The organism is Streptomyces sp. NPDC005963 (genome assembly GCF_040638655.1).
Taxonomy (GTDB): domain Bacteria; phylum Actinomycetota; class Actinomycetes; order Streptomycetales; family Streptomycetaceae; genus Streptomyces.
This window is the reverse complement of record NZ_JBEXVD010000008.1, coordinates 1-57,671: the sequence shown is the minus strand read 5'-3', so window position 1 is coordinate 57,671 and position 57,671 is coordinate 1. Positions and strand designations below refer to the sequence as shown.

41 protein-coding genes (1 of these 41 running past the window's edge) are annotated in these 57,671 nt (G+C 70.5%); 15 read left to right on the top strand and 26 right to left on the bottom strand.

Annotation, left to right across the window (positions count from 1 at the left end; all coding sequences use genetic code 11):
- Positions 1 to 443, top strand: the 3' portion of a protein-coding gene (locus ABZ348_RS14110) for an SRPBCC family protein (RefSeq protein WP_358932695.1). 37 nt of this gene lie to the left of the window's left edge; 443 of the gene's 480 nt are visible here — the last part of the coding sequence; the start codon falls outside the window, past its left edge; its stop codon occupies positions 441 to 443.
- 23 nt (positions 444 to 466) lie between these two features.
- The gene (locus ABZ348_RS14105) at positions 467 to 802 is read left to right on the top strand and encodes a TcmI family type II polyketide cyclase (protein WP_358932693.1); all 336 of its coding nucleotides are present in this window, start codon (positions 467 to 469) and stop codon (positions 800 to 802) included.
- Between the two features lie 85 nt (positions 803 to 887).
- Here ABZ348_RS14105 and ABZ348_RS14100 read toward each other — a convergent pair whose 3' ends face one another.
- From ABZ348_RS14100 to ABZ348_RS14060, 9 genes are all read right to left on the bottom strand, one after another.
- Positions 888 to 1,940: a methyltransferase gene (locus ABZ348_RS14100; protein WP_358932691.1), complete on the bottom strand. Its 1,053-nt coding sequence runs from the start codon at positions 1,938 to 1,940 to the stop codon at positions 888 to 890.
- Positions 1,940 to 3,016: a right-handed parallel beta-helix repeat-containing protein gene (locus tag ABZ348_RS14095; protein WP_358932689.1), complete on the bottom strand. Its 1,077-nt coding sequence runs from the start codon at positions 3,014 to 3,016 to the stop codon at positions 1,940 to 1,942. Before ABZ348_RS14095 ends, ABZ348_RS14100 begins: the two co-directional genes overlap by 1 nt.
- A gap of 151 nt (positions 3,017 to 3,167) precedes the next feature.
- Positions 3,168 to 3,890, bottom strand: a complete 723-nt coding sequence (locus tag ABZ348_RS14090; protein WP_358932687.1) for a 3-keto-5-aminohexanoate cleavage protein — start codon at positions 3,888 to 3,890, stop codon at positions 3,168 to 3,170.
- 41 nt (positions 3,891 to 3,931) lie between these two features.
- Entirely contained in the window at positions 3,932 to 4,615 is a 684-nt protein-coding gene (locus ABZ348_RS14085; RefSeq protein ID WP_358932685.1) for an RraA family protein, read from the bottom strand.
- A gap of 8 nt (positions 4,616 to 4,623) precedes the next feature.
- Positions 4,624 to 5,415, bottom strand: a complete 792-nt coding sequence (locus tag ABZ348_RS14080; protein ID WP_358932683.1) for a carbon-nitrogen hydrolase family protein — start codon at positions 5,413 to 5,415, stop codon at positions 4,624 to 4,626.
- 118 nt (positions 5,416 to 5,533) lie between these two features.
- Positions 5,534 to 6,649, bottom strand: coding sequence for an ABC transporter ATP-binding protein (locus tag ABZ348_RS14075; protein WP_358932681.1), 1,116 nt, complete (start codon positions 6,647 to 6,649; stop codon positions 5,534 to 5,536).
- 1 nt (position 6,650) lies between these two features.
- Positions 6,651 to 7,727, bottom strand: coding sequence for a spermidine/putrescine ABC transporter substrate-binding protein (locus ABZ348_RS14070; RefSeq protein ID WP_358932679.1), 1,077 nt, complete (start codon positions 7,725 to 7,727; stop codon positions 6,651 to 6,653).
- Positions 7,728 to 7,783: 56 nt separating this feature from the next.
- Positions 7,784 to 8,581, bottom strand: a complete 798-nt coding sequence (locus ABZ348_RS14065) for an ABC transporter permease (protein ID WP_358932677.1) — start codon at positions 8,579 to 8,581, stop codon at positions 7,784 to 7,786.
- The gene (locus ABZ348_RS14060) at positions 8,578 to 9,504 is read right to left on the bottom strand and encodes an ABC transporter permease (RefSeq protein WP_358932675.1); all 927 of its coding nucleotides are present in this window, start codon (positions 9,502 to 9,504) and stop codon (positions 8,578 to 8,580) included. The genes ABZ348_RS14065 and ABZ348_RS14060 overlap by 4 nt, the downstream gene beginning before the upstream one ends.
- 272 nt (positions 9,505 to 9,776) lie before the next feature.
- Here ABZ348_RS14060 and ABZ348_RS14055 point away from each other — a divergent pair, with 272 nt between their 5' ends.
- Positions 9,777 to 10,262 carry an Lrp/AsnC family transcriptional regulator gene (locus ABZ348_RS14055; RefSeq protein ID WP_358878431.1) on the top strand — a complete coding sequence of 162 codons (486 nt, stop codon included), beginning with the start codon at positions 9,777 to 9,779 and terminating at the stop codon, positions 10,260 to 10,262.
- 162 nt (positions 10,263 to 10,424) lie between these two features.
- Here the strand turns inward: ABZ348_RS14055 and ABZ348_RS14050 are convergent, their stop codons facing one another.
- Positions 10,425 to 10,907, bottom strand: a complete 483-nt coding sequence (locus tag ABZ348_RS14050; protein WP_358932673.1) for an Lrp/AsnC family transcriptional regulator — start codon at positions 10,905 to 10,907, stop codon at positions 10,425 to 10,427.
- 221 nt (positions 10,908 to 11,128) lie between these two features.
- Here ABZ348_RS14050 and ABZ348_RS14045 point away from each other — a divergent pair, with 221 nt between their 5' ends.
- Positions 11,129 to 11,545, top strand: coding sequence for a hypothetical protein (locus ABZ348_RS14045; RefSeq protein ID WP_358932672.1), 417 nt, complete (start codon positions 11,129 to 11,131; stop codon positions 11,543 to 11,545).
- A 105-nt stretch (positions 11,546 to 11,650) separates the two neighbouring features.
- Here ABZ348_RS14045 and ABZ348_RS14040 read toward each other — a convergent pair whose 3' ends face one another.
- Entirely contained in the window at positions 11,651 to 12,613 is a 963-nt protein-coding gene (locus ABZ348_RS14040) for a D-2-hydroxyacid dehydrogenase family protein (protein WP_358932670.1), read from the bottom strand.
- A 409-nt stretch (positions 12,614 to 13,022) separates the two neighbouring features.
- Between ABZ348_RS14040 and rsgA the strand changes: the two genes are divergently transcribed.
- Positions 13,023 to 14,126: a ribosome small subunit-dependent GTPase A gene (rsgA, locus tag ABZ348_RS14035; RefSeq protein ID WP_358932668.1), complete on the top strand. Its 1,104-nt coding sequence runs from the start codon at positions 13,023 to 13,025 to the stop codon at positions 14,124 to 14,126.
- 101 nt (positions 14,127 to 14,227) lie between these two features.
- Here rsgA and ABZ348_RS14030 read toward each other — a convergent pair whose 3' ends face one another.
- Positions 14,228 to 14,710 carry a DUF456 domain-containing protein gene (locus ABZ348_RS14030; protein WP_358932666.1) on the bottom strand — a complete coding sequence of 161 codons (483 nt, stop codon included), beginning with the start codon at positions 14,708 to 14,710 and terminating at the stop codon, positions 14,228 to 14,230.
- A 147-nt stretch (positions 14,711 to 14,857) separates the two neighbouring features.
- The gene (locus tag ABZ348_RS14025; protein WP_358932664.1) at positions 14,858 to 15,931 is read right to left on the bottom strand and encodes a helix-turn-helix domain-containing protein; all 1,074 of its coding nucleotides are present in this window, start codon (positions 15,929 to 15,931) and stop codon (positions 14,858 to 14,860) included.
- A gap of 324 nt (positions 15,932 to 16,255) precedes the next feature.
- Between ABZ348_RS14025 and ABZ348_RS14020 the strand changes: the two genes are divergently transcribed.
- The 3 genes from ABZ348_RS14020 to ABZ348_RS14010 all read left to right on the top strand — a co-directional run bounded on the left by ABZ348_RS14020 (position 16,256) and on the right by ABZ348_RS14010 (position 21,076).
- A complete protein-coding gene (locus tag ABZ348_RS14020) occupies positions 16,256 to 17,974 on the top strand; it encodes a protein phosphatase 2C domain-containing protein (protein WP_358932662.1) in 1,719 nt (572 codons plus the stop codon).
- A gap of 110 nt (positions 17,975 to 18,084) precedes the next feature.
- The gene (locus ABZ348_RS14015; RefSeq protein WP_358932660.1) at positions 18,085 to 19,827 is read left to right on the top strand and encodes a pyruvate dehydrogenase; all 1,743 of its coding nucleotides are present in this window, start codon (positions 18,085 to 18,087) and stop codon (positions 19,825 to 19,827) included.
- A gap of 721 nt (positions 19,828 to 20,548) precedes the next feature.
- A complete protein-coding gene (locus ABZ348_RS14010; RefSeq protein ID WP_358932972.1) occupies positions 20,549 to 21,076 on the top strand; it encodes an ATP-binding protein in 528 nt (175 codons plus the stop codon).
- Between the two features lie 55 nt (positions 21,077 to 21,131).
- On the opposite strand, the gene ABZ348_RS14005 is transcribed toward ABZ348_RS14010, so the two are convergent.
- Positions 21,132 to 22,208 carry a DUF2637 domain-containing protein gene (locus ABZ348_RS14005; RefSeq protein ID WP_358932658.1) on the bottom strand — a complete coding sequence of 359 codons (1,077 nt, stop codon included), beginning with the start codon at positions 22,206 to 22,208 and terminating at the stop codon, positions 21,132 to 21,134.
- A gap of 244 nt (positions 22,209 to 22,452) precedes the next feature.
- Positions 22,453 to 23,298, bottom strand: a complete 846-nt coding sequence (locus ABZ348_RS14000) for a (2Fe-2S)-binding protein (RefSeq protein WP_358932656.1) — start codon at positions 23,296 to 23,298, stop codon at positions 22,453 to 22,455.
- Positions 23,299 to 23,673: 375 nt separating this feature from the next.
- Between ABZ348_RS14000 and ABZ348_RS13995 the strand changes: the two genes are divergently transcribed.
- Positions 23,674 to 24,411, top strand: coding sequence for a GntR family transcriptional regulator (locus ABZ348_RS13995; RefSeq protein WP_358932970.1), 738 nt, complete (start codon positions 23,674 to 23,676; stop codon positions 24,409 to 24,411).
- A gap of 79 nt (positions 24,412 to 24,490) precedes the next feature.
- Positions 24,491 to 25,036 (top strand): flavoprotein, encoded by a 546-nt coding sequence (locus ABZ348_RS13990; RefSeq protein WP_358932654.1) that lies wholly within the window; start codon positions 24,491 to 24,493, stop codon positions 25,034 to 25,036.
- A 63-nt stretch (positions 25,037 to 25,099) separates the two neighbouring features.
- Here the strand turns inward: ABZ348_RS13990 and ABZ348_RS13985 are convergent, their stop codons facing one another.
- Positions 25,100 to 26,035, bottom strand: coding sequence for a hypothetical protein (locus tag ABZ348_RS13985; RefSeq protein ID WP_358932652.1), 936 nt, complete (start codon positions 26,033 to 26,035; stop codon positions 25,100 to 25,102).
- Positions 26,036 to 26,820: 785 nt separating this feature from the next.
- The gene (locus ABZ348_RS13980) at positions 26,821 to 28,503 is read right to left on the bottom strand and encodes a PucR family transcriptional regulator ligand-binding domain-containing protein (protein ID WP_358932969.1); all 1,683 of its coding nucleotides are present in this window, start codon (positions 28,501 to 28,503) and stop codon (positions 26,821 to 26,823) included.
- Positions 28,504 to 28,867: 364 nt separating this feature from the next.
- Between ABZ348_RS13980 and ABZ348_RS13975 the strand changes: the two genes are divergently transcribed.
- Genes ABZ348_RS13975 through ABZ348_RS13960 form a run of 4 tightly spaced genes read left to right on the top strand, consistent with a single transcriptional unit; the run spans position 28,868 to position 33,972 of the window.
- Positions 28,868 to 29,755 carry an FAD binding domain-containing protein gene (locus tag ABZ348_RS13975; RefSeq protein WP_358932650.1) on the top strand — a complete coding sequence of 296 codons (888 nt, stop codon included), beginning with the start codon at positions 28,868 to 28,870 and terminating at the stop codon, positions 29,753 to 29,755.
- Positions 29,746 to 30,288, top strand: a complete 543-nt coding sequence (locus tag ABZ348_RS13970; RefSeq protein ID WP_358932648.1) for a (2Fe-2S)-binding protein — start codon at positions 29,746 to 29,748, stop codon at positions 30,286 to 30,288. The genes ABZ348_RS13975 and ABZ348_RS13970 overlap by 10 nt, the downstream gene beginning before the upstream one ends.
- Positions 30,289 to 30,293: 5 nt before the next feature.
- Positions 30,294 to 32,687 carry a xanthine dehydrogenase subunit D gene (gene pucD, locus ABZ348_RS13965; protein WP_358932646.1) on the top strand — a complete coding sequence of 798 codons (2,394 nt, stop codon included), beginning with the start codon at positions 30,294 to 30,296 and terminating at the stop codon, positions 32,685 to 32,687.
- A gap of 49 nt (positions 32,688 to 32,736) precedes the next feature.
- The gene (locus tag ABZ348_RS13960) at positions 32,737 to 33,972 is read left to right on the top strand and encodes an XdhC/CoxI family protein (protein WP_358932644.1); all 1,236 of its coding nucleotides are present in this window, start codon (positions 32,737 to 32,739) and stop codon (positions 33,970 to 33,972) included.
- Positions 33,973 to 34,011: 39 nt separating this feature from the next.
- Here ABZ348_RS13960 and ABZ348_RS13955 read toward each other — a convergent pair whose 3' ends face one another.
- Positions 34,012 to 34,743, bottom strand: a complete 732-nt coding sequence (locus tag ABZ348_RS13955; protein ID WP_358932643.1) for a class I SAM-dependent methyltransferase — start codon at positions 34,741 to 34,743, stop codon at positions 34,012 to 34,014.
- Positions 34,744 to 35,404: 661 nt separating this feature from the next.
- On the opposite strand from ABZ348_RS13955, the gene ABZ348_RS13950 reads away from it, so the two are divergent.
- On the top strand, positions 35,405 to 36,070 hold the full coding sequence (locus ABZ348_RS13950; RefSeq protein ID WP_358932642.1) for a hypothetical protein: 666 nt from the start codon (positions 35,405 to 35,407) through the stop codon (positions 36,068 to 36,070).
- A 55-nt stretch (positions 36,071 to 36,125) separates the two neighbouring features.
- On the opposite strand, the gene ABZ348_RS13945 is transcribed toward ABZ348_RS13950, so the two are convergent.
- The 8 genes from ABZ348_RS13945 to ABZ348_RS13910 form a co-directional block, all read right to left on the bottom strand.
- Complete coding sequence (locus ABZ348_RS13945; protein ID WP_358932640.1) at positions 36,126 to 37,751, bottom strand: carboxylesterase family protein; 1,626 nt, start codon at positions 37,749 to 37,751, stop codon at positions 36,126 to 36,128.
- 202 nt (positions 37,752 to 37,953) lie between these two features.
- Positions 37,954 to 41,163 (bottom strand): AAA family ATPase, encoded by a 3,210-nt coding sequence (locus ABZ348_RS13940; RefSeq protein WP_358932638.1) that lies wholly within the window; start codon positions 41,161 to 41,163, stop codon positions 37,954 to 37,956.
- A 164-nt stretch (positions 41,164 to 41,327) separates the two neighbouring features.
- Positions 41,328 to 41,951 (bottom strand): isochorismatase family protein, encoded by a 624-nt coding sequence (locus tag ABZ348_RS13935; protein ID WP_358932637.1) that lies wholly within the window; start codon positions 41,949 to 41,951, stop codon positions 41,328 to 41,330.
- A gap of 172 nt (positions 41,952 to 42,123) precedes the next feature.
- Positions 42,124 to 43,785, bottom strand: coding sequence for a (2,3-dihydroxybenzoyl)adenylate synthase (locus ABZ348_RS13930; RefSeq protein ID WP_358932967.1), 1,662 nt, complete (start codon positions 43,783 to 43,785; stop codon positions 42,124 to 42,126).
- Between the two features lie 23 nt (positions 43,786 to 43,808).
- Positions 43,809 to 45,014, bottom strand: a complete 1,206-nt coding sequence (locus ABZ348_RS13925) for an isochorismate synthase (protein WP_358932635.1) — start codon at positions 45,012 to 45,014, stop codon at positions 43,809 to 43,811.
- Between the two features lie 167 nt (positions 45,015 to 45,181).
- Positions 45,182 to 46,003: a 2,3-dihydro-2,3-dihydroxybenzoate dehydrogenase gene (locus ABZ348_RS13920; protein WP_358932633.1), complete on the bottom strand. Its 822-nt coding sequence runs from the start codon at positions 46,001 to 46,003 to the stop codon at positions 45,182 to 45,184.
- Positions 46,004 to 46,302: 299 nt separating this feature from the next.
- Complete coding sequence (locus ABZ348_RS13915) at positions 46,303 to 53,526, bottom strand: amino acid adenylation domain-containing protein (protein ID WP_358932631.1); 7,224 nt, start codon at positions 53,524 to 53,526, stop codon at positions 46,303 to 46,305.
- The coding region (locus ABZ348_RS13910) for an amino acid adenylation domain-containing protein (RefSeq protein ID WP_358932629.1) at positions 53,523 to 57,671 on the bottom strand (4,149 nt) is incomplete at its 5' end. The genes ABZ348_RS13915 and ABZ348_RS13910, both read right to left, overlap by 4 nt.

Here is a 57,671-nt window from a genome sequence, read left to right as displayed (position 1 = left end):
CACCCCTGGACCTGGTCTGGGACATCACCAACGACCTGGAGAACTGGCCCCAGCTCTTCAGCGAGTACGCGTCGGTCGAGGTGCTGGAGCGGCAGGGGGACACCACCACCTTCCGACTGACCATGCACCCCGACGACAACGGCAAGGTGTGGAGCTGGGTCTCCGAGCGCACCCCCGACCGGGCCAGCCGCACTGTGCGGGCGCGTCGGGTGGAGACCGGCCCGTTCCAGCACATGGACATCCACTGGGAGTACACCGAGGTGCCCGGCGGCACCCGGATGCACTGGCGGCAGGACTTCGCCATGAAGCCGGACGCCCCCGTCGACGACGAGTGGATGACCGACAACATCAACCGCAACTCCAAGATCCAACTCGCCCTGATCCGGGACAAGATCGAGCAGCGCGACCGGGAGCGTCGTACGACGGCCCCGGCCGCGGGCTGAACCGGTCGGAAGGGCAGGACGAGATGGCCGACACCACGCACCGCACGCTGATCGTGGCCAAGATGGCCCCGGACTCGGCGGACGGCATCGCCTCACTCTTCGCCGAGTCCGACGGCGGCGAACTGCCGCACCTCGTCGGTGTCACCCGGCGCAGTCTGTTCCAGTTCGGCGATGTGTATCTGCACCTGATCGAGGCGGACCGCCCACCGGGCCCCGAGATCGCCAAGGTGACGGACCACCCGGAGTTCCGCGGGCTGAGCGACCGGCTCACGGCGTACATCAGCCCGTACGACCCGGAGACCTGGCGCAGTCCCAAGGACGCAATGGCCCGCCAGTTCTACACCTGGACGCGCGGTTAGTGCCGTGCCTGCAACGCCCGGTGCCCCGGACCCTGCACGAGGGTCCGGGGCACCGGGCGTTGTGTCGCATCGCGCCGCAGGGCGTTCACACGGTGGACTCGAACGCATGGAGGTAGGCGTTCACCGGACGCACCACGAGGGGAGCGAGTCCGGCCTGGGTCATCCGCTGCACCAGGGACTCCCTGGTGTGCTTGGCCCCGCCCACGTTGAGCAGCAGCATCAGATCCATCGCGGTGGTGAACTTCATCGACGGCGTGTCGTCGACGAGGTTCTCGATCACCACCACCCTGGCTCCCGGACGCGCGGCCTCCACCACGTTGCGCAGGGTGCTGCGCGTGGATTCGTCGTCCCACTCCAGGATGTTCTTGATGATGTACAGGTCGGCGTCGATCGGGATCTCGCGCCGGGCGTCACCGGGCACCACCGTGACCCGGTCGGCCAGCGTCCCGCCCTCGCGCAGCCGCGGGTCCGCCTTGGCCACCACGTCGGGCAGGTCGAGCAGACTGCCGCGGACGTTCGGGTGCTTCTCCAGCAGACTGGCGAGGACATGGCCCTGACCGCCGCCGATGTCGGCGACCGAGGTGACGCCCGTGAGGTCGAGCAGTTGGGCGACGTCGTCGGCTGACTGGCGGCTGGAGGTGGTCATCGCCTGGTTGAACACCTGCGCGGACTCATGGGCGTCCTGGTGCAGATACTCGAAGAAGCCCTTGCCGTAGAGCTCCTGGAAGACGATGTCCCCCGTGGCCACGGCTTCGTCGAGACGCGGCCAGGCGGCCCACGTCCACGGTTCCGTGCACCACAGGGCGATGGCGCGCAGGCTCTGGGGATCGTCCTCACGCAGCATCCGTGACATGGGGGTGTGGCCGAAGGTCCCGTCGGGGCGCTCCTCGAAGATGCCGTAGCAGGACAGTGCGCGCAGCAGTCGGCGCAGCGGCCCGGGTTCGACGTCCAGGGCGGTGGCGAGCTTCTCGGCCGCCACCGGTACGTCGTCGAAGGCGTCGGCGACCTTGAGCCGGGCTGCGGCCCGCACGGCGGCCGAGACGGCTGCGCCGAAGACGAGTTCGCGCAGTCGCATGGCCGGGGGCGGGGTCGTCCCGGTGGATGCGGGTTGGTCGGGGCGGGTGCTCAGCGTGGTCATCAGCACATCCCTGCGGGCTCGGAGGACTGGCAGACGTTGCCGGTGAAGGTGTTGCCGCTGCCTTCGCCGCGATGGACCAGATCGGCGGTGGTGTTGCCGCGTACGTCGTTGTGTTCGATGGTGTTGTCGGTGTTGGTGGCGCCCACCATGCTCGGCACCAGGACGATGCCGCCGGACATGGGCTGGGAGCCGATGTTGTCGCGGACCTCGTTGCCGCGGATGACGCTCGCCTCGGAGCCGGTCAGGACGATGCCCGAGCCCTGGATCGCGGGCAGCCTCGGGGTCGCGGGGCAGAGCTTGTTGTTCTTCTCGACCGTGTTGCCGAGGACGGACATCGCGCCCGCTGCGGGCTTCGACTCGTCGCCGACGATGAACAGGCCGGCGCAGTTGGCGGAGATCTCGTTGGCGCGGACGGTGAGGTTGCGGACCCGTCGTACGGTGATGCCGATGCGGTTGTCCGAGAGCCGGTTGTCCGCGATCAGGGTTCCGCCGGTGTCGGTGGCGCCGCCCTCCGCGTCGATGGCGTTGGCGACGAAGATGCCGGCGTCGCCGTTGCCGGTGGCGGTGTTGTGACGGAAGACGGCCCGGGTGGAGCGCTGTTGGGCCAGCCCCCAGACCCCGTTGTCCCGGGCGGTCACCTCGCGGACGTTGAGGCCGTCGGTGCGGGAGGCCCACAGGCCGTGCTGCGGGAAGCCGGTCACGGTCAACGACCTGATGGATACGTCCGTGAGGTCTTCTGTGGTGGTGCCCACCACGCAGATGCCGTGGCCTGCGCAGGGACCGCTGGTGTCGGCCGCGGCGGGCGGTGAGATCACGGTCTTCGTGCCCGAGCCGCGCAGGGTCACCCCTGAGGTGGTGATCCGTACGCTCTCGCGGTAGGTGCCGGGGAGGACGTGGACGGTGTCGCCGGGGGAGGCCGCGTCCAGGGCCGCTTGGATGGACTCGCCCGCGCGCACGAGGTGCGGGGCGGCCGAGGCGGCCGTGGGCGCTGCGGCGACCAGGCCGGAGAGCAGGGTCGCCGTCACCCCCACAACACAGGCGATCTGTCGCTTATGCCGTTTATGTTGTTGCGTCATGAGCCGAAGCTATGGGCGATCATGACCACTCGCCACAGGGGCGGGGCGGATGGATGGGTTCGGTCCCCGAAGGGGTGGACGGCCCTGCCCGCGTACCGCTTCGCAACCCGTGGGTCCGCCTGTACGGACGGACCCACGGGCCGCCGACGGGTCAGCTCCGGGGAGCCAGTGCACGCACCGCGCGCACGAGTTCCGCGTTGTCCGCCGCACGGCTGCCGTCGGGCAGTTCCGTACCGTCCTCGAAGCCGATGCGCGCCTGGCAGCCGTCTTCCTTCGCCGCCTCCACCAGGGGCCACACCGTCGCGGCGTCACCGTGGTACAGGATCGGGCAGGTCACCCCCGCCTCCTTGATCCGGGCGGCCATCGCCCGGGCCGCCACGACCGCCTCGGTCGGGTCCTCCTCGACGGGCTCGATCAGGATGCGCACGTTGTCGTGGAGCGTGGGCGAGGCCAGCAGCGCCGGCACGTCGTCCATCGTCCACACCGCGCTCTCCAGCACCATGCCGCGCTCGACGACGAGGGACGCCGTCTCCGTGGCGCCCTCCTCGCTGAAGGCAACCGAGGCGAAGTCCGGCAGGACGGTCCAGGACTTGACCAACTCGTAGCGTTCCTCGGGGCCCGAGCAGGTCCACAACCCGGTGGTGGTCCCGACGACGGCGTCCGGGGCGACGGCACGGATGGCGGCGAGCACCTCGGTGAGTGCGTCCGGTCGGATGGTCTGTCCGCCGTCCGACTCGCGTACGTGCAGGTGGACGACGTCCGCACCGGCGGAGATCACCGCGAGGGTGTCAGCGGCGATCTCCTCCGGGGTGACCGGGACGGCCGGGTGCTCGGACTGCAAGCGCCCGCCGTTGATGGCGGCTTTGAGGAACACGATGGGCCTTTCGGATGTGGTTCTGGGTGGTTCTCAGCAGGTCAGACGGATGCCTGAAGGCGCCGCACCGTTTCGGTGGCACCGGTGAGGGAGCCCAGCGGCTCCCCCTCCCACAGCTGTGCGATCAACTCGGGCTCCTCGGCGTCATCGGTGATCGCCTCGTCGACGACGGCGGCGAGCCGGGCGACGGGCGCGATGATCAGGCCGTTCGCATCACCGAGCACCACGTCCCCGGTGTGGACGGGCACGCCGCCGACGGCCACGGGGGCGCCGAGCGCGCCGTCCGCTATGCCGTGCAGTTTGGTGGTCAGGGGGGTGCGGCCGTAGGCGTACACGGGCAGTCCCACCCGGCGCAGGGCGTCGATGTCGGTGCACAGCCCGTCCACCACGACGCCCGCGGCGCCACGGGCGGCCAGGGCATTGACGACGACCTCGCCGAGGGGAGCGTGGCGCCGGTCGCCACCGCAGTCGACGATCACCACGTCACCGGGTCCGACCAGCCCGGCCACGTGGTGCAGCAGGGTCGAGTCGGTGGCGGTGATGCGGACGGTCACGGCTCGGCCGACCAGCTTGTCGGTGCCCGCCTGCCGCTGGAGCGAAGGGTCGCAGAAACCTTCCTCCAGGTAGTGGCCCAGGGTGGGGAAGTCCACCTGGCGCAACTTGTCGAGGAGTTCGGTGCGCTCGGCGTCGAGCGGTCCGGGCAGTTCACGAATGTCGAGTGGCATGGCAGGGGTCACCTCGGTCCGATGATGATGCGACGGTTGCGGAGGACCGGCAGGACGGTACGGGCCCGGTCGATGCGCTCCTTGTCGGCGTTGACGACGAGCAGCGAGCGCTCCTCCTCGCCGAGCGCGGCGCGCACCACGCCGAGCGGGTCGACGGCCATGCTCATGCCGATGCAGTCGGGCGTGGTCAGCGAGGACGCCACCACCCAGCAGGTGTTCTCGATCGCCCGGGTGCGCACCAGGGTCGCCCAGTGGTCCTCCTTGAGCGGACCGCGGACCCAAGCTGCCGACACGGCGAGCAGATCCGCGCCCATCTCGATCAGCGACCGGGTGAACTCGGGGAAGCGGACGTCGTAGCAGTTGACCAGCCCGACGTTGAAGTCTCCGATGCGGACCACGACGGGCCCGGTGTCACCGCGCTGGACCTGCCGCGACTCCTGGTAGTTGAAGGCGTCGTAGAGGTGCATCTTGCGGTAGAGCCCGAGCACCTCGCCGTTCGCGTCGACGGCGGCGATGGTGTTGTACGGGAGTGCCGTACCGCTGTCCTCGTAGCCGGGCGCGATGATCGCGATGCCCTGCTCGGACGCGATGCGCGCGACGCCTTCGAGGAAGCCCGGCCAGTGGGCCTCGGCGAGCTCCCGCAGGGGGGTGTCGCAGGCGTCGGAGGGGATCATCGCCTCTTCGGGGAAGACGATGAGCTCGGCACCCTGCTCGGCCGCCTCCCGTGTCATCTCCTCGATGACGACGAGGTTGGCCGCCGCGTCTGCGGTCGGGGCGAACTGTGCTGCGGCGACCTTCACGGTCGTGCCTCCTTGGTCAGGGGCGGGGTGATGGGGGCCGTCGTCGGGTTCTCGACGGTCGGGCGGACTGCCATGGGGGAGGCTGCCGAGGGGAGTGCCCCACGGCTCGGCGGGCGGTTCATCGATCCAGCACCCGGGAGCGCGCGGGGTCCCAACCGACCCACACCGGATCGCCGACGGCGAGGGAGCTGCGGTCGGCGCCGCGGGCCTCGGCGATGAAGTCGCTGCCGTCCGAGAGGGTGAGGTGGTACCGGGTGGCGTTGCCCAGGTAGACGATCTGCTGGAGCGTGCCCGGCAGGCTGATCGGCTGCCCGGCGAGGTCACCCTCCGCCCGTGCCAGCCGTACGTTCTCCGGTCGGATCGCCAGATGGACCGCGGTGCCGTCGGCCACGCCGTGGTCGCCCGGCACCGCGAGGTTGCCGAGCCCCTCCACTCCGAGCCGGTCGCCGCCGAGCGTGCCGGTGAGGAAGTTGGAGGTGCCGATGAAGTCGGCGACGAACCGGGTGGCGGGACGCTCGTAGATGGCTTCGGGGCTATCGACCTGGAGGACCCGACCACCGTCCATGATCGCGATGCGATCGGACATGGTCAGCGCCTCCTCCTGGTCGTGGGTGACCGTCACGAACGTGACTCCGACCTCGCGCTGGATCTTCTTCAGCTCCAACTGCATCTCGGCCCGCAGCTTCTGGTCCAGGGCCCCGAGCGGCTCGTCGAGCAGCAGCAGCGAGGGGCGGCCGATCAGCGCCCGTGCGATCGCGACCCGCTGGCGCTGGCCGCCGGACAGCTGGGAGATGGAACGCTCCCCATACCCCTCCAGCCGGACCAGGGCCAGTGCCTCGGTCACCTTCCGGGAGATGTCCGCCTTCGGGTGGCTCCGCCGCACCTTCAGTTCGAAGGCAACGTTGTCGCGCACATTGAGGTGCGGGAACAGGGCGTAGCTCTGGAACAGCATGTTGAGGTCCCGCTTGTGCGGCGGTACGCCCGTCGCGGGGACGCCGCCGAGTTCGACGGTGCCCTCGGTGGGCACCTCGAAGCCGGTGATCATCCGCATCAGGGTCGTCTTGCCGCAACCGGATGGGCCCAGGATGGAGAAGAACTCGTTGCGCCGAATGTCGAGGGTGACGTCCTGGACGGCGGGGGTCCCGGCGAACGTCTTCCCGACCCCGGTGAGCCGTACCGCCGGTGTGTCCTTCTCCGGGGGCGCCTTCTGCGGCGCGTGTGTCGATACCGTCATGTCAGGACGCCTTCACCTTGGTCCAGCCCTGCTGGAAGTGCTTCATGGCCTGGCCCGGGTCGAGCAGGAAGTCCGCGTTGGCGATGGACTCGTCGGAGGCGTAGATCGCCGGGTTCTCCAGCGTCTTCTTGTCCTTGATGAAGTCACGGGCCTTGGCGTTGGTGCTCGCGCTGCCGCCGTCGTCGGTGGCCATCGCGGCGATCTCGGGCTTCAGTAGGTAGTTGATGAACTGGTAGGCCGCATCGGTGTTCTTGGCGCCCTTGGGGATCGAGAGGCCGTCTGTCCAGATGGAGCCGCCCTCTTCGGGGATGACGTAGTGGACGTTCGGGTTGGCCGCCACGACCTTCGCCATCGCCGTACCGCTCCACGCCTCGGCGGCGCACGCCTGGCCGGTGGAGAGCAACTGCGGGTAGTTGGTCGAGTTGTAACCGGCGAGCATCTTCTTCTGCTCGGTGAGGGCTTCGGTGGCCTTCTTGATCTCGCCCTCATCGGTGCTGGTGGCACGGGAACCGGTCACCTGGAGGCCCGCGATGTAGGCGGCCAACATGTTGTCCAACATGTAGACCTTGCCCTTGTACTTCTTGTCGAACAGCGTCTTCCAACTCGTCGCCGACGGAATGCACTTGTCGTTGTACGCGAAGCCCGTGGTGCCCCAGATCCAGGGGATGCTGTACTTGTTGCCCTTGTCGTACGACGGGTCGCGGAACTTCTCCGCCAGGTTGTCCAGGCCCTGGATCCGCGAGTGGTCCAACGGCTGGATCAGCTTCTGGCCGATGAGCTGCTGCACGCTGTACTGGCTGGGCTCGATCAGGTCGTACGCGGCCGAGCCCGAGCTGAGCTTGGCGGTCATGGTCTCGTTGCTGTCGAACGTGTCGAGGGTGACCTTGATGCCGGTCTCCTTCTCGAACTTCTGCACCACGGTCTCGGGGATCTCCCCGGCCCAGGCGTAGATGTTCAGTTCCTTGCCCCCGCCGCCCGCGGAATCGGAGTCCGAGCCGCCGCAGCCGGTGGCGACCAGAGCGGTGACGGTGGCGATGGAGGCGGCCAGGACGGTTCGCCGAAGAGTTCTTCCACGCATGACGGGATGCCTTTCACTGGAATTCCGGGGCCGGGGGAGGGGAGCGGTGCGAGGGGTCACGAGCGTTCGCCGCCGATGAGGACACGGCGCATCTGACGCATTCCGACCCCGAGGATGATCAGCAGGGTGAACAGCACGAGCAGCGTGCCCAGTGCGTTGATCTCGGGCGTCAGACCGCCCTTGAGCATCGAGTACACCCGCAGCGGGAGGGTGGTGCTGCCGACGCCGTTGGTGAACGTCGACATGACGATGTTGCCGAAGGAGATGGTGAAGCAGAGCAGCCAGGCGGCCAGCAGGGGCTGGCGCAACAGCGGCAGCGTCACCCGGCGGAACGCCTGCCAGGCGTTGCAGCCGAGGTCGGTGGCCGCCTCCGCGAGGGAGGAGTCCAGGGCGTTGTAGGCGCCGAGGACGATCAGGGCCGCGTACGGCAGGGTGACCACGAGGTGGCCCAGGACCAGGGTCGTCATGCCCAGGTCGGCGCCCATCGCCCCGAAGACCGACAGCAGGGCCACGCCCAGCACGATCTCGGGAATGATCAGCGGGAGGAAGAGGCTGCCGGAGAACAGCGCCTTGCCCTTGCCGCGCAGCCGCGCCATGCCCATGGCGGCCAGCAGCCCACAGGCGGTGGCGAGCGTCGCCGAGATCAGGGCGACTTCGGCGCTCACCCTCAGGGCGGCCAGGAGCTCGGTGTTGTCGGCGAGCTTTCCGTACCAGCGGGTCGAGAATCCGGCCCACTTGTAGGTGATCTCCGAGTCGTTGAAGGAGAGCACCACGACGACGATGATCGGGATGTAGAGGAAGGCGATCACACCGCGGGCGAGCCAAGCGGTGACGGTGTCCAGGGCGTGCTTCATGCCGCCTTCCTCCTCAGGCGTCGGGCGGCCAGTCCGAACACCGCCATGGAGGCGACCATCAGCACCAGCAGGATCACGGAGGCCGCGGCACCCATGGGCTGATTGCGGAACTCGGTGTACAGGGTCACGATCAGGTTGCCGACGAGTTGGTCGCGTCCGCCGCCCAGCAGTACGGGGATGACGAAGACGCCGAGGGTCGGGATGAAGGTCAGCAGCGCCGCGGCGAGCATGCCCGGTCGGGCGATGGGCAGCAGCACCCGGCTGTGCACCCGCCACCAACCGCAGCCGAGGTCACGGGCGGCTTCGCCGAGTGAATTGTCCACACCGCGCAGGGAGGCGTAGATCGGGAAGATCGCGGTGGGGAGGAAGGCGTACACCAGACCGATGAAGGAGGCCCCCTGGCTCGGGATCCACTGGGTGGGGCCGCTGGTGAAGCCAATGGCGTCCGTGAGGCTGTTCACCGGGCCGCCGGGGCTGAGCAGGTTGATCCAGGCGAAGGTGCGGACCAGGAAGTCCGTCCAGAACGGCAGGATGATCAGCAGGAGCAGCAGCATCTGGCGCTGGGGCGGCCGGCTCGCCAGGTAGTACGACACCACGTAGCCGAGGACCAGACAGACCATGGTGTTGAGCGCTGCCATGCCCAGGCTGTAGCCGAAGACCTTGAGGTAGATCGGGTCGAGCAGGTCCTGGTAGTTCGCCAGGGTGAAGCCGCCCTGGATGCCGCCGTAGGAGTCGGCCGACGCGAAGCTGTTGCGGACCACCAGCAGCAGCGGGACGAGGACCAGCCCCACCACCGTGAGCCCGGCCGGCGCGAGGAGGGCCGTCGTCACGACGGCCTTGCGGGCACGCGCCTCCTTTCCGGGAGCGGGCCGCTTGGGCTCGGTCGCCGGGGAAGCGGGCGGCTGCGCGGTGGCGACCGTCACCGGGACGTCCGGTCGGGGGGAGGTGTGGTGTGCATGCGCTGGTCTCCTTGTCCGGGGCGGGTTGGGGTGGACACAGCGTCCGGTAGCGGACGACTCCCCGGATAGATGAACAAGCGACGAATCCCGTGGAAAGCGAGGTGTATTTCCACGCATCTCGTAGTCGGTAGGTAAATCGGCATGAGTGGGCGATGATAGATGGAGCTAGCACATATCTCTGTCGGGCCCGACCCACCCCCGGGTCCACCCGGCGGCCGTCCGCTCGGAGGTGCCCGGTGATCGACGACCTCGATCGGCAGATCATCGACCAGTTGCGCGTGGACGGCCGCCGCTCCTTCGCCGAGATCGGCCGTACGGTCGGACTCTCGGAAGCCTCCGTGCGCGCCCGCTACCAGCGGCTCCAGCGCAAGGGCATCCTCCAGGTGGTGGGGATGACCGATGCGGTCAGGATGGGCGAGATGGAAGTGCACCTGGCCGTACGGGTGCACCACATCCCCGTCGCGCTGGTCGCCCGGGAACTCTCCCGGATGCCGGAAGTGCGCTACGTGGCCTCCTGCGTGGGGCCCTACGACCTGATCGTCGACGTGCGCTGCCGGGATCTCGAACACCTCGCGGAGCTCCTCACCGAGCGGGTGCGCCGGGTGAACGGGGTCGCGCACGCGGAGGCGCTCACCGTCCTTGAGGTGCTCAAGGACTCCTATCTGTGGGCCGGATTCCGTGAGGTGCCGGTCCGCCCGGGGGAGCGGATCATCCCGAGCTAGCTTCGGCGGCGGTGGCCCGCAGGTCCGGCTTCGGGTACGCGCGACGGCTCCCGGAAGCGGACGGCACCCTCTACGACTGGTACCTGCGCGATCTCTCGCCCGTCCCGGGATCGTGCTGACGGGGATCGACCGCCGGAGACGTCCCATGCGCTGCCCGGTCGATCAGAGCGGCGGCTCGTCCTCGCTGACCCGTTGGCCGACGGCGCTGGCCAGACCGCTCCACGAGTAGTCCTTGAAGAGTTCGAGCAGCAGGAGGACCTGCACCCGGGAGACCCCGGGGAGCATTCGGATGTCATCGAGGAGCTGGACCAGTTGCGCCTGGTCGCGGCAGGTCCCTTCCAAGAAGATGTCCTGACTCCCGGCGACCAGTGCCACATGGTTGATCATCGGCATTCCGGAGAGGGTCTTGGCCACGGCCCGGGGCGTGAGGTCGCGGACGCGGATCATCAACCGCACCGACTGGTGCCCCAGGGTCAGCGGATCGCACAGGGCGACGATGCGCAGCACACCGCTCTCCTGGAGGCGGGCCACCCGCTGCCGAACCGTCGCCTCGGAGACGCCGACCTCGCGCGCCAGGACGGTGTAGGGCGTCCGGCCGTCCCGGGTGAGCGCCTGCATAATTTTCTGGTCGACACCGTCTATCACACCCCCAACCTTGACATGCCGGTCAAAAGTGGCGAAGGCGGTGTCCTGTCACATGGTCGAACCCCTGGTCACACGGGGTGTCGCCGTAGGGGCCCGCCCTCCGTGTCAGGGTCCTGCTCCTGCGCGCCGGGGCGTGCGACTGTCCTCGCGCCCTGGGCGCCGGTAGATCTGATGGCTTCGTCCCCGTGGGCGCCCCGGCCCACCCGTTGGAGGAGCATGTCATGAGCCTGACCATTCGACCCCGGCTGATCGCCTCGCTCGCCGCCACCGCTCTGGTCGCGCTGGGCGTCAGCGCTCCCAGTGCCGCCGCGCTGCCCCAGTCCACCAGGACGTTAGTGGTGGAGTGGGCGGGTGCGTCCCCCTCTCCGATCCCCGCCGGCTTCGGCACCCTCACCGTCGGGGGGACCTACACCTGTACCGGACCGACCGGAAGCACCATGCCCGTCAGCTTCACCGCGTCCCAGTTCATGCCCTTTAGCATGTCGTCTGGTTCGGGAACCCTGCCGTGTGGACCCGGGGTGGTCGACGCACCCTGGGAGCTCACCAGCTATCCCAGTTGGGACGTCCACAACGGGTACACGTCCGTACTGGTCGGGTACGACGAGACGGGATTTTCCTCGGGCCAGTTCACCGCCTGAGAGGGCGGGGCCAAAAGCGGGATGCGGCGGCAGGGGCGGGCTTTGCGCCCGCCCCTGCCACGTTCGCGGATCGTCCCGGAGTTGCGGGGGCTCCGGTGCGGGAGATCAGCCCAGCACCCGCACCGGGCTCCCTGCCAAGAAGGCCTCGATGTCCTCGACGGCCTGGCTGAAGTACCCCTCGTAGTTCCGGCGCGTCACATATCCCAGGTGCGGTAGCGCGAGGAAGTTGGGCGCGGTACGCAGCGGATCGTCCAGTGGCAGGGGTTCCGTCTCGAAGACATCGGCCCCCGCCCCCGCGATCCATCTCTCGTTCAGCGCCCGCAGCAGTGCCGCCTGGTCGACGATCGCCGCACGCGAGGTGTTGACCAGGTAGGCGCTGCTGCGCATCTGGCGCAACTCCTTCTCACCGACCAGCCCCCTGGTGCGATCGCTGAGCACCAGGTGCACCGAGACGAAGTCGCTGCTCGACAGCAACTCGCCCGGTGACGCGGCGGCGACCGCACCCACCTCGGCGGCACGGTCGGCGGTGAGGTTCTGGCTCCACGCCATCACCTCCATGCCGAACGCCGCTCCGATCCGCGCCACCTTGCTGCCGATCTTGCCCAGCCCCAGCAGCCCGAGGCGCCGCCCGTGGAGATCGGCGCCCAGCGTCTGTTGCCAGGGGCCGCCCGACCGCAGCGCGGTGTTCTCCGGCACCACCTGCCGGGCCAAACCGAGGATCAACGCCCAGGTCAGCTCCGTCGGCGGCTCGGAGTTGCTGGCCGTACCGCACACGGTGACCCCATGGCGGGTCGCCGCGGCCACATCGATGGACGCATTGCGCATCCCCGATGTGATCAACAACCGGAGCTTGGGCAACCGGGCGAAGAGTTCGGCGGGGAACGGGGTCCGTTCGCGCATGACGACGACGATCTCGCAGTGCCCGATCGCCGCCACCAAGGCGTCCTGCGACCCGAGGTGGTCACTGAGGAACTCGGTCTCCACCTGCTGACCGATCCTCGGCCAATCAGCCAGGGACCGTGCGATGCCCTGGTAGTCGTCCAACACCGCACAGTGCAGCTTCGTCAAGGCGACCCTCCCGGATGGCGACCCCCGGTACGGGGTCGATGGTGCGGGCGACAGTACCCGTCACCTGCGCGGGGACCTCGTCCTGCCCCCGGCGCCGTTGATCCTGCCGTACCCACCACGGGCCCGCCGTTCCCTGCCCCGCCCCTTTTCCTCGTCAGGCGTTAAAACGCCTGGCGCGTCCTTCTCCCGGGGGTTAGGGTTCTGCCGTTCCCCGGGACGGAGGCGCGTGCCCCGCCCCAACGGCGATTGCTTGGTGAAGCAGGAGGTGAGGACGTTGATGACGGTCATGGTGCCGGGCGTTGCCCGCAAGCAGGAGTTCATCTTCCCCACCCCTGTGGTCCTCGGCTGACAGACCGACGCCATCCGCGCGTTCAGCGCGCGGCCGGGACCACCCTTCGAAGGGTTTCCCTTGTCACTCTCCACCTCCGGTACCCCCTCGTCGTCCTCCCTCGCCGCCTTCGGCTGGGACGAACACTGGGCGGCGGAATTCACCCCGTACCGTACGCAGGGCCTCATGCCCGGGCGGGTGGTGCGCGTCGACCGCGGCCACTGCGACGTCGTCACCGCTGACGGCGTGATCCGCGCCGATACGGCGTTCGTCACCCCCCATGACCCGCTGCGGGTCATCTGCACGGGCGACTGGGCGGCGGTCGACCCGGGCGGCGACCCCCGTTTCGTCCGCACCTATCTGCCCCGACGCACCGCCTTCGTCCGCTCCACCTCGTCGAAGCGCTCCGAGGGCCAGATCCTCGCGGCCAACGTCGACCACGTCGTCATCGCCGTCTCCCTCGCCGTCGAGCTCGACCTCGGGCGGATCGAGCGCTTCCTCGCCCTGGCCTGGGAGAGCGGTGCCCAACCGATCGTCGTCCTCACCAAGGCCGATCTGGTACCGGACGCGACCGGGCTGTCCTATCTCGTCGACGACGTCCAACACGCTGCACCCGGAGTGCAGGTCCTTCCCGTCAGTTCGCTGACCGGGCTCGGAATGGACGTGCTGGCCGCCGTCGTCTCCAGCGGGACGACGGTACTGCTCGGCGTCTCCGGAGCAGGCAAGTCCACCCTCGCCAACGCCCTCACCGGTGAAGACGTGATGGAAGTGCAGGAGACGCGCGACATCGACGGCAAGGGCCGTCACACCACCACCACCCGCAATCTCCTCGCCCTGCCCGGTGGCGGGGTCCTCATCGACACTCCCGGACTACGTGGAGTGGGACTGTGGGACGCGAGCACGGGAGTGGGACAGGTCTTCTCCGAGATCGAGGAACTCGCCGAGGGCTGCCGCTTCCACGACTGCGCCCACGAGTCGGAGCCGGGCTGCGCCGTGCTCGCCGCCGTCGCGGACGGTTCGCTGGCCGAGCGCCGTTTGGACAGCTACCGCAAGCTGCTGCGCGAGAACCTCTACATCGTCGCGAAGACCGATGCCCGGGTGCGCGCGGAGATCCGCAGGGACTGGCGGCGCAAGCACGCGGAGGGCCGTGCGGCCATGGAGGCGAAGCGCGGTCGCGTGAGGTGACCCATCGGGTGCGGCGGTCGATCGGCGGATGTGCGATCGACCGCCGCACCATGCGTCCACCCGGGCGACGGTGAGCGGTGCGCACGGCAGGGCAGGCGGAGTCAGCCCCAGATCACCGCGCCCAGCCAGGCGCCCGCCACCAGCAGACAGGCGAACAACTCCACCAGCACGCTCGTCCCCGCCGCCCGCATGACCTGCCGGGTGGCCGACATCGCCTGACCATGGCCCCCGAGCCGGTGCCGCTCGGTGCCGTAGATCCCGCCGATGAACCCCGGCACCGCCCCGATCACCGGCAGCAGGACGAACCCCACCACCGCGCCCGTACCGGCGAAGACCGCCATCCGCCGGGTGATGCCCACACCACGCAGCCTGCGTGTCGGCAGCAGCCACACCACCACCTGGTCGACCAGGAACAGCGCGGTGGAGGCGACGAGCAGCACCCAGGCCAGTCCCGACTGCTCGTGCAGCGACCACCAGAGCATCGCCGCCCATACGAGCCATCGCCCGGGCACACCGGGAACCATGACCCCGACGAGGCCCAGCACCATCACCAGGCCGACCAGCACGAGCTGCCACACGCCCATCTGCCAAGGGTGCGGTATCGGGGCCGGTCCCGCAGGTCGCAGGCCATCCCACCGGGAGGCGGAGGCACACCCTGCCTGCCGGTGGGCACCCTGCCTGCCGGTGGGATGGCCGGCCGTGCGGTCCTGGTCAGCCCCTCATAGGGCGCTTCACCCGGTGGCGTCGCGCGCCACCCACCCCTTGGCGTAGGCGTGCCAGCCCAACTGGAGCCGGGTCGTCACACCGGTCAGCTCCATCAACCCCTTCACCCTGCGCTGCACGGTCCGCAGCCCCAGGTCCAGCTGTTTGGCCACGCGTGCGTCTGTCATGCCGGCGAGGAGCAGGGAGAGGATCTCCAGATCCGTGGCATCGGGGCCGCCGGCGGTCTCGGAGAGACAGCCGGCCAGGGCGCCCATGCCCAACCGCAGGGGGACCGCCTCGCGCCAGACCGCATCGAACAGGCAGGTCAGCGCGTCGAGCAGGCCACACCCATGGACGACGAGCGCGGCGGGGTCGGAGTCCCGCCCGGTGAGGGGGACCATGGCGATGGACCGGTCGGCGATGACCAGCCTGGTCGGAACCTCGTCCACGACGCGGACCTGTGCACCCCGCTCCAGGACCCCGATGAGCTGCGGTACGGCACCGGAGACGGACAGCGCCTCGCGGGAGAGCACCGTTCGATGGCTGAATCCGCCGTACGGCGGGAGTCCGTCGATCCATTCGGTGCCCATCGGGTCGTGCACGGGGTGGTCCCTGAATCGGTCCACCAGGGGATCCGGGCCCACTCCACCGACGTGGTCCGCGACGGATCCGAGCTGGTCGAGGTCGGTGACCAGCGCACAGACCTCCTTCACCGCCCCGAGCCGCAACTGGGCGAAGCGGTGGGCCATCGCGCTCTGGCCGGTCACCAACTCCACCAGGTCGTGGTTCGTCGATCCGGTGGCTTCCGCACGGTACTGGCGGGCCAGTACCGCCGCGGCCAACTCGGCCTGGTCCAACTGCTGGCGTTGCTCGGTCAGCAGGGCACCGAGCGCCACCCCCGGGGGTGCAGCCACCCATCGCCCCGCGCGGGCCGAGGACCGGGCGGCCAGACCGCGCTGCTCCAGACGGCGCAGTGCCCGTTCCATTTCGGTTTCCGGCAGTGCCAGCCGGCGGGCGAGGTCGGTCACCTCGGCCGCCCCGAGCGCCACGAGAGCACGGTAGGCGGACTCCTGTCCCTCATCGAGACCTATCGCTCCGAGCACCAGACCCCTTCCAGCACCTGCCCTCCCGGGCCTGCACTTCCCCTGCATCCATGGCGGAAAACGGCCACGGCGTGTTCACGCCAATCCCATCATCCATGCACCATCCACCCCTGGACCACTACGAGTCCACTGTCACCTCACCAACCCCAAGGAATGGTGCACTTGCGTCGGATTCGGGGTGATTCAGTCGAGGTGCAACACCGTTCGGCCACGTGGGTCTTGGCCGAAACGACGGCCAAGGGGCAGGCAGGTCAGATCTGTTGATGCTTATAGGTTTTCGGAAAGCCCCATTCTCATGCGGCACTCACTGTGGACAATAAGGGCATGAGTCAGCAGGCCGAAGACGACTGGTGGAACCGGCTGTACGACGAGTCCACGCCGGACACGGGACCGACGACGCGTACGGGCGACACCCTGGATACCCGGTTCGACTCCGCCTCGGACGCGGTGACGCCGTCCGTACCTGACCCCAGGACCGCACCCGTTCCGGGAACTGCCCCGCAGCGACGGGAACCGCATCCGACGAAGCGCACCAACACCACCAACGCCAGTATCACCACCAACGCCAGTAACGCCCCGAACCGTGCGAACGCCCGCGACGGACAGGGGACGGAACCCGGACAGGTCGTCGCCCGGGCCGCCGACGAAGCGACCGAACGAGAGCGGCACGAACCGGTCGATCGGCCGTCGCGTCCCGTAGTACCGCCCGATGTGGCCCGCCCGGCGCCGTCGCCACCGACCGAGCCACCCGCGACACCGACTGAGCCACCCGCGGACCCTCCGCGAACGCAACGACGGCCCGCCGCGCCGACCACCCCGCACGCACCACGTCCCCGCGCCCCTTGGGAGCCTCCCGTTCCGGAAGAGCCGGCGGCACAGCCCGTCCCCCCGCCAGCCCCGACCGCCGCACCGCGCCCGCCCGCCCGGCCCGCCGCGGACGTCCCACAGCGGCCCAGCGTGCCGCCAGCCTTCGCCCGAACCCCCGGTCCCAGGACCACCGGCCCCGACCGCCCCCGCAGCGGATACGTCGGAGACCGCCCGCCCACCTACGACCCCGAGCCCACCGCGCTGCCGGCCGCCACCCCCGAGGGGCTCGGCCACACACCGTCCGACACCGTTCTGGACGGCGCCCGCTACGGATCCTTCATCCTGCGGGCCGCGTCGGTCCGGGGGGACTCCGCCCGCTACCGGGGAGAACCCCGGCGCGATGCGCTGCTGACCGTCCGCTTCGGCAACGGCACGGGTGCCCTTGTGCTGGTGGCGGTCGCCAGCGGGGTCAGGTCAGCGGGTGCCGAGGTCGCGCACCGCGCCGCCGCTGACGCCTGTCACTGGATCGGCGGAGCCGTCGGGCGCAGTCACGCCCGGCTCTCCGAGGACATCCGGGCGGGCCGTCGCGGCGATCTCAAGTCCGGACTGCACCGGCTGACCGACCGCAGCCTCGGCAAACTGCGCGCCAGCGCCGTCGACGCCGGGGCAGAGCCGGGCGAGTACCGGGCCGGACTGCGCTGTCTGCTGCTCTCGGCCGATCCCGCCTGCCGTACCCGGGTGTACTTCGGGGTCGGCGCCGGCGGTCTGCTGCGACTGCGGGACGGCGTCTGGCAGGACATCGAACCGGAACCCCCGCAGGGCACCACGGGCGAGCCGGTGCTCGGATACGGGTCTGCCCGTCCCCAGCAGCCGGGACCGGAGGAAGGGTCCGACCGGTCGCTCGACGCACCGCCCGAGACCCCCGCAGGCGACCGACTCACCATGGACCTGGGAATTCCCTCGCCTCCTTCGCCCTATGTCGAAATCCCCTCACCGGGACCGACGGAGCCCTTCCGCTTCCGTGCCTCGGTGGCACAGCCCGGGGACACCCTGCTGTTGTGCAGCCCCGGGCTGGCCGAACCGCTGCGCTCGGAGCCGGAACTCTCCGGTGAACTCGCCAACCGTTGGACGGCAGCTGCCGAGCCCCCCGGACTCGCGGCGTTCCTCGCGGACGTCCAACTGCGGGCGACGGGATACGCGGACGACCGCACGGCCGTCGCCGTCTGGGAGACCTGACCCCCCACCGGTACCGACACCGACCGCCGGACCGCACTGAGAGGCGAAACCCCGCCAGCCATGGGTTGATGGACCCTTAGGCCGTCAAGCCGTAGAAGGGTGCGCATCCCATGGCCAAGCAGAACGTGGCGGAACAGTTCGTCGACATCCTCGTCCGCGCCGGCGTCCAGCGTCTGTACGGGGTGGTCGGCGACAGCCTCAACCCCGTCGTCGACGCCATCCGCCGCAACTCCGCCATCGACTGGGTCCAGGTCCGGCACGAGGAGACCGCGGCCTTCGCCGCCGGCGCCGAGGCGCAGATCACCGGGAAGCTCGCCGCGTGCGCGGGCTCCTGCGGGCCCGGCAACCTCCATCTGATCAACGGGCTGTACGACGCCCACCGCTCCATGGCCCCGGTGCTCGCCCTCGCCTCCCACATCCCGTCCAGCGAGATCGGGCTGGGCTACTTCCAGGAGACCCACCCGGACCAATTGTTCCGGGAGTGTTCCCACTACAGCGAACTGATCTCCAACCCCAAGCAGATGCCGCGCCTGCTCCAGACGGCGATCCAACACGCGATCGGACGCAGCGGCGTCAGTGTCGTCTCGCTGCCCGGTGACATCGCTTCGCAGACGGCTCCAGAGAAGACCATGGAACACGCGCTGGTGACCTCACGACCCACCGTGCGGCCCGGCGACGCCGAGATCGACAAGTTGATCCGCATGATCGACGAGGCCGATCGGGTGACCCTCTTCTGCGGTAGCGGTACGGCGGGTGCGCACGCCGAGGTGATGGAGTTCGCCGAGCGGATCAAGTCCCCCGTCGGCCATGCCCTCCGGGGCAAGGAGTGGATCCAGTACGACAATCCGTACGATGTGGGGATGAGCGGTCTGCTGGGCTACGGCGCCGCCTACGAGGCCACGAACGAGTGCGATCTGCTGATCCTTCTGGGTACGGACTTCCCGTACCAGGCGTTCCTGCCGGACGACGCGAAGATCGTCCAGGTCGACGTCCGTCCCGAGCACCTCGGTCGTCGTTCCAAGCTGGACCTCGCGGTCTGGGGGGACGTCCGTGAGACGCTGCGCTGTCTCATTCCGCGTGTGCGGGTCAAGACCGACCGCAGGTTCCTCGACAAGATGCTGAAGAAGCACGCGGACGCGCTGGAAGGCGTGATCAAGGCGTACACGCGCAAGGTGGAGAAGCACGTTCCGATCCACCCGGAGTACGTGGCCTCGGTCCTCGACGACCTCGCCGACGAGGACGCCGTGTTCACCGTCGACACCGGCATGTGCAATGTATGGGCGGCCCGCTACCTCTCGCCCAACGGCCGGCGGCGCATCATCGGCTCCTTCAGCCACGGGTCGATGGCCAATGCACTGCCCCAGGCCATCGGCGCCCAGTTCGTCGACCGTGACCGGCAGGTCATCTCCATGTCCGGCGACGGCGGCTTCTCGATGCTGATGGGGGACTTCCTGACCCTCGTCCAGTACGACCTGCCGGTGAAGGTCGTGCTCTTCAACAACTCCTCCCTCGGCATGGTCGAGTTGGAGATGCTGGTGGCCGGTCTCCCCTCGTACGGAACGACCAACGTCAACCCCGACTTCTCGGCGATCGCCCGCGCGGCGGGTGCCTACGGCGTACGGGTGGAGAAGCCCAAGCAACTCGCAGGTGCGCTCAAGGACGCCCTGAAGCACAAGGGGCCCGCGCTGGTGGACGTCGTCACCGATCCGAACGCCCTCTCGATCCCGCCGAAGATCAGTGCGGAGATGGTCACCGGATTCGCGCTGTCCGCCAGCAAGATGGTGCTGGACGGCGGGGTGGGGCGGATGGTCCAGATGGCCCGCTCCAACCTGCGAAACGTACCCAGGCCCTGAGCGTCCCTCCCGACCCGGAACCGCTCTGGAACGGACCCGGCAACCGCTCTGGAACGGACCCGGAACTGCTCCGGACACCAGCCCGAAACCGGCCCGTCGGGTGCGTCCGCTCGCCGGTGCCGTCCTCCCGGGGGCCGGCGCACGCCCGGCGTGACCCATCGAACACGGCCCCGTGCCGACACTGCCGGATTCCGCCGGCCCAGCGCCACGGCCAGCGGGAACCATGGATCGGACGCCGAGCCGACCTCGTCGAACGACGGGAGTGCACGGTGAGTGCTCTCCGGCAATGGACGTAGACATGATCCGTCCCTTGCATGACGCGCCCTGCCCGACGCGAGCGGTTGCCCGTTCGGCATGAGTGGTGCACTCGCCAGAGGGCAATGCTCTCCGTGGAAGCGTTCGGTGCAACGAGTCGTGACACGGGTCCGACGTTCGGGTGGGGATGATGACAGGGAGTCAGGGCGGGGCCGGGCCCGGTGCGGACGGGAGCGCCGAGCGGGGCGGACGAGAGGACGAGGGCACGCACACGGCACACGACGTGCACGGTGGATGCGGGGGGCATGACATGTACGGGGGAAACCGGGCGCAGACGGATCAGGTGAGGTCGGCAGAAGTGGTGACACCGCCACCCTCCCGCCCTGCGCCCCAGCGGGGGCAGCAGACGCCGACACCACGACGGGAGCGGACCAATCACAACCAGGGGAGCACCGCACCCCAGCAGATGCCGTCCGCAGCCGTACGGGGCGTGCTGCGCAGGCGATTAGGGTGTACCGACCTCGGATCGGTGCCGGCGGTACGGGTGTTCATCAGGGAACTGCTCAGGGACTGGCAGGAGATCGAGGACCTCCATGGCCTCGGGGACGGTTCGCCCCGCCTCGACCCGCAACAACTCGCCGACCAGCGGGCCGACACCGCTGGTTCGGCTGAACTGCTGGCCAGCGAACTCGTCACCAATGCGCTGATCCACACGGAGCACGGCGCGGTGGTCACGGTGACCGTCGTCTCCTCCGTGCTGCGGGTGGAGGTGCGCGACTTTATGCCCGGTCTGCCCGTCCAGGACCCGCCGCACCCCGCAGCCCGGATGCTCCGTCCCGAAGGCCGCGACACGGTGGAACCGCCGTCCGTGGAGGACCTCTCCACCCATGGCAGGGGCCTGCTGCTGGTGCGCGAACTCGCCGACTCCTGGGGCGTGCGGACCCAGCGCGCGGGCAAGGTCATCTGGTTCGAGCTGCGCAAAAGGCCGGCCTGATGCCAGGCCGGCCTTTGACACTGCCTCGGGAGGGTGGTTACAGCTCGGTGGTTGCCTAGCCGAACTGCTGCTCCAGGTCTTTGAGTTTGCGCTCCAAGGAGTCCAGACGCGGAAGGGTCTGGGTGTCGTCCTCAGCGGTGAGGTCTACCCTGATGGGCTCAGACCCGGGGGTCGAACTGGCGGACCGGAGAGAGTGCCGAGAAGGAAGAGGCAGCTGTCCGGATCCTATGGCAGGCTCCGCGACGGGTTTTGAATCCGGCGCACCCGTCAGTGCTTGTGCAGAACCACCCGCCGCACCGGAGTTGAGCGCCGGCAGGTCCGGGTCCTGGAGGACGCGACCCCGACCCCAGGCGCGGTGCTGCCGGTTGAGGGCCTTTATCCGCGCCCGGTCCAACTTCTGCTGGTCGCGGCTGCGGGTACGGCTCTCCTTCTTGGCCTGACGGTCCTCACGCACTTCCTCGACCGCCTCATCGAGGGTGCGGACACCCTCAAGCAGCATCAACGACCAGGCGTTGAAGGTCTCGCGGGGAGCGCGCAGCCAGCGGACGACACGGATCTGCGGCAGCGGACGGGGCACCAGGCCCTGCTCGCGCAGTGCCGCCCGACGGGTCTGCTTCAGCGCGCGGTCGAAGAGGACGGCGGCGGACAGCGACATGCCGGCGAAGAACTGGGGCGCGCCGTCGTGACCGAGGCCGCGCGGTGCGTGCACCCAGTTGAACCAGGCGGCGGCACCGGCGAACGTCCACACCAGGAGTCGGGAGCCGAGGGCGGCGTCACCGTGGCTGGCCTCACGGACGGCGAGCACGGAGCAGAACATGGCCGCGCCGTCGAGACCGAAGGGGACCAGGTACTCCCAGCCCCCGGAGAGGTTCAGATTCTGTCGGCCGAAGCCGACCAGGCCGTGGAAGGAGAGTGCTGCGGCAACCGCCGCGCAGCAGAAGAGGAGAACGTAGGAAGCAGTGCCGTATATGGCTTCCTTGCGCCTTCGGCGCTCCTCACTGCGCTCCCAGGAATCCTCCACCTGGGGCTTGGCAGCGGCTTTCTTGCCGCGTGCGAGCACTACGACCGCCACCAGGACTCCCACGACCATCACGCCGCCGGGAAGCAGCCAGGTAAGCGATATGTCTCTCATGTGTTGGTGTCCCTTGCATCTGCATCGCGGTAGGGCATTTCGGCCGCCATAGTGACCGAAGTCCTGGCGATCCCAGGGGGTTTCGTGGCAAGAGAACGCCAATGGGGCCATACGGCATACGGATAGGTGTGTTTCGCTCGAACTGACGCGCGGTCAGAGTGAGGTGCGTACGATTTATATCACCCGGACGGGGGGCGTGACATCCATAGCGTAACCACCTCGATGCACCGTGACTGACGCGTGATCACTCGCCCGGAAGCAGCCTTGCGACCCGTGCGGCGTCGGAGGTACGAGGGCAGGTGACACAGGTGTCGTCCGGTCGGAGCGTGTAGAAGAGGCAGCAGCTCGCGCGATCCCGGGTGGGGAGTTGCTCACCCGCGGGGCCGTTCAGCACCCGGAAGCCCGGCGTGCCCACATAGGGCTTGGTGGTGCCCGGCAACAGCAACTCCAGCTCCGCCATGGCCCGCTGTTCCTCGCCGAGGCGGTTGCCGATGTACCAGAGCCCTTCCACGACCTCGTCGCTCGCCATGCCCCACAGCGCCCGCTTGCCGCGCCGCATCCGGGGGCCGAAACCGTTCAGCAGCGGTTCGATGTGCTCGGCGACCGCCGCCCGCAACTCCTCGCGCAGCGCTTCCTCGTCCGCGACCACGCGGGCGCCGGGGAGGGCTGCCGCGGGATCCCCGGGCAGACAGGAGAAGCCGGTGATCCGTACCGTCATCTGTCCGAGCGTCCGCTGGAGGCAGACGTTCTCCGCGGGCACCCGGGGCACGCGGCGGCGCAGGAACCAGGGGACGGTGAACAGGAGGCAGGCGGGCCACGCGTAGCGGTGCAGCCCGAAGCTCGCGATCACGTCGGGGCGGGCCTGTTCGCCGTAGTCCCTGAGCACCTGGGCGTTGTCCCACGCCAAGAAGGCGTCGAGCGCGGCCCCGCCGGCGGCGAGTTCGTGGGCACTGACCCAGCCGGGGCCCGAGGGCGTCGGTTCGCCGTTCGCGAGCTCCCGTATCCGCAGGGTGGGATAGACCTCGCCGAGACGCGCGTAGGAGTCTTCGAGGGGTGAGGCCAGCGAGGGCGTCAAGGCGGGAAGGATCATGCCGGGGACCACCGAATCGCGATCGTTAGCAGGTTAGCCTTACCTTACCCGACCGCATCGGTGTTTGAACTGGAGTCCAGTCCGCCTATGGTGCACCCATGGCCCCGCAACCGCCAGCCGGGTCGTCCCGCCGGTCGGAGGAGGACCCGAGTGGAGCAGGCCCGAGCACGTGCGACCGCCCGGCCAGAGCGCTCCTCGATCACCGCCGCAGCGGCCCCGCCCACCCCGTACGAGCAGGGCGAAGACCCCTCCGATGCCCGTGAGGGGAGCCGAACGACCCTGCCCGAGCAGACGCGTGGCGAACACTCCCGCACCCGGAACCGCCCCGCCGGCCGACCGCCCGAAGGGGCTGCCCGGATTGAGCGCCGCTCGGCCATGGCGCTCGGCACACCCGACGGCAGTACGGTGCCCTCCTCCGCCGGACCCCAGGGCGAACTCGATGGGACCGGGCAGAAGAACCGTCCGCCCCGGTCCGATGAGCACCCGCACACGGTCCGGCGCCACTCCGTGCGCGGACAGATCCTCCAAGCGTTGCGCACCGCGCTCGTCGACGGCGGGCTGACACCCGGAGAGGTCTACTCGGCCCCCGTGCTCGCCGAGCGTTTCGGAGTCTCCGCCACCCCGGTACGCGAGGCCATGCAGCGCCTGGCCGCTGAGGGCACGGTCGAGGTCGTCCCCAATCGGGGGTTCCGCATCACGGTCCGTACCCCCCGAGAACTGGCCGAGCTCGCCGAAGTGCGCGCCCTGATCGAGATTCCGGTCATGCTCCGGCTGGCCCGTACGGTCCCTTCCGCGCGCTGGGTCGAACTCCGGCCCCTCGCCGAGGCGACCGTGGCCGCCGCGGCGGTCGGGGACCGCGCTCGCTATGCGGAATCCGATCGGGCCTTTCACCGAGCGCTGCTCTCACTCGCCGGCAACGATCAACTGGTGGGCGTCGCGGAGGATCTCCATCGACGCTCACAGTGGTCACTCACCGGTGGGGCGATCGCCCGCCCTGCGGAACTGATGGCCGATGCGGCGGAGCACATGGCCCTCCTGGAGGCGCTGGCCGCCCAGGACCTCGCCGTGGTGAGCACGCTGGTGCGCGACCATTTCACCGGCGCGGAGGACTGAGCGTGTCCGGTCCGGCAGCGGTGGCGCCGCCCCCGGGGAGCCCGGGCCGCTGCCGCCGACGATCACAGGGAGGCGACCGATGACCGACCGATCCCCGCGACCCTTCCTCTACATCGTGGTCTGCGCGGCTCAAGTGGCCTCGCAGATCGACGAATTGATCGTCGCGGCGCAGCAGAGGCACTGGCGGGTGGGGGTCGTCGCGACTCCACAGGCACTCGGCTTCGTCGACCGGGCCGTCATCGAGGCGCGCACGGGCCTTCCGATCAGATCGGCCTGGCGCCGGCCCGACGAGCCGCGCCCCCTTCCGCCCCCCGACGCCGTCGCGGTGGCACCGGCGACCTTCAACACGATCAACAAATGGGCGGCCGGCATTTCGGACACTCTGGCGCTCGGCATCCTCTGCGAATCGGCGGGCTCGGGCGTCCCGATCGCCGTACTGCCCTGTCTCAGCGCCGCACAGGCGACCCATCCCGCCTACGTGCAGAGCCTGGAGCGGTTGCGGAGCATGGGAGTGCTGATCGACGACGCCGTACCCGGGGCGGTGACCTCGGGGGGTGGCTCCTTCGGCTGGTCGCGCGCGTTGGACCTGTTGGAACCGGCTCTCCCGCCCCGACCGCCGGCCTGAGCGGTCCCCCTGCTCGGTCGTCCCGCGGGGCGGAGCTGGGAACGGGTCCCGCCTTTCGATCCCCTACGCGGCGGGCTCCGGCTGAGTGGGGGACGGCGGTACCGCCTTCTGTACGGGGGGCTTCGCCGCCGCGGCCTTGGGCGTCTCGCCCTGCGCGGCCCCCTGCACCCCCTTGGTCACCGCGCGAGGGGCGGTCACCTGGGCTCCCTGGGGCGGGCCGCTCACCGGGGCCGGTGCCTGCGGAGCGACGGAAGCCGTCAGCTGACCCGCCAGCCAGACGGGGACCCCGCCGAGGAGCCGGAAGAGACGGCGCGCTTCGGCGCGCAACCGCCCGGCCTCCGGCTCGGGCTCGCAGTCGGCCAGCCCGGCGAGCGCCGACGCCGTACCGATGAGATAGCCCAACTCCACCCGGAGCCGCAGGGACTCGGAGTACCCCAGCCGTGCCTCCGCCAACTCGCCCTCGCGCAGGGAGAGTCCGGCCTGTTGGTGCCAGGTGAAGGAGAGCAGCAGCAGATCGCCCTGGGCGGTGGCCCCGTCGTGGGCGCGGCGGTACGCGGCCCGGGCCGCCTGGGGTGCCTTCGCGATGTGTTCGGCGACCAGACCGCGCCGGAAGTCGAGTAGGGGCCTGCCCGGTGAGGTGGGGGCGAGGAGCGCCGCGGCCCGGCCGAGCGCCGAGCGGGCCTCGTCGGCCCGGTCGCGCACGCGCAGCAGGGTTGCGGCGTAGGCCAGTCTGCCGCGCTCGCACGCGGCGCCGCCGCGCTCCTCGTCATCCTGTGCCACGGCTTCCGCCGTGCGGAGCGCGTCCTCCGCGTCCGCCCACCCGTCGCCGGTGAACAGACAGCGCTCGACCAGTAGTCCTGCCCGCTCCAGAGCTGCCGCCGCGTTGCCCGCGTGAGGTGCGAGCAGAGCCGCCGCGTCGGTCCAACAGCCGCGCGAACGCAGCCGCCACACCGCGGTCTGGAGAGGGTCGTCACCTGCGGTGGTTCCGGAACCAGACATGGCGGTATGCGCCACTATGCCCTCCCCGAGCACGCCATTGAGCTGTTGAGTAGATGGCATCTCAGCATGGATGGGGTTGCCCGGCCAAGGGTTCTGGTGAATTGTTTCACAATCCCTGGCCCGCCGATGGGTTCGGACTGACCCGGGTGATGGCCAAGATCGCAGGGGTGTGGCGGTCCTGAAGTCGGGGACGGCGTACGGAACTCGCCAACGGGCCGGGACGCTGGGGAGTTGTGAACCGGCCGACCGTCGGTCGAGTCCGCGGGGTGCGTCGACCCTATCGGTGGGCGGGCTCGAATCGCTGCCGTGAGGCACTTCGTCGAGCCCCCCCGATCGGCCCGCCCGTCAACGCCCTGCGCTGATCATCCACGCGGTCGGGATGCCCCTGGGGCCGCCCGGCTCGCTCCGAAGCGCGCTGCTGAACGGGGGATGCCGGGATCGGTGCCTTCGAGTCCCCGATGCCGGGCGGGGCACCCTGCGGACGAGTGTTCGAATACCGGCCACTCGGGCCGGAAAGGGCTTCCGAGGAGAGCGCTCTTTCCGGTCAGGGATGCATCAGGGATGCGGGAGTGGACGATGGGGTGATCGGGATGCGTGGGGCGGTCCGCGGATTCCCCCGAAGGAGGGGTGCGAGTTCACCCGGAAGAGGGCGAACGAGACGACGTCGGACGGCCCGCCCGGGAGCGTCGACCGAGCGCCGTTCGGGTCGGTTCAGGTCGGCGCGGTTTGCTCGGTTTCGCTCGGTGCCGCTCGGTGTCGCTCGGTTCCGCTTGTCGGGGTGTCGCTCAGCTCATCCGCAGCGCCAGGAAGAAGTCCAGCTTGTCCTCCAGTCGGGAAAGATCCCGACCCGTGAGCTGTTCGATCCGGCCCACCCGGTAGCGCAGGGTGTTCACATGCAGATGGAGCCGGGTGGCGCAGCGCGTCCAGGAGCCGTCCGACTCCAAGAACGCCTCCAGCGTCGGGATCAACTCGGCCCGGTGGCGCCGGTCGTACTCGCGCAGCGGGTCGAGCAGCCGGGCGGTGAACGCCCTGCGGACGTCGTCCGGGACGAACGGCAACAGCAGTACGTGCGAGGCCAGTTCATGATGGCCGGCAGCGGACACCCGGCCCGGTCGGGCGGCTGCCACCCGGCGGGCGTGCCGGGCCTCCTCCAGCGCCCCCCGCAGCCCCTCCGCCGAACTCACCGGGGCACTGACGCCCAGTGTCAGCCGCCCGTCGTCCGCCAATCCCGCGGACAGCGGCTGCTGGACCGTCCTGAGCAAGGCCTCGGCATGGAGTCCGGCCTGCACCACTCCCTCCGTGCCCCCCTCACCGGCGGGGGACGCCGCCGGCAGCGGCACCAGGGCGATGGCCTCCTGGCCGACGTGGGCCACGGCGATCCGGTCCGATGAGTCGGGCCCCGACGATGAGGGATCGATCAGGATCTCCTCCAACAACGACTGGGCGACCGGACCCACCTCGATCGCCGCGGAGTCCGGACCCCAGTCCACCCGTGCCACCACCACCTGCCAGTGCGGCGCGGAGCCCAGACCGGGCAACAGCACCGGGGCGGCGACCCGCAGCCGGGCCGCGACCTCAGCCGGCGCGGCGCCCGTCTGGACCAGCTCCAACACTTCCTGCGCCAGCCGTCGACGTACCGTACGGGCGGCCTCCCGCCGGTCCCGCTCGACCGCGATCAGCTGGGTGACTCCTTGGAGCAGGTCGAGTCGCTCGGCCGGCCAGTCCGCGGCATCCGCCTCGACCGCGAGCAACCAGTCGGACAGCACGCTCTCCCGGACGTCGCCGCCCTCGGTCTGGTCGCCCCGGCCGGTGTTGCGAATCGGGAAGAGCGAGTACGTCCGGCCCTGGACGGTCACCCGGTGCGGTCCGCGTCGTCCGCTGCGCACCGCTGCCAGCTGTTCACCCGCCAGGGTGGCGCCCACGGAGGCCGGCAGCTCGCCGCCCGCGATCCGTCGGCCGGTGGGGGAGAGCACCCAGGCGTGCAGGTCCAGATCGGAGCCGAGGAGGTCGAGGACGACCTCCGGCCCCCCTCCGGCCGGCCCCGACGTCATCAGTCTGCGGTGCCGGTCGACGACCGCGGCGAGATCGCCGGCTCGCTCCCCCGACACCTGGCGCACCACGTACTCCGTGATCGTGGCGAAGGCGACGGATTCGTTCACCGCGAAGAGGGGCAGCCGATGCCGGGCACAGGCCGCGATCAGATCGTCGGGGATGTCGCCGAGCTCCGCCTCACCCGCGGCCAGCGCGGCCACCTGGGCCGCCGCCAGGATGCGGACGAAGGGTTCGGTGTCCCGGGCGGATCGCCGCCACGCGAGCCCCGTGAGCACCAGTTCGCCCCCGGAGAGATAGCGGCTCGGGTCGCGCAGATCGGTGGTCATCACCCCCCGCACGCCGCGATCCAGCTCGTCCTCACCGCCGAGCAACCGCAGCCCCAGCGCATCGTTCTCCAGCAGTGCGCGCAGCCGCATCTCGTCGCCGCCGATCCATCTCGTTGTCGCGTGTTCTCGGCCCGTCACCTCCGACACCGCACGTCGGAGGTCCCGGGGGAGGGGCGGGGAGTGCCACCTGACCGTGACCACCCGGCTCGCCTTTCGTTCGAATCTACAAGATGCAACGGTCGACCAGCCAACTCCTTCATGGTTTCGGTGACTGCACCGCATGGAGGACGCCCTTGTGTACTGAGGCGACACCCGGTGAACACCACAGGGGCAGGGCCGGCCGACTACCGGCCAGCCGCGCCCCGCCCACCCGGTGGCCGTACGACGACGACAGCACCGGATCGGCCGCAGGTGGTGTTCCGGCCCGCGGCAGACGATCGGAAGAGAGCCGTTCATGGACTTCCTCCGCCCCGCCAGCTGGGAGGATGCGCTCGCCGCCAAAGCGGAGTACCCCGCGGCCGTGCCCATCGCGGGTGGCACCGACGTCATGGTCGAGATCAACTTTGACCATCGAAGGCCCTCCCGGCTGATGGACCTCACCCGCATCGGTGAGCTCGGCGAATGGGAGGTCGGCGACGACGGGGTCCGGCTCGGCGCGTCCGTCCCGTACGCCCGGATCATGGAACACCTGCGGACCGAGCTTCCGGCCCTCGCCCTCGCCGCGCACACCGTGGCCTCGCCGCAGATCCGCAACCGGGGCGGTGTCGGCGGCAACCTCGGCACCGCATCGCCCGCGGGAGACGCCCATCCGGCGCTCCTCGCCGCGGGCGCGGAGGTCGAGGCCGTATCGCTCCGCGGCACTCGCCTCATCCCCATCGACGACTTCTACACGGGCGTCAAGCGCAACGCCCTCGCTCCCGACGAACTGATCAGGGCCGTCCGCATCCGCCGGGCCGACGGCCCGCAGCAGTTCGCCAAGGTGGGCACCCGCAACGCCATGGTGATCGCGGTCTGCGCCTTCTCGCTCGCCCTCCACCCCGCCACCCGTACGGTCCGCACGGGGATCGGATCAGCTGCGCCGACACCCGTACGGGCCAAGGTGGCGGAGGAGTTCCTGGCCGCCGCGCTCGACGAAGGCGGGTTCTGGGACAGCGGCCGGCCCCTTCCACCTTCGGTCGCACGCCAGTTCGCAGAACTGGCCTCGGGTGCCTGCAATCCCATCAACGACGTCCGCGGCACGGCCCGCTACCGCCGGCACGCGGTCGGAGTGCTGGCCCGACGCACCCTGGGTTGGACCTGGCAGTCGTACCGCGGCCACGAGAGGAGCACCCCGTGCGGGTGAATTTCACCGTCAACGGACGTCCGCAACAGGCCGACGACGTGTGGGAGGGCGAAAGCCTGCTGTACGTGCTGCGCGAGCGCCTCGGGCTTCCCGGCTCCAAGAACGCCTGCGAACAGGGCGAGTGCGGCTCCTGCACGGTACGGCTCGACGGGGTGCCGGTCTGCTCCTGTCTGGTCGCCGCGGGACAGGCCGAGGGGCGGGACGTCGTCACCGTCGAGGGGCTCGCGGACCTCGCCCGACAGCGCGACGACACCATGGCCGAAGGGACCGCAGCCGGGTGCGCGGCGGAAACCGATCCGCTCGCACCGATCCAACGGGCGTTCGTCGACGCCGGAGCGGTCCAGTGCGGTTTCTGCACCCCCGGACTGCTGGTCGCCGCGGACGAGTTGCTGGAGCGCCACCCCGAACCGTCCGACGCCGACATCAGGGAAGCCCTCTCCGGCAACCTCTGCCGCTGCACCGGCTACGAGAAGATCATGGACGCGGTCCGGCTCGCCGCCGCCCGTCAGGCACCATCCGAAGGGGCGGTGTGAGGGACATGACCGAGATGCACACCACCACCGGTCTCAACCGGGGGACTCGCACCCGGGGCGGCATCGGGGAGTCCACCCTGCGCCCGGACGGAGTCCTGAAGGTCACCGGGGAGTTCGCGTACGCCTCCGACCTCTGGCACGAGGACATGCTGTGGGGCCACACCCTGCGCTCCCCGCTGGCCCATGCCGAAATCCGGTCGATCGACGTCTCCGAAGCCCTCGCCGTCCCCGGGGTGCACGCCGTGCTCACCCACGCGGACCTCCCCACGGACGTCCGGCACTACGGTCTGGAGATCCAGGACGCCCCGGTGCTCGCCCACCGCAAGGTCCGTCACCACGGCGAGCCGGTGGCCCTGGTCGCCGCCGACCACCCCGAGACCGCCCGCCGCGCCGCCGCCAAGATCCGCGTCGACTACGTCGAACTGCCGGTGATCACGGACGAGCAGTCCGCCACCGCACCCGATGCCGTCCTCATCCACGAGGACCGCGACGACCACTACAGCGCCCACGTGCCCCACCCCAACATCGTGCACCGGCAGCCGATCGTCCGCGGCGATGCGGCCCGGGCCGCGGAGCGCGCCGAGGTCATCGTCACCGGCGAGTACGTCTTCGGGATGCAGGACCAGGCGTTCCTCGGCCCCGAATCGGGCATGGCCATCCCCGCGGACGACGGCGGGGTGGAACTGCACGTGGCCACCCAGTGGTTGCACGCCGACCTCCAACAGATCGCCCCCGTCCTCGGTCTGCCCCCGAACAAGGTGCGGATGACGCTCTCCGGTGTCGGCGGCGCCTTCGGCGGCCGGGAAGACCTCTCCATGCAGATCCATGCCTGTCTGCTCGCCCTGCACACCGGCAGACCGGTGAAGATGGTCTACAACCGGTTCGAATCGTTCTTCGGCCATGTCCATCGGCACCCGGCGAAGCTCACCTATGAGCACGGCGCCACCAAGGACGGCAAGCTCACCCATGTGAAGTGCAGGATCGTGCTGGACGGCGGGGCGTACGCGTCCTCGTCACCGGCGGTGGTGGGCAATGCGGCATCGCTCGGCATCGGTCCCTACGTGGTCGACGACGTCGACATCGAAACCATCGCCCTCTACACCAACAACCCTCCCTGCGGGGCGATGCGAGGCTTCGGGGCGGTCCAGGCGTGCTTCGCCTACGAGGCCCAGATGGACCGGGTCGCCGCCGAACTCGGCCTCGACCCGGTCGAGTTCAGACAGCGCAACGCCATGTCCCAGGGCACGATCATGCCCACCGGCCAGCGGGTCGACTTCCCCGCGCCCGTGGCCGAGTTGCTGCGGCGGGTCAAGGCCCGCCCGCTGCCGCCGGAACGCCAGTGGGAGACCGCGGGCGCGGCGGCCGATCTGCGTGCGCTGCCGGGCGGTCTGTCCAACACCACCCACGGCGAGGACGTGGTGCGCGGGGTGGGGTACGCGGTGGGCATCAAGAACGTCGGCTTCTCGGAAGGCTTCGACGACTACTCGACCGCCCGGGTCCGGTTGGAGAGCGTCGCGGGTGAGCCGGTGGTCACCGTGCACACCGCGATGGCCGAGGTCGGCCAGGGCGGGGTGACCGTCCACGCCCAGATCGCCCGCACCGAACTGGGCATCGCCCGGGTCACCATCGCACCCGCGGACACCCGGGTCGGCTCCGCCGGCTCCACCTCCGCGTCCCGGCAGACCTATGTCACCGGCGGCGCGATCAAACACGCCTGCGAGACCGTGCGCGAACGCGTCCTCGAACGGGGCCGGCGCACCCACGGTTCGTACCACCCGGCCTGGGCCCACGCGGACCTCCGACTGGAGGACGGCAAGGTGGTCACCGACGGGGGCGAGGCGTTGGCCGACCTGGCCGAGGTGGTGGGCGACGAGCCGATCGAAGCCGAGGTCGAGTGGCGCCCCCGGCGCACGGAGGCTCTCGACCGGGTCACCGGTCAAGGCAACGGCCACATCCAGTACTCCTTCGCCGCCCATCGCGCGGTCGTCGAGGTCGACGTCGAACTGGGCCTGGTCAAGGTGGTCGAACTCGCCTGCGCCCAGGACGTCGGCAAGGCGTTGAACCCCCTCTCCGTCGTCGGGCAGATCCAGGGCGGCACCACCCAGGGCCTGGGGATCGCGGTGATGGAGGAGATCGTCGTCGACCCGGTGACCGCACAGGTGCGCAACCCCTCCTTCACCGACTATCTGATCCCCACCATCCTCGACACCCCCACCATCCCCGTCGATGTGCTGGAACTCGCCGACGACCACGCCCCCTACGGGCTCCGCGGAGTCGGTGAGGCCCCCACGCTCTCCTCGACGCCTGCCGTGCTCGCGGCCATTCGTGCCGCCACCGGTCTGGCGCTCACCCGGGTGCCGGTGCGTCCCGAACACCTCACCGGTACGACCGGCGGGTGACGGACGGCTCCCCCCGACCGTCACCCGCCGAAGACATCAGGAGGCCGCCATGCTGGACATCGCCGACGACCTGAACCGGTGGGTCGCACAGGGCCGTGCGTTCGCCGTGGCCACGGTGGTGGGCATCAGCGGCAGCGCACCCCGCCAACTGGGTGCGGCCCTCGCGGTGGACACCGAGGGGAACGCGATCGGCTCGGTCTCCGGGGGGTGTGTGGAAGCAGCCGTGTACGACCTGTGCCGGCAGGCGAACGAGGACGGTCGGCCGGTGCGGGAACGCTTCGACCACGACGACGAGGACGCCTTCGCGGTGGGGCTGAGCTGCGGTGGCGCGATCGACATCCTGATCACCCCGGTCCGTGCCCGGTCTTCGGGTGCCGCCCCGACGCACCCGTCGGCCGGCCCGTCCGATCCCTCGGTCGTGGTGCACGCGGCGCTCGCCGCAGCAGCGCGCGGTGAGGGCGTCGCCCTCGCCCGGGTCGTCGACGGACCACCGCCGCTGTTGGGGCGCGCGCTCCTGGCCCGCCCCGGGGGCGCCTGCGAGGGCACCCTCGGCGGCCTCCCCGCGCTGGACCGGGCCGTGGCGGCCGAAGCCGCCGTGTTGTGGGAAGCGGGCCGCACGGACACCGTCGACCTCGGCGAGGACGGCAGCCGGTGTGCCACTGCCCTGCGCATCCTGGTGGAGACGACCGGCCCCGCACCGCGCATGATCGTCTTCGGTGCGGTCGACTTCGCGGCGGCGCTGGTGCGCATCGGCAAGTTCCTCGGCTATCACGTCACCGTGTGCGATGCCCGGCCCGTCTTCGCCACCCGGGAGCGCTTCCCCGAGGCGGACGAGATCGTCGTCGCCTGGCCGCACCGCTATCTCGACGCCACCCCCACCGACTCCCGGACCGTGCTGTGCGTCCTGACCCATGACGCCAAGTTCGACATCCCTCTGCTGGTACGCGCCCTACGACGACCTGTGGCCTACGTCGGCGCGATGGGATCCCGCCGCACCCATCGGGAGCGGGACGCCCGATTGCGCGAGGCCGGACTGACCGATCGGGAGCGGGCGGGGCTGCGTAGTCCCATCGGCCTCGACCTCGGCGCCCACACCCCGGAGGAGACCGCGCTGTCCATCGCGGCGGAGATCGTCGCGGGGCGGCGGGGCGGCAGCGGCCTGCCCCTGCGGGGCGGACAGCGCCCCATCCATCACCCCCGACCAGACCACCACCCCGGACCGGACCACCCGCCCGGGGGACAGCACCCGCCGTCGGGGGACGCGTACTACGGGGCGTTGGCGTAGCCGCTCCACTGAGTGGTGGGCCCGACCGGATGGTCCGCGCTAGGCAGGGCGGCGCGCCACGACCAGCCGGCACCGGGGGCTGCCGTCCGGCAGCCGTCCCAACTCCTCCAACGGCCACAGCTCCACCGTGAATCCGGCCTCGGCGAGTTCCGTACGCACCTCGTGGAGACGGAACGTGCGGTAGTACATCACGAAGGACGGATGCCACAGCAGATTGCGCACCCGCATCGCCGCGTCGAAGGCCCACAGGGTCAGATGTGCCGGGGAACCGACGCGGGGCGGCGCCGGCAGGGGAAAGGCGAACACTCCGCCCGGCCCCAGGGCCCGATGGACCTCGGCGAAGAGCCGCGGGCGTTCCGCGGGTAGGAAGTGGCCGAACGCACCGAAGCTCACCGCCAGGTCGAAGACGCCGTCGAAGGGGAGCGCCCGGGCGTCTGCACGCACCCAGGCGGACTGCGGTCCCTCGGCCCGGGCGGGGAGGGACGATCGTGCCTCGGCGAGCATCCCCGCACTGAAGTCCACGCCGGTGATCCGATCCGTACACACCTCCCGCAGGACGCCCATGCCGGCTCCGGTGCCACAACAGAGGTCGAGGCCGTTGCGGAAGGGGCCGAGCGATCGGATGGCCGCCGTCACCGGATCGAGGATGCGGTCGGGGGTGCGGAAGGGCGTGGCGTCGAACTTGGGGGCGAGCAGGTCGTAGCCGCGCTCGATCGAGGAGAGCGCCTGCACGGTGAGTTCGCGGAGGGTGGGGCCCGAAGTGGAGAACATCGCCGCCACGGTACTGGCATCCGCACCACCGGGGTGGATGCGCACCGCTCGTTGCCTTCCCGGCGTCCACCACGGGAGCACGGGCCATGTCGGTGTCGTGCCCACGATTCCCGTCCGGCACGGCGTCGTATGAGCCGCCCTATGCATGGGTTTGGAGGGCCTGGTGCCCTCCGTCCCGTTCTGTGATGAGGACTCGGTAAACGATGAGCAAATGCGAACACGAGGACGACGTCTGCGGCTACGTTCTCTCCATGAGTGCGAAAGAGGTCCCTCACCTCAGCACGGGGTGTCGTGTGCTGCCCCCGCTCAATCGAACGGTCCTGAATGAAGGTCCGGTGGCCTGTGCGCCCCGGCCGGTGTGCACGATCGTCTGAATCCTTCTCCCGCGTCTCCGGTGATCCCACCGGAGACGTTGCGTTTTTGCTGCTCACCTTCTTGTCCCCACCTCCCCTTGGTGCGTTGTATGCCGATCCATCACAGTGAGTCCCCGCAAGCCCGGATGGCACAGAAAGGGATCAACCCGGCTCGTTCGATCACGGACGGCAACTCCTGCGGCGCCCCTCGTGCCCGATGCGTTGGCGCCGGCACTTCGTCCGGCCGTATGGTTCGGTAACGCTGAATGTTCGGTCAGCAACACTTTGCGTTGACAACAAGGACAGAGATGACCAACGTGTTGGCGATTCCTAAGCAATTGGGTCGACCTGAGCGGATGTGGGAGCGCGCCGTCGTCGTCGTACTGATCGCCGCCACCAGAACCGCCAGGCCCGTGTTCCGCCTCAGTGACTGCGCGCTCTCCTGCGCCCATTCCAACGGGGGCTGGACGCTGGCCCTCCGGCCCGACGGCAGAGCGCTCTTCTACGGCCAGGACGTGGATTGCAGCGACACGATCCACCGCGGCCCGGGCCCCGTCGACCTCCTCGCCGGCGCCCCGGAGTGGCTGCCGCACCAACGCCTCAGAGACATGAACGACGCCCATGAACTGGGGTACCTGTACTGGTGGGAGCGGGGCCACTGGAGCCGCGCCCCCTACCCCGACTTCGTCGTGGACGACGGTCTCGTCGCCTCCTGCGACGGCTACGCCGGGATCTTCGACGACCGGTCCCTCGCCAACAGCTTCGTCGATGCCGGCTACCGCGACCGGCGGGCGGCCGAGCGCTTCATCTCCCGGGTCGAGGAGGGAACCGTGAACGCCACCGCACTGCGCGACCTGATGGACTCCGCGTCCGTGTTCAGCTCCCTCCCACAAGAGCCCCGGATCTCCACCGCACTGGAGTGGGCCGCTCGACTGGGCGTCGCCGAACGACTGGTGTCGGGGCGCGCGGTGTGAACCACCCGGATGCCGGTGCGAGCCACCCCGGGTGCGCCCCGACGGCGCCCGGGGCTCACCCCAACCGCCGCCAGAACTCCAGCCGGTGCCCACGCGCGTAGTCGACCGGACCGATCGCATCGGGAGCCAGGGACTGGGTGTACGGCACCGGTGCGCCCGGTGCGTAACGCGGCCAGGGCTGCACCCCCGGGGCCGTAGCCGGCGCCCCGGTGCGGGCGAAGGCCGCCCAGTAGTCCGTCATGGTGTCCGACAGCCGCCACTGCGCGGGGGTGAAGTGCTGCCTGGCCTCGGCGTCGTCAAACACATAGGGCGTGTCACCGGCGTGAAAGGCACCGAAGTCGAAGTCGCCTGGCAGTGGAAGGTACATCGGGGCATCGCGGTCGGCGAACTCGTATGCGTACAAGGGGACGTGGCGCGACAACGCGTCATGCTGCGCCGCCGTGCCCAGCGCCCACATGCGGTCGGTGACCACCGTGGCCCAGGCCAGGGCCGGCGTGGGAAAGTCCGACAGCGGGTACTCACGGGCGACCACGGGCGCGTCGTCGCCGAACGCCGTGAGCAGCGCACGGTCGTAGTCGTCCGTGGTGAACGGTGTGCCCACCGCGTCGTACATCATCCCCACGAAGGTGCGGTGTTCGTCCAGCGTCGCACCCGACAGCACCGGCACCCGATGGAAACGGCCCGTGCCGAGGGCGAGAGGAGGCAGCTGCGGCAGCACCTCGTTGCCGTGGCCGAACGCCTGGAAGGCGTTCATGATGTGGGGCACCTTCAGGATCGTTTTCACGGGCAGGGCCCGCAGACAGCTCAGGGTCCGCGCCGAATCCGGCGAAGCGCACCCCAGCGATGCCGTCATCTCCGTACTGATGTCGCGCATCTCCTGCGCCGGACGCCAGACGTACCACGGGTATCCGGGCACCTGCGGGCCCATCATCCCCGCCGGCATGTCCATCATGCCCTCGCCGCTGGCGAGCACCGCCCGGTGGAAGAGGCCGCGTGCCCCGGGGGAGGTCAGATGGCCGGTGATGGCGGACGCCCCGAACGAAGAACCCGCCACCGTCACCCTGGCCGGGTCGCCGCCGAACGCCGCCGCATTGCGTTGCACCCAGCGCAGGGCCGCCTGCTGGTCCTGGAGCCCGAAGGTGCCCGAGCCGCGCAACCCGTGTTGTGCGTACCCTCCGAAGATCCCGAGCCGATAGTTGATCGTCACCACGACGACACCCCGGTCGGCGAGGCCACCGGCGCCGAAGAACTCGCCCCCGCCGACCGAGCCGTCACCATGGATCCACACCAGGACCGGCCGCGGACCGCGTCGGTCCTTCGGTGGGGCGGTGACATTGAGGACGAGGCAGTCCTCCTCCAGGCTGGAGATGTCGGCGTACGCGGACGGCACCTGCGGACACAGCGGGCCCGGCCGGCTCGCGTCCCGCACCCCCGACCAGGGCGGGGCCGGGCGCGGCGCCGCCCAGCGGTGGGCCCCGGTCGGCGGACCGGCGTAGGGGATGCCGAAGAAGACCCGGTTCCCACCGGAACGGACCCCGCGCACCTCGCCCGTGTCGAGCCCCACGGTGAGCCCGTCCTGCCGCAGGACCGGGGCCTCCCGGTGCGGGGTCACGCCCAGGGTGGCGGTCAGCGCCGCCGCGGTGAGGAGGGCCATGGTCCAGGCCCTTCGTCCGGTGCTCATGGGGATGTGCACTCCTTGCCTGCCGGGTCGGTGACGTCGTACGGGTGGGGCGCGCGATCTGATCTGGCGTCCGGCGTACGCAATCTGGCACCCCGACGCGGCCTCCGGCACGCGGCACGCCCGGCGCCCGGCCGGGGCCCTGCGGCAGCCACCCGAGCGGGCGGACCCCCGACCGCACCACACCGGGTGCCCCGGTGGCGCTTCACAGTCGCCAGGGCACCGCATTCTCAGGCTCGTACACGCACGAGGTTCCCGTGGAGACCGACGACTCCAAATGCGCGGCCAGCTCGGGATGGTGCTCGTGGAGCCGCCGCAACACGTCCCGGATGCGTCCGGTGACGTTCTTGCGGGCGCGCTGGGCCTCGTCACCCAGCCTGCGGGACCTGCCGCCCAACCCCACCGCCCGTCGCAGCTCGTCGATCAGGGCCTGTCGCTCCCGGTCGTACTCGGCGGCGCGCAGTGCGTCGCCGCGGGAATCCGCCCGGTCGATCTCCTCGTCGAGGCGCTCCAGCCGACTGCGGTAACGCGCCTTCGCCTCCTCGTCCAACACCGGATCACCACCGAGGGCAGCCGCCGCCACCACGACCTCACCCCCCTCGGGGTTCAGCAACTGCACCGACGGCACCGGCCGGCCCGGTCGCCCCAGCAGCCCATGGAGGTCTCTGAGCCCCTTGGCGTCCGGCACGTGGACGGTCCGGCCCGCGAACCGCAGCCGCCACACGGCGCCCTGGTGGGAGAACTCGTACGCCGGCAGCGCACCCGTGGTCCCCGGGAGCGGTGCCGATCCGGACCGGGTGGGCGGTGCCGACTCCCCGGCCCGCGCGGCGACGTGCGCCAGGCCCAACTCCTCCGCCTCCGCGCGCACATCGGCCAACAGCTCGGCCGCTCGCCCCCGATCCTCGTCGCCTCCGCGCGCCAACAGCGCCGCGGCGAGTTCGGCGCCGGCCCGCGCCGCCCAGGGCCGCGCATGGAGCCGCTCGGCGCTGCGCCGGGCCTGCGTGAACCGTACGATCGCCTCGTCCCAGCGTTCCCGGGCCGCATCCAACATCCCGACCCACAGCGCCGCGGGTCCGCTGATGTCCCAGCCGTAGGCGGAGACCAGCCACTGACCCTCGTAGGGCAGCAGATCGGCCCGGGCCCGCGCGCACTGCTCCGGGTCGCGGGTGGCTGCGGCCTGCTGGGCCTGGTAGCGCAACCACAGGGGCAGGATGCTCCGGTTGAGCACCTCGTGATCGCCCGTCCCCCGCCCGGGCCGGGGCACGGGCGCGCTCACGCGCTCGCCCCGTTCCAGGGCGGTCAGGGCGAACAGGAGCTCGGCAGTGGGATGCCCCGTAGAGCGCAGCGCCGAGTGGACCTGGTCCATGCCCCCGAACCGGCCCTGGAGCAGGGGTAGCGCCCACCGCTGATGGCTGATGAAGTACCGGTAGTAGTTCGGGCGCCGGCCGGTGAGTTCGACGGCCTCGTCGAGCAGTTCCGCAGCTTCGTCGAAGCGGCCCATGAAGGCGTGGACCACGCTGCGGTCGATGATCGACGTCATATTGCGATGGGGAGCATCGCCCGAGCGGGAGGCGGCGATCAGGGCGTGGAACTGGTCGAGATAGCACGGATCGTCCTGCTCCAACAGGGCCACCCAGCGCATGGAGGCACCGAGGTGCTCCATCCACCGGTCGCCGCGGCGCCGGGACACCGCCATCAACTCCCCTGCCAGGGATACACGTTCCGCCGTGGTGCCCGGCTCCCACACGGCGTGGAGACGGGCCCACAGCCCCAGGCGCAGGGCGTCGTCGTCCTGTGCGTCGCGGGCGGCGGCGATCACCGAGCGGGCCACGCTCCCGGCGGGATCGAGCTCCGCACCCGGCCCGTCATCGGCAGGAGCCCCGGACCGGGAGCCCAGGAGGTCCTGCGCCCACCGCAACGCCTGCACCCGCAGACCGCGCCCGTCGCCCTGACCGTCGGCCCCGTACAGGGTGAGGGCGACACGGCCCAGCAACTGCGCGTTGCCCAGGTGTTGCGCCAGTGCCGCGGCATCGGTGAAGACGAGCCAGGACTGCTCGTACTCGCCGACGAGTTGCAGTTGGAGACCGAGCTCCAGGGCGACCAGGACCCCTTGCGGGTCGGTTGCCGCGGTTACCTCGGTGCCGATGCGGTCGAGCGCACGCCGGAAGTGACCCACCGCCTCCTCGCTCGCCAACCGACCGGCCGCGAGCCGGGCCGCGGCGAGCAGGAGTTCCACGGCCGTGGTGCGCGGCAACTCCGCGCCGGCGAAATAGGCGTGCCGGGCCAGATCCGTGGTGTGCGTCGATGCGTCGGGCTTTGGCCCACCGGGAGGCTGTGGAGCGAGCAGCGCCCGTGCTGCGGCGGCGTGGAGTCTGCGCAGCCGTGGCCCGTCGAGCGAGCCGTACAGGCACTCGCGGACCAGGTCGTGGGCGAAGCCGATCCGGTCATCGCCCACCGGGGCGATGACCCGGGCCCGTCCGGCGTCCCCGAGCAGTGCATCCACGTGGGGGCGGGGGAGCGCCGTCATGATGGCGAGGACACCGGGATCGAAGCGCCCACCGAGGACGGCGGCGGCCCGGAGCAATTCGACGACGGGCTCGCCCACCAGGTCCAGCCGGTGGCGCAAGGCGTCGTGCACCCCGGGTGACACGGCCGTGACCGGATGGCCGGTGGACCACAACCGGGCGCTCTCCTCGACGAAGAAGGGATTGCCCCCGGTGTGCCGGTGCACCGTCCCGACCAGTTCCGGTGCCGGTCGTCTCCCTGCGGCACGGGTCATCAGCTCCGCCACACCGGGCGGTGCCAGTCCGGCGAGCTGGATCGTGGTGGCCTTCGCGGTCAGCGGGCTGAGCAGGGGCCGCAGCGGATGGTCGGGCCGCTCGACCTCGGTGTCCCGGTAGGTGCCCACCAGGAGGAGCCGCTCGTACCAGGCGTGTTGGGCCGCGAACTCCAGCAGGCTCAGGGAAGCGGCGTCCGCGCGGTGGAGGTCTTCGAGGACCAGCAGGACGGGACGGGACTGCGAGGTGACGATCAACAGGGTGGTGACCGCGTCGAACAGTCGGAAGCGCTCCATGTCCTCGTCGGTGGTGGCCTCGCCCAGCAGGACGGGCAGCAGTCCTGCCGCGGCCTCGGTCACCCGGGCCCACTCGTCGTCACGGGCGCTGCGCCGCAGACTGCGCACGGTCTGGGTCCAGGGCCAGTAGCCGGGGGAGCTGTCCGCGTCCCAGCAGGCTCCCCGCAGGACCAGCGCACCGGCCCGCACGGCGTCGTCGGCGGCGCGTCTCACCAGGGTCGTCTTGCCGATCCCGGCGTCCCCCGTGACGAGGACGAGGCCCCCGTGACTCACGGCGGCCCGTCCCATCAGGGTCCGCAATTGGTGAAGTTGGGTCTCTCGTTCGATGAGCGACGTCGACATGTGGAACCTCCCGGGCGGCCAGTGCTTTCATAGCCGTCGCACGCACGGGAGGCGGGCGATGTGTGCCGGGGTCACCTGTTGGGGTGAGTGCGGGGGCTGTCGACGAACGCCGCGGGTGTCGCTACGGCCTTCGAGGCCGCGGTGTTCCGCAGGGGGGATGGCCCTCAGAAGACCCGGTCGGCGGTGGTCACGTAGGCGCAGCGCCCCGCGGCGTACTCCAGGGCCATGTGGTGCTCGCGCTCCGAGAAGTCCGCGACGGCGTCGGCGACCAGGAACGCCTGGATGTCCTGCATCCAGGCGTCGCAGGCCGTCATCAGAACCCCGATGTGGGCGTAGACACCGGTGATGACGAGCTGGTCTCGGCCCTGTTCGCGGAGGAGTTCGCGCAGTTCGGTACGGACGAACGCGCTGTACTTCCACTTGGTCAGCACGGTGTCGGCCGCGGCGGGGGCGACGGCTTCGGCGATCGCTGCGGCGTCCGCGTCCGCGGGCAGGCCAGGTCCCCAGAAGTCCTGCTGGAGGCCGCGCTCCTCGGGGGTCTGCCCGCCCGGTTGCGCGGTGTACACGATCGGGACGCCCAGGCGGGTCGCCTCCTTGCGCAACGCGGCCACGTGGTGCAGCAGGGTGGTGACCGGTTCGGCCCGGGTGTCGAAGGCGGACAGGAAGTAGTTCTGGAGGTCGTGGACGAGCAGCACCGCCCGGTCCGGGTCCACCGTCCACTCCACCCGATTGGTGGGCAGCCCGTCCGTTCGGGGCATCGGATAGGGGGCGATGGCGGGCAGTGCCATGGGATGGTCCGTTTCGGTGTCGTCGGTCGTCAGGTCGGGTCGGGCGGTCGTTGGGTCGGTGCCGAGCCGGGGGCGCTGTGGAACAACAAGGCTGGGGAGCAGCTGGGACGGGGGACCGCGGCCGTCCGACCCGGGGGCCTGACGGGTCGGACGGCTGCGGCCTGCTGAGTGGCTATCCGGCCGGGTTCGGGGCCGGTGTCGCCGTACGGAGGTCCTTCTTGGACACCTTGCCCACCCCCGTCTTGGGGAAGGAGTCGACGAACACCACCCGGTCCGGCACCTTGTAGGCGGCCAGACCCCGTTCGCGTACGAACTTCTTCACGTCCAGGGCCCGCAGCGGGGCCGCGCCGGGGCGCACGATGACGTACGCGCAGGTCCGCTCGCCGAGATAGGGGTCGGGTTCGGCCACCACATTGGCGTCGTGGACGGACGGATGGGCGAGGATGTGGTTCTCCACCTCCTCGGCGGCGATCTTCTCCCCGCCCCGGTTGATCTGGTCCTTGGCGCGCCCCTCCACCACCAGATGGCCGCTCGCCGTCTGCCGGACGACATCGCCGGTGCGGTAGAAGCCGTCCTCGGTGAAGGAACGGGCGTTGTGGTCAGGGGCTCGCCAGTACCCGCGGATGGTGTACGGGCCGCGGGTCAGCAGATGGCCGGTGGTACCGGGCGGCACGTCGTTGTCCTCGTCGTCGACGATCCTGATCTCGTCGTCGGGGGAGATCGGCCGTCCCTGGGTGCTGATGACCGTCTCCAGCGGGTCGTCGAGCCGGGTGTAGTTGACCAGCCCCTCCGCCATGCCGAAGACCTGCTGGAGGGTGCATCCCAACGCGGGGCGCACCCGGCGGGCGGCCTCCTCGCTGAACTTGGCGCCGCCCACGAGCAGCACGTCCAGGCTGCTCAGGTCATAGGCGCTGCGGGGCGCGGCCTCCGTCCAGACGATGGCGAGCGGCGGCACCAGTCCGGTGATGGTGACGCCCTCGCTCTCGATCAGTCGGAACGCCACGTCCGGCACCGGTTGCGGGCAGAGCACCACCCGGCCACCGGCGTACAGCGCACCCAGGGAACCGGGTGAGGAGAGGGGGAAGTTGTGTGCGGCGGGCAGTACGCACAGGTACACGCTGTTCTCGTCGACCGCGCAGATCTCGTTGGAGCCGCGCAGCGAGTAGATGTAGTCGTCGTGGGTGCGGGGGATCAACTTGGGCACCCCGGTGCTGCCCCCGGACAGTTGGAGGAAGGCCAGTTCGTGGGGTGCGGGCCCGCCGAGACCGATCGGCGCGGACGGCACGTCCGCCAGGTCCTCGAAGTAGCCGGCGTCACCACCGGTGATGAACACGTGCTTGAGCGAGGGCGCCTCGGCGCAGGCGATGGCGGCCAGTGTCCGGTAGTCGAAGCCGTCGTGTTCGGACGGGATCACATAGGCGACGGCTTCGGTGAAGGTGCAGAAGTAGACGATCTCGCTCCTGCGGTGTGCTGGCAGTGCGAAGACGGGCAGCGCCCCGATGCGGAACAGTGCGAAGACGACCTCGAAGAACTCGGCCACGTTCGGGAGTTGTACGACGACCCGGTCGCCCTTGCTGATGCCGCGGCTGATGAATCCGGCGGCCAGCCGATCGGCGCGCAGGTCGAGTTCGCCGTAGGTCCAGGTGCGTCGACCGCCGTCCGGGCCGCCCGTCGGGTCGACGATGGCGATCCGCTCGGGGTGTTCCGCGGCCCGCTCGCGCAGCATCCTGCCGAAGGTCTCGCCCCGCCACCAGCCGGCGGCCCGGTAGCGGTCGGCGAACTCAGCCGGCCAGGTGGGGGTCTCGTACCCGAGGGACTGGTCGGAAGGTGCCAGCAGGGCTTCTGCGGGATAGGCGGTCACAGCTGGGCTCCCACTGCATTGAGGAAGGTATGGAACTTGGCCGCGGTCTCGGCCGTCTCGGCCTCCGGCTCGGACGCGGCGACCACACCGGCGCCGGCGTAGAGCCGCATGGAGCGTTCGGTGGCCTCGGCGCAGCGGATGGTGACGACCCATTCGCCGTCGCCGTCCGGGGTGCCCCAGCCGACGATGCCGGTGAAGAAGCCCCGGTCGAAGGTCTCGGTCTCGCCGATCACCTTGCGGGCGAGCGCGGTGGGCGTGCCGCACACCGCCGGGGTGGGGTGCAGGGCACAGGCGATCTCCAGTGCGGAGACCTCGGGTGCGGCGAGCACGCCGGTGACCGTCGTGGACAGGTGCCACATGGTGGCGGTCCTGATCAGGGTGGGACGCGCCGGTACGTCGATCCTGCCGCAGAACCGGGCCATGCCCTGGTGTACGGCGTCGACGACGACCGCGTGCTCATGGAGGTCCTTGGCGGACTGGAGGAGACCGGCGGCACGTCGTACGTCTTCGGCGAGGTCGGGGCTGCGCGGAATGGAGCCGGCGAGCGGGTTGGCGATGAGGAGTTCACCGCGTCGGGAGACGAGGAGTTCGGGGCTGGCGCCCAGCAGGGTGCGGCCGGGCGAGGTGGGGAGGGCGAACGTGTAGCCCGAGGGGTCGCGCCGGGCCAGCCGCTGCACCATCGGGGGGAGGTCGAGGGGGTCTGCGCTGGACAGGGTGAGCGTACGGGCCAGGACCACCTTGCTGAACTCGCCCCGCCACATGCGGTCCACGGCCGCGGCCACGCCCTTGGCGTACGTCTCGGGCTCCGGCTCGTTGCGTATCTCCCACTCGACGGCCGGAGCGCTCTCGGCGGGGAGGGCGATGAGCGGGTCGGCTGCCAGCGCGGGACCCGAGCGCACGCCCTGCGGTATGACGAGCGCCGAGGGAGCCGACTGGTCGAAGGGGATGGCGCCCATGACGAGGGGGGCCGCCTGTGAGGAACGGGCCTCGTCGAGGGCGGTCGCCACCCGGTGCGCGAGCGACTGGCTTCCTTCGGGTACGCGTTGGTGCACTCCTTGCGCGAGCAGCGTGCGGGTGGGGGTGGCGAGGAACCGGTCCCCCGGGCGGTAGGCGTCGAGAAGAGAGGTGGCCGCTCCCACTGCGGGGTGTGCCGGGGCGGCCGTCGTTCTCTGCGTGGCGACTTGGTGGGCAGCCGTCGACACGGTGACTCCTCTGTTCGATGTGAAGGGTGCGGTGTGGTGAGGGGTGCGGGGAAGGTCTCTTGCGGGTGTGGCTCCGGAGAGGAAGCGTTTCTGTCGATCGGGCCCCGGGGCCGTTCGTACGCGGCTCGGCTCGGGGCCGGCCCGCGGTCGGTTCGACACGGGAGGGATCAGCGCAGGGTGGCGCCGCCGTCGACGTACAGGTCGTGCATGGTGATCTGCCGGGCGCGGTCGGAGGCCAGGAAGACCACGGCGTCCGCGATGTCCTCGGGGTCGGCGATCCGGCCCAGGGGGATTCCGGTGCGGTAGGCGTCGGGGTGCGGATCGCCGTCGATGACCCGGGTGGGCCCCGATGCGTCGTTCCACAGGGCCCGTTGCATGGGGGTGTCGGTGGAGCCGGGCGCCACCACGTTGCAGCGGATGCCGGTGCGGGCCATCTCCAGGCCCAGACACTTGGTGAACATGACGGCGGCGGCCTTGGACGCGGCGTACGCAGCCATCTGCGGGCGCGGGATGCCCGCCGCATTGGAGGCGACGGTCACCACGCAGCCGCGGCGACGGGGAGCCATCCGGCGGACCACGGCCCGCGAGAGGTGGAAGACCCCCGTGGTGTTGACGGCGAAGGTCTCCGCCCAGTCCTCGTCGGTCAGTTCGATGGCGGGCGCGGTGCGCAGGATGCCCGCGACGTTCACCAGGACGTCCACCGGACCGAGTTCGCGCTCCACCCGGCCTACCGTCTCCTCGACCGCGTGCACGTCGGTGACGTCCAGCGGGAAGGGGGTGACGGTGCCGGCCGAAGGGCTGTCCTTGAACTCGTCGGTGAGCGTCGAGGCCAGGGCGAAGACGGTGTCGGCGGCTCGATCGGTCGCGGCGACCGTTGCGCCGAGAGCGGTCAGCGCGCACGTCACGGCTGCGCCGATGCCCTGTCCGGCGCCGGTGACGAGTGCCACGCGGCCGGCGAATTCTCCGCCGAACGCTCCGTGGTCAGGCATGAGCATCCTCCTCGTTATTAGGTGAGCCTAACCTAAGTTCAGCCATTGGCCCACCCTGGTACTCATCACGTCCGGGACGGGGCGAGGACAGGCAACTGGCCGGCCGCCGGAAGGACTTCCGAGGGCCGGTGCGCGAGGGCGCGCCCCTGGCCCAGGGGAGAGATCCCGCCAGCCCACGCCCCGGCGTCCCGTCGATCCGGGCACGGCGGAGTCGTTCCGAACGGGGGCGAGGGGCCCGACCGTGCGCCGGCGGACCGCGGGGGCGATGCCCGGAGTCCGGCACCGCCCCCGCACACGGCTCAGACCGTCCGCGCAGCCCCCAGGGCCGCATCCAGCACCGGACCGATCACCGCCAGCTGCTCCGGGTCCATCAGCTCGTCGTGCGAACAGTCCAGGACGTGTTCGGTGAGCGCACCGGTCAGATACTTCGGCCACACCCGTTGGGGCGCGTCCTCGGCGTCCGTCGTACGGGCGGCGGTGAAGAACACCACATCGCCCGTGTAGTGACGGGACGAACTGCGCGACAGCAATCGGACGCAGTGCACATTGGTGTCCACGATCGCACCGAGCAGTTCGTCGTCGAAGCCGGCCAACAAGCCCTGGCTGTCCCGGATGGCCGCCATCGCCTCCTCCGTGCTGACGGCACCCGCAGCGGGCTCGCCGCCGGATGCCCCCTCGGCCCCGAGGCCGGCGACCGACAACAGGAAACCGCTCTCCTCCCGCTCCAACTGCTCGCGCCACTCGGGGGCGTCCACGAAGGCCCAGTCCTCCGTCTCCGGCGGATAGGCGTCCAGCAGACCGAGGAACGCCACCTCCTCGCCACGCTCCTGGAGCAGCGCCGCCAGCGTGTGCGCCACCGTCCCGCCGAAGGAGTACCCCACGAAGTGGTACGGGCCCTGCGGCTGCACGGTACGGATCTCGGTCAGGTAGACCTCCGCGAGGGCCGTGACGTCGTCCACGTCCGGCAGCGCGCCCGTGAGACCGGGCGACTGCACCCCGTACACCGGACGGGCCGGGTCGAGATGCCGCAACAGCCCCGTGTACTGCCAGCTGAAGCCGGACGCCGGATGGAAACAGAACAACGGCTCCCGCGTGCCGCGCTCCCGCAGGGGCATCACCATCCGCAGTGCGTCGCGTCGGGCGTCCGAGCCGATCCGGGTCGCGATGTCGGCGACCGTCGGCGCGGACATCACCGTTGCGACCTGCACCGGCACGCCCAGTTCCGCCCTGATCCGGCCGACCAGGCGCATCGCCAGCAGCGAGTGCCCGCCCAACTCGAAGAAGTTGTCCTCCACCCCGACCCGCTCCAGGCCCAGCACCTCGGCGAAGACCCGGCACAGCAACTCCTCGCGGGCGTCCTTGGTCCCGCGCCCACCGCCACCGTCGCCGAAGTCCGGCACCGGCAGCGCGGCGTGGTTCACCTTGCCGTTGACCGTGAGCGGCATCGCCGCCACGGCGACGAACGCCGACGGCACCATGTACTCGGGCAGCGCCGCGGAGAGCCTCTCCCGCAGTCGTGCCGGCTCGATGTCCCGCGGGTCGGCGTCGCTCGCGGCGACGGTGTAGGCCACCAGCCGCTTGACCCCCGCCGCGCTGGTGTGGACCACCACGGCAGCCGCGGCCACCCCCGGCGCGCCGGCCACCGCGGACTCGATCTCGCCCAGTTCGATGCGGTAGCCCCGGATCTTCACCTGGTGGTCCGTGCGCCCCAGGTAGTCGATCGCCCCGTCGGACCGCCACCGCACCAGGTCGCCCGTCCGGTACATCACCGTGCCCGGTGCGCCGAACGGGTCGGCGACGAACCGCTCGGCCGTCAACGCCGGCCGCTCGAAGTAGCCGCGAGCCAGCCCGGCACCCGCGAGGTACAACTCGCCCGGCACCCCGACCGGCACCGGCCGCAACGCACTGTCCAACACGTACGCACGGGTGTTGTAGATCGGCCGGCCGACGCACGAGCGGACGCTGTCGGCCACGTCCGCGCCCAGCGCGTTGATCGTGTACTCGGTGGGCCCGTACAGGTTGTAGCCCATCGTGCCTTCGGTGTCCGCCAACAGTGACCACAGGGCGTCCGGCACGGCCTCGCCGCCGAGCAGCACCAACAGCGGCCGGTGCCGGTCCTCGTCCAACAGTCCGGCGTCGATCAACTGCTGTCCGTACGACGGGGTCACATTGACCACGTCGATGCCGACCCGGTCGTAGTGGGCGGTCAACGCGGACGGGTCCAGCCGGAGCTCCTCGCCGATGACGTGCACCTCATGGCCGTCGATCAGCCAGAAGAACTCCTCCCATGACATGTCGAAGGCGAACGACACCGTGTGGGCGACCCGCAGCGGCCGACCCGCGGCCCGCTCACCGGCCCGTTCGATCGCCGGGGCGAAGATCCGCTCACGATGGTTGAGCAGCATGTTCGTGAGACCCGCGTACGGCACCACCACACCCTTGGGGCGCCCGGTGGAGCCCGAGGTGTAGATCAGATAGGCGGGATGGGCACCATCGCGCGGACCGGTCAGCTCCGAATCCGCCAGGGGCCCTCCGGGCAGCGCCGCCAATTCCGACTCCGTCCGCGCGGAGTCCAGGGCCAGCAGGGGAACTCCGGTCAGGGCCGGGCCGCGGGCATTGGTGACCAGGCACAGCGGACGGGCGTCCGCCACCATGGTCGCGAGCCGCTCCACCGGATGGTCCAGGTCCAACGGCAGATAGGCGGCACCCGTCTTCAGCACCGCGAACAGCGCCACCACGAAGTCCGCCGACCGCGGCAGCCCCAGCGCCACCACCTGCTCCGGCCCGGCGCCCCGGGCCACCAGGGCCCGCGCCAGGCGGTTCGCCCGCTCGTCCAACTCGGCGTAGGTCAGCCGCTCCGCGTCGAAGACCAGGGCCGTCGCCTGCGGAGTGGCCCGTGCCTGGGCACCGAAGAGGTCCACCACCGAGATGTCCGGGACCTCGTAGCCCAGATCACTGCCCGTGGCGAGCAGCTCCGCACGCTCGTCGCCCAGGAGCGTGGCCAACCGCCCGACGGGCGCCGCCCCGCCGTCGGCCAACTGCTCCACCAGCAGGGTGAGCCGCCCGGCGAGCCGCTCCGCCTCCTCGTGCCCGTAGAGGTCCGGCCGGTACGCCAGGCTCAGCTCCAGCGCCCGTTCCGGGGTGACCGCGAGGGTGAGCGGATAGTGGGTGCCGTCGACACTGTGCGTCCAACCGATCTGATGGCGCTCCACGGCCTCCAAGCGCGCCGCGTCGTCCAACGGCGTGTTGCGGAACACGTACAGCGTGTCGAAGAGCTGACCGACACCGCTGAGCTGCTGGATGCGACCGAGCCCCAGATAGTGGTGCGGCAGTAGCTTTGCGTGTTCCTGCTGGACGCGCACCAGCAGGTCCCGCAGCGGCTCGGCCGGATGCAACGACACCCGGAACGGCAGGGTGTTCATGAACATGCCGATCATCTGGTCCACTCCGGCGATCTCCGCCGGGCGCCCCGAGACCGTCGCGCCGAACACCACGTCGTCGCGTCCCGTCATCCCCGACAGGGCCAGCGCCCACGCCGTGGACAGCACCGTGTTGAGGGTGACCCCACTGCCGCGTGCGAAGCTCCGCAGCCGATCGCTGGTCACCTCGTCGAGGACGACCTCCACCACATCGGCCGTCACCGGCTCGCGCGTCGGATCGACGGGCGCCACCAGCGTCGCCTGGTCCAGCCCCGAGAGATGGTTCCGCCAGGCAGCCGCCGCGGCCTCGTCATCCGTACCGGCGAGCCAGCGCAGATAGTCGCGGTACGGAGTGACGGGGGCCAGCCCTTCGATGTCGCCGCCCCGCGCGTACAGCGCGAACAGCTCCTCGAAGAACAACGACTCCGACCAGCCGTCCGTCAGGATGTGATGTTGTGTCAGACACAGCATCCAACGGTCCTCGGCGAACTTGATCAGCGTCACCCGCAGCAGCGGCGGATCCGCCAGATCGAACCGCGTGGCCGCGTCCGCCAACGAGAAGTCCTGCAACGCCGCGTCCTGTGCCTCCCGGTCCAGGCCGGTGAAGTCCACCTCCCGCCATGGCACCTCCCAACGGGCCGGCACCACCTGCACCGGCCCGTCCAACCGGTCGTGCCAGAAGCCCGAACGCAGATTGGGATGCCGCCGCAGCAGCGCGTCGACCGAGGCCCGCAGTGCGGTCGTGTCCACCGCGTGCAGCAACTCGACGAAGTTCTGCATCAGATAGACGTCCAACGCCCTGTCGTCGTAGACGGCGTGGAAGTACAACCCCTCCTGGAGGGGGGAGAGCGGCAGGATCTCCTCGGCGTCCGTAAAGGCGGCATCGACCACCGCGCGTTGTGCCTCGTCCAGGGTCACCAGCGGCCCCGAGACCGCAGCCCGCTCCGAACGCTCCCCGTTGGACGCGACCCGGGCGAGCCCCGCCACCGTACGACGCTCGAACACATCGCGCGGAGTGAGGACCAACCCCTCCTTGCGCGCCCGGGTCACCAGCTGGATCGAGACGATGCTGTCCCCGCCCAGAGCGAAGAAGTCGTCGTCGACACCCGCCGACTTCAGCCCAAGGACCTCGGCGAACACCCGGCACAGCGCCTCCTCGCGCTCATCGGCCGGTGCCCGCGAACCCTGCGCACCGCTCAGCTCAGGAGCGGGCAGCCGGGACCGGTCCAACTTGCCGTTCACGTTGGTGGGCAGCTCGGCCAGGACCACGACCGCCGCCGGCACCATGTACTCCGGCAGCGCTGCGGCCAACTGCCCCCGCACATCGGACGGATCGACAGCCCCCGTCACATAGCCCACGAGCCGCTTCACCCCCGGTGCGTCCTCGCGCACCACCACGGCCGCCGTCAGCACCCCGGCCACCCCCGAGAGCGCCGCCTCCACCTCGCCGAGCTCGATCCGGAACCCCCGGATCTTCACCTGGTCATCGGCACGGCCCAGGAACTCCAACTGGCCGTCGCCCCGCAACCGTACGAGATCGCCCGTACGGTACATCCGACCCCCGGCCGGACCGTACGGGTCGGCGAGGAAACGCTCCGCGGTGAGCGCATGTCGGCCGAGATAGCCTCGCGCCGTCCCCGCGCCCGCCAGATACAGCTCGCCGACCGTCCCGGGCGGCGCCGGACGCAACGCGGCATCCAACACGTACGCCGAGGTGTTCCCGATCGGCCGGCCCACCACCGGGGCCGTACCGTCGGCGAGATCCGCCGCCAGGGCGTCCACGGTGTACTCGGTCGGCCCGTACAGATTCACCGACATCACACCGCTGGCCGCCCGCACCTGCGACCACAGCACGTCCGGCACCGCCTCGCCGCCCAACAGCAGCAACGCCGGCCGGTGCGCATCCGCCGACAGCAACCCCCACTCCAACAACTGCTGCGCATACGTCGGCGTGACGTCCATGGCGTCGATCCGCCGCTCGCGCACATAGCGCACCACGAACTCCGGATCACGCCGCTCCACCTCGTCGAGCACATGCAACTCATGCCCGGCGACCAGCCAGAACAACTGCTCCCACGAGGTGTCGAAACTGAACGACGCGGTGTGCAGGGCCCGCATCCCCCGCCCGGAGACGGCCGCCACCACCGGGGCGAACACCGTTTCCACATGGTTGGCGTAGAGGTTCGCCAACCCGCCGTGGGTGAGCACCACACCCTTGGGACGCCCCGTGGAACCCGAGGTGTAGATCACATACGCCGGACTCTGCGGATCCACCGGGGACGGGATGAACCCCGAACCGATCGCCGACAGCTCCGCCGCCGTCCACGCACTGTCCAGCACGATCCGCTCCGGCACGCAGTCGGCCGGCAGCAGCCCGAGGGCCGCCGTCGTCGTCAACACGCACACCGGCGCCGCGTCCTCGATCATGTACGCCAAGCGGTCCGCCGGATAGTCCAGATCGAGCGGCAGATAGGCGCCGCCCGCCCGCAACACCGCCAGGATCGCCACCACGGAATCCGCAGACCGAGGCACCGCGAGCGCCACCACCGACTCCGACCCCACCCCCCGTGCCGCGAGCAGCCCCGCCAGGCGCGCCACCCGCTCCTCCACCTCGGCGAACGTCCAGGCAGTCGTCCCGGACACCACCGCGACCGCATCCGGTGCCAGAGCCGCCCGCTCGGTGAACCGGTCCGCCACCGTGCCCACGGGCACGGTCCGCACAGGTCCGCTCCAGCCGTCCCGCAACTGCTGCGACTCGGCAGCCGTCAACAGGTCCAACGCACCCACCGGAGCGTCCACGTCCCCGCCGAGCTGCTCCAGCACCCGCTCCAGCCGATCCGCGATCGCCGCGGCCCCGCGCTCGTCGAAGAGATCGGGCCGGTACTCCAACTGGAGGTGCGCCCGCTCCTCCAGGGACACGGCCAGCGTCAGCGGATAGTGCGTGGCATCGCGCGCCTGCACATCGGTGACGCGCAACCCGTCCGACAACACGGGACGGGCATCCGGATCCACCGGATAGTTCTCGATGACCACCAGCGTGTCGAACAGCTCCGCAACACCCGACTGCTTCTGGATCAGCCGCAGCCCCAGATGGTGATGGGCGAGCAGGGCGTTCTGCTCGTCACGGAACCGCCGCAACAGAGCGGACACGCTCTCGGCCGGCCGCAATGACACCCGCACCGGAACCGTGGTGATGAACAGCCCCACCATCGACTCCACACCCGGGATCTCGTCCGGCCGCCCCGACACCGTCAGCCCGAACACCACGTCGTCCCGGCCGGTCAGCCCACCGACCACCAGCCCCCAGGCGCACTGGATCAGAGTGCTCGGAGTGGTCCCCAGCCGGCGCGCCGCCGCTGTCAGCCGGGCGGTGGCGTCCTGCGTCAGCTCCACCCCCACCGTGCCCGGACGCACCGACGAACGCGAGGGATCGACGGGCGCGACCAGAGCCGGCTCGTCGAAGGACTCCAACGCCGTGCGCCACGCACGCTCCGCCGCCGGCCGGTCCTGCCGCTTCAACCACTGGAGGTAGTCACGGTAGGGACGCACCGGGGCGAGTGCCGAAAGGTCCGAGTCGCTCTCGTACAGGGCCAGCAGATCCCCCACCAGCAGGGGCATCGACCACCCGTCGACCAGGATGTGGTGCACGGTGATGATCAGACGGTGGTCACCGGCGCCGATGCGGGCCAACACCAGCCGGAGCAACGGCGGCCGGTGCAACGCGAAACGCTGCGCCAACTCCTCCCGCTCCAACCGGCGCAGCGCCGCCGCCGGATCCGTGCCCCCTGTGCCCTTCGCGCCCCGTACGGCGTCCGACAGATCCACCCGGGTGAGGGATATCTTCAGCGCCGACGGAATGAACTGAACCGGCTGGGGCACGCCCTCGTGCCAGAAGCCCGCGCGCAGATTGGGGTGTCGGCGCAGCAGCGCCGCCGCCGCGCGATCCATCCGCTCGGCGTCCACCTCCCCGGCCAGCGCGACCGTCACCTGAACCGTGTACACATCGGTGCCGTCCGCCTCCGGACCCCCGTACACCGAGTGGAACAACATGCCCTGCTGCAAGGGGGACAGCGGAAGCATGTCCTCGATACGAGCCTGCGTCACTGCTGGTCCCTCCACATTGCTTCGAGCATGGTGATCTGGTCCTGGTCGAGGTCGACCAGGTCGAGGTCCGAGGGCGTGTGGCCCCCGGCAGTGTCCCCGTCCGCCCAGGCGGCCAGGGCGTCCAGGGCGGTCAGCCAACCGTCCGCGATCTCGCTGACGGTCGTCTGCGGCAGGGCGTCGCCCGCCCAGATGAAGGAGGCGGTCAACCGCGGCCCCTCCGCGCCGGCGACGATCTCGGCATTGATCTCCAGGGCGTGGGAGAGCGGAGTCGCAGGGTCGGGCCGCACCGCGACTGCGTCCGACTCACCGGCCGGCCCCCAGTCGGATTCAACGACGTCCGCCGTCTGCCGACCCAGGTAGTTCCACAACACTTCAGGGCGGGCGCCCGCATCGAACAGTCGAGCCGTCGCCGCGTTGGCGTACCGCAGCAGTCCGGCGCCCACACCTTGGTCGGGCACCGCCCGCAGCAGCTCCTTGACCTCCTTCAGAGCGGCCCCGGCATCCTCCTGACCTGCAAGGACGGCCACCGGATCATAGGCGCCCGCGCCCAGCCGCAGCGGATACAGACTGGTGAACCAGCCGACCGTGCGCGTCAGGTCTGCACCCGGCAGCAACTCCTGCTCCCGGCCGTGGCCCTCCAACTCCACGGCCACACCGCCGCCACCGGCCGAGCGTCCGGCACGCGCCGCCCAATCGCCCACGGCCAGTGCCAACGCCGTCAGGAGCGTGTCGTTGACCGTGCCGTGGAACGCCGAAGGCACCGCCTCCAACAGGGGCGCCGTACGCTCCGCCGACAGCTCCACCGTCAACTCGCGCGCACTGGCCACGGTGTCCCGGTCGGCACGGAGCGGCCGTTCGGTCAGCAGCCGTTCGCACACGTCCGCGTCCAACCAGCGCTCCAGCTCCGCCAGTCGGCGCGGATGGTGCGCCTCCGCCAGCAGATGGGTGTTCCAGGCGCGCAGCGACGTACCCACCGGATCCAGTACGGGGGTCCGGCCCGCAGCCACGGCCTCATGCGCGTCCCGGAGGTCCGGCAGCAGGATCTGCCAGGACACCTCGTCCACCACCAGATGGTGGGCGATCAGCAGCAGCCTGTCGGATGCTCCCGGGCCGCGATCGAAGCGGACCGCCCGCACCATCCGGCCTGCGACCGGATCGAGACCGGCACCGGCCCGCACCGAAGCATCGGCGATCAGCTCGCGCAGCGCTTCACCGTCGAGGGCCACGCCGTCCGCACCCACCGCAGGGACGGTGTGGAAGCAGGCGCCCGCGTCGACCGTGCCGCGGGGGCGGACCTCAGCCGCCCAGAGCCCCGGCCGCGGGACGGACAGGACCTGCCGCAAGCCGTCGTGGTGGTCCAGCACGGCCTGGAGCGCAGCAGTCAGATGCTCGTCGCGCACCCCGGCGGGCAGGACCATCAACCGCGACTGGGCGAAGCGTTCGAACGGCCCACCGCGGGAGGCGAACCACTGCGCGATCGGCGGCAGCGGCAGTGCTCCCACACCGTCGTCCACCGGGCGTGCAGTGGGAACCGAACCGTTTGCCACCGTGGCGACGGAGACCAGTTGTGCCGGCGTCGGGTGCTGGAAGACCTGCCGTGCGGTGATGGTCACCCCGGCCTTGCGGGCCAGGCTCACCAACCGGATGGAGACGATGCTGTCGCCGCCGAGTTCGAAGAAGTTGTCGTCCGGCCCGACCGCGGGCCTGCCGAGCACCTCTCCCATCAACCGGGTGAGCACCGCCAACGGCCCCTCACCCGCCCGCACCGGTGTGGACGGGGACGCTGCCACCACCGGTTCCGGCGCCGGCAGCGCACGCCGGTCCAGCTTGCCGTTCACCGTGGTCGGCAGGGCATCGAGGGACAGGAACACCGACGGGACCATGTACTCCGGCAACCGCCGGGCCGCCCTGAGCCGCAGCCCGTCGAGGTCCACCGCGGCACCGGCCACCGGGACCGCGTACGCCACGAGCCGGCGCACCCCCGGCAGATCCTCCCGGACCACGACCACCGCGTGCGCCACCTCGGGCGCGTCCGCCAGTACGGCTTCGATCTCACCCAACTCGATCCGGAAGCCGCGCAGCTTCACCTGGTCGTCGGCGCGGCCGAGGTACTCCAACTGTCCGTCGTGCCGCCAGCGCGCCAGATCGCCCGAACGGTACATCCGACTGCCCGGAGCACCGAACGGGTCCGCGACGAACCGCTCCGACGTCAGCGCGGCCCGTGCCACATAGCCCCGCGCGAGCTGTGCGCCCGCCAGATAGAGCTCGCCCGCGACGCCCGGTGCCACCGGGCGCAGACCGGCGTCCAACACGTACACCCTGGTGTTCCACACGGGTGACCCGATCGGCGCCGAAGCGGCATCGGCGGCCGATGAACCGGGAGGGCAGGAGAAGGCGGTGACGTCCACCGCGGCCTCCGTCGGACCGTAGAGGTTCTCCAGGGTGACCGTGCCCCGCCCGGCGGACTCGTGGAACCGGGCCACCAGATCGCCCGGCAGGGCCTCGCCACTGCACACCACCAGTCGGAGCGAGGGGCAGGACGACACCTCCATCTCACCGAGGAACGCCTGCAACATCGAGGGGACGAAGTGCAGCACACTGATCTGCTGCTCGCGGATCAGGGCGGCCAGATACTCCGGGTCCTTGTGGCCGTCGGGTCGGGCGATCACCAACGGATGGCCCTCCGCGAGCGGCCAGAACAACTCCCACACCGACACGTCGAAGCTCGCCGGTGTCTTGTGGAGCACCCGGTCGTGGGCGGTGAGTCCGTAGGCGCCCTGCATCCAGCGCAGCCGGTTCACGATCGCACCCTGGGAGACCAGGACGCCCTTGGGACGGCCGGTGGACCCGGAGGTGAAGATGACGTACGCGGGGTGGTGGGGCCGGAGCGGTGTGATCCGTTCGGTGTCGTCGACCTCGTGGCCGGGCAGGGAGGCGAGCTCAGCGCTGATGCCCGGCGCATCCAGCACGATCGGCTCCACCCCGGTGGGGAGGGTGGTCAGCGCGGCGCGTTCGGTGATTACACAGACGGGGTCGGCCGTGTCCAGCATGTACCCCAGCCGGTTGCCCGGCAGTTCCAGGTCGAGCGGCAGATAGGCGCCACCGGCACGGACCACCGCATGAATCGCCACCAACAGGTCGAACGACCTGGGCAGCGCGACACCGACCACCGACTCGGGGCCGACTCCCCGACCGATCAGCAGTCTGGCGAGCCGGTTCACCCGGGCATCGAACTCCACTCGGGACAGCTCGGCGCCCTCGTGGACCAGTGCGGGCCGGGAGGAGGCCGCCGCGCTGCCTGCGGACACCAACGCCGCGAGGGTGTCAGGTCCACTCAGCTCCCTGTCGGTGTCGTTCCACTCCGTGAGCACGCGCCGTCGCTCGGCGGGCTCCAACACCTCGATCTCTCCGACAACCACCGTCGGGTCGGCGGCCACCGCGTCCAGCAGGCGCAACAGTCGACCGGTGAGCGCTTCAGCGGTGGACCGGTCGAAGAGGTCGGTCGCGTACCGGATGCCGCCCGACAGCTTCCCACCGCCGTCAGCGGCGGCGAAGGCCACCTCCAGATCCACCTTCGATCCACCGATCTCCAGCGGCACTTCCTCGGCGGGCAACCCGAGGAACTCGTCCACATCGGACTCCACGGCGTAGTACGTCACCATGGTCTGGAACAGCGGATTGCGCGAACGCGAACGTTCCGGGTCGACCGCCTCCACCACCGCTTCCAACGGCAGGTCCGCATGGGCGAAGGCGGTCAGGCCCGCGTCCCGCACGCGCTCCACCAACTCGGTGAAGGTCGGGGCGCCCGACACGTCCGCCCGTACCACCAGCGTGTTGAGGAAGAAGCCGATGAGGTGGTCGAGCGCCTCGTCCTGACGGCCGGAGACGGGGGTGCCGAGGGGGATGTCGTCGCCTGCGCCGAGCCGGTGGAGCAGGGCCGCCACCGCGGCGTGCACCACCATGAACATGGTCGCGCCCGAGTCGCGGGCGATCCTGGTCAGCCCCTGGGCAGTCTCCTCGGACACCGCGAACGCCACCACATCGCCGTTCTGGCTGGGTGTGGGGGGTCGGGGTCGGTCGGTGGGGAGGGGGATTTCTTCGGGGAGGTGGGTGAGTGTGGTGTGCCAGTGGTGGGTTTGGTGGGT

Bases quoted from the DNA above. Each gene is read 5' to 3' on its own strand.
- ABZ348_RS14105 (WP_358932693.1), top strand. From the start codon at position 467: ATGGCCGACACCACGCACCGCACGCTGATCGTGGCCAAGATGGCCCCG.
- ABZ348_RS14100 (WP_358932691.1), bottom strand. From the start codon at position 1,940: ATGACCACGCTGAGCACCCGCCCCGACCAACCCGCATCCACCGGGACG.
- ABZ348_RS14095 (WP_358932689.1), bottom strand. From the start codon at position 3,016: ATGACGCAACAACATAAACGGCATAAGCGACAGATCGCCTGTGTTGTG.
- ABZ348_RS14085 (WP_358932685.1), bottom strand. From the start codon at position 4,615: ATGCCACTCGACATTCGTGAACTGCCCGGACCGCTCGACGCCGAGCGC.
- ABZ348_RS14075 (WP_358932681.1), bottom strand. From the start codon at position 6,649: ATGACGGTATCGACACACGCGCCGCAGAAGGCGCCCCCGGAGAAGGAC.
- ABZ348_RS14070 (WP_358932679.1), bottom strand. From the start codon at position 7,727: ATGCGTGGAAGAACTCTTCGGCGAACCGTCCTGGCCGCCTCCATCGCC.
- ABZ348_RS14065 (WP_358932677.1), bottom strand. From the start codon at position 8,581: ATGAAGCACGCCCTGGACACCGTCACCGCTTGGCTCGCCCGCGGTGTG.
- ABZ348_RS14045 (WP_358932672.1), top strand. From the start codon at position 11,129: ATGAGCCTGACCATTCGACCCCGGCTGATCGCCTCGCTCGCCGCCACC.
- ABZ348_RS14030 (WP_358932666.1), bottom strand. From the start codon at position 14,710: ATGGGCGTGTGGCAGCTCGTGCTGGTCGGCCTGGTGATGGTGCTGGGC.
- ABZ348_RS14020 (WP_358932662.1), top strand. From the start codon at position 16,256: ATGAGTCAGCAGGCCGAAGACGACTGGTGGAACCGGCTGTACGACGAG.
- ABZ348_RS14015 (WP_358932660.1), top strand. From the start codon at position 18,085: ATGGCCAAGCAGAACGTGGCGGAACAGTTCGTCGACATCCTCGTCCGC.
- ABZ348_RS14010 (WP_358932972.1), top strand. From the start codon at position 20,549: ATGCCGTCCGCAGCCGTACGGGGCGTGCTGCGCAGGCGATTAGGGTGT.
- ABZ348_RS14005 (WP_358932658.1), bottom strand. From the start codon at position 22,208: ATGAGAGACATATCGCTTACCTGGCTGCTTCCCGGCGGCGTGATGGTC.
- ABZ348_RS14000 (WP_358932656.1), bottom strand. From the start codon at position 23,298: ATGATCCTTCCCGCCTTGACGCCCTCGCTGGCCTCACCCCTCGAAGAC.
- ABZ348_RS13995 (WP_358932970.1), top strand. From the start codon at position 23,674: ATGGCGCTCGGCACACCCGACGGCAGTACGGTGCCCTCCTCCGCCGGA.
- ABZ348_RS13990 (WP_358932654.1), top strand. From the start codon at position 24,491: ATGACCGACCGATCCCCGCGACCCTTCCTCTACATCGTGGTCTGCGCG.
- ABZ348_RS13985 (WP_358932652.1), bottom strand. From the start codon at position 26,035: ATGTCTGGTTCCGGAACCACCGCAGGTGACGACCCTCTCCAGACCGCG.
- ABZ348_RS13980 (WP_358932969.1), bottom strand. From the start codon at position 28,503: ATGCGGCTGCGCGCACTGCTGGAGAACGATGCGCTGGGGCTGCGGTTG.
- ABZ348_RS13975 (WP_358932650.1), top strand. From the start codon at position 28,868: ATGGACTTCCTCCGCCCCGCCAGCTGGGAGGATGCGCTCGCCGCCAAA.
- pucD (WP_358932646.1), top strand. From the start codon at position 30,294: ATGACCGAGATGCACACCACCACCGGTCTCAACCGGGGGACTCGCACC.
- ABZ348_RS13960 (WP_358932644.1), top strand. From the start codon at position 32,737: ATGCTGGACATCGCCGACGACCTGAACCGGTGGGTCGCACAGGGCCGT.
- ABZ348_RS13955 (WP_358932643.1), bottom strand. From the start codon at position 34,743: ATGTTCTCCACTTCGGGCCCCACCCTCCGCGAACTCACCGTGCAGGCG.
- ABZ348_RS13950 (WP_358932642.1), top strand. From the start codon at position 35,405: ATGACCAACGTGTTGGCGATTCCTAAGCAATTGGGTCGACCTGAGCGG.
- ABZ348_RS13945 (WP_358932640.1), bottom strand. From the start codon at position 37,751: ATGAGCACCGGACGAAGGGCCTGGACCATGGCCCTCCTCACCGCGGCG.
- ABZ348_RS13940 (WP_358932638.1), bottom strand. From the start codon at position 41,163: ATGTCGACGTCGCTCATCGAACGAGAGACCCAACTTCACCAATTGCGG.
- ABZ348_RS13935 (WP_358932637.1), bottom strand. From the start codon at position 41,951: ATGGCACTGCCCGCCATCGCCCCCTATCCGATGCCCCGAACGGACGGG.
- ABZ348_RS13920 (WP_358932633.1), bottom strand. From the start codon at position 46,003: ATGCCTGACCACGGAGCGTTCGGCGGAGAATTCGCCGGCCGCGTGGCA.